The following is a 44,389-nucleotide window of genomic DNA, read 5'->3' as shown; positions in this document are numbered from 1 at the left end:
GGCTCAAGCGCATCTACGACCAGATGCCGGAACCGAAATTCGTTGTCGCGGTCGGCGCATGTGCCTGCAGTGGCGGAGCCTTCCGGGGATGCTATAATGTCCTGGAGGGGATCGACAAGGTCGTCCCGGTGTCCGCCTACATTCCCGGGTGCCCGGTGCGCCCCGAGGCGATCATCGACGGCGTGGCCAAGCTGCTCGGCAGCCTGCAGACTAAATCGGCGTAAAGGGAGGAGATGTCCATGACAGACGATTACGAATCCAGGGTGAGGGAGGCGTTCCCCGATTCCACGGTAACGGCGGGCGCGAAGGGGAGGCTGTGGGTCACCCTGACCCCCGAGCAGCTGATCCCCGCGGTCGGCACCCTGTGGGAGCGTTTTTCGCTCAGGCAGCTGGCCGTCATCGTCGGCGAGGACCTGCGGGACGCCTTCCAGGCGAATTACGTCTTTACCGGCGAGCGGGTGATCATCCTGCAGGTCCGCCTGGACCACGACAAGCCCGAGGTCCCCTCGCTGGCCGGGCGCATCCCGGGGGCGGCGGTGTACGAGCGGGAGATGAAGGACCTGCTCGGCATCGTTCCGGTCGGGCACCCGGACCTGCGGCGCCAGGCGGTCCCCGAGGACTGGCCCGAGGGCGTCTACCCCTTGCGCAAGGACGTGCAGATTCCCCGCCCGGAGGAAGAAGCTGCACAGGAGGGAGCATAGCATGGAAGAATCGGTCTTTCGTTTACCCGTAGGTCCGCAGCACCCGTTCCTCAAGGAGCCGGCGAAATTCGATTTCGACATCCAGGGCGAGGAGATCGTCGGCGCCCGGATGAATTTCGGATACAACCACCGGGGGATCGAGAAAGGGTGCGAGGCCCGGAACTATTACCAGGCCATGTACCTCCTGGAGCGGGTGTGCGGCATCTGTTCGCATTCGCACACCACCGCCTTCGTCCAGGCGGTCGAGGAGATCATGAAGCTCGAGGTCCCCAAACGGGGGCTCTACCTGCGCATGGTGGACTGCGAGCTGGAGAGGCTCCACAGCCACCTCCTCTGGCTCGGGGTCGCCGCCCACGAGGTCGGTTTCGACTCCCTCTTCATGCTGGTCTGGCGCGACCGCGAGCTGGTCATGGACATCCTGGAGAAGATCAGCGGGAACCGGGTCAACTACGCCATCAACACCATCGGCGGGGTGCGGCGCGACATCACCGACGCGCAGCGCAAGGAGATCCTGGGCATCCTGAAGACGCTCCGGCAGCGGCTCGATTACTACGCCAAGATCGGCACCAACGAGCCGAGCTTCGTCGCCCGGATCCAGGGGGTGGGCACCCTGTCGGCCGAGCGGGCGGCGGAGATGTGCGCCGTGGGGCCGTTCGCCCGGGCGAGCAACGTGGCGACCGACGTCCGGAAGAACGACCCGTACGCCTGCTACGCCGAAATGGACTTCAAGCTGGTCACCTCCGACCTCTGCGACATCATGGGGCGCGTCATCGTGCGCGTTTACGAGATGATCGAGTCGTGCAACATCATCGAGCAGCTGCTCGATACCATGCCCGAGGGGGAGATCGCCCTGGCCAAGGTGTCGCGCCGGGTTCCCGAGGGGGCCGCGTTGAGCCGCTACGAGGCGCCCCGCGGCGAGGACGTCCACTTCGTCCGCAGCAACGGCACCGACAAGCCGGAGAGGGTGCGGGTGCGCGCCCCCACGCTGGCGAACCTGGAGGCTGCCACGGAATCGGTGATCGGCGCCTATGTCGCCGACATCCCGATCGCCATCGCCTCGATCGATCCCTGCTTTTCCTGCACCGACCGCATGGCCATCGTGCTGCGCGACCGGAAGAAGGGGGTCCAGGTGACGACGTGGGAGGATCTGCGCCGCCGCGGCATCGAATGGTACGGCAAGAACAAGGGAATTCGTTTCTGATTCATGGGGGATCGGATGGACGTCGTCAAACCGCTGCTCTATATCCTGGTGTTCCCCGGTTTTCTCTTCCAGTTCGTCTTTTCGACCTACCTGGAGTGGATGGACCGGAAATTCTACGCGCGCATGCAGAACCGCCGGGGGCCGCTCTACACGGGCTACGCCGGGCTGCTTCAGCCGGTGGCCGATATCCTGAAGCTCTTCTTCAAGGAGGATATCGTGCCGGCCCGGGCCGACCGCTTCATGTTCAGCCTCATGCCGATCCTGGGGCTGGCGGCCGTGGTCACCGCCGGGCTCTACCTGCCGGTCTGGCTCTTCACCCCCTACAACTCCTTCGAGGGGGACCTGATCGTGGTGCTGTACCTGCTCTCCCTCCCCTCGCTGGTGCTCTTTCTGGCCGGGTGGTTTTCGGTCAGTCCCTACAGCCTGATCGGTGCGACGCGGGTGCTGACGCAGCTGTTCGCCTACGAGGTCCCCTTCTTCCTGGCCCTGCTGACCCCGGCCGTGGTCGCCGGGAGCTGGCAGATCCGGACGATCGCGGTCTACCCCTGGACCAGCGGCTCCTGGTGGGTGATCGGGATCCAGCTCCTGGCCTTCCTGGTGGCGCTCCTGACGCTGCAGGCGAAGCTGGAGCGGGTGCCCTTCGACATCCCCGAGGCGGAAACGGAAGTGGTGGGCGGGCCGCTCACCGAGTACAGCGGGAAAAAACTGGCGATGTTCCGCATCCAGAAGGACATCCTCATGCTGGTGGGGTCGGCCTTCATCGCCGCCCTCTTTCTGGGCGGGTTCCCCGGGGGGCTCTGGATCGGCGGGCTGTGGCTGCTGGTCAAGACTTCGATCGTCGTGTTTCTGCTCAGCGTGATCCGCGCCTCCTTCGCCCGGATCCGCATCGACCAGATCGTGACCTTCAGCTGGAAGTACCTCGCGCCCGCGAGCCTGGTCCAGCTCCTGGTCGTGCTCATCCTCAAAGGAAACGGAGTTTTATAGCATGTTGAAGGCAGGCATCTTCATTCCCGAACTTCTGGGGAACCTGGGGAACGCCCCGGCCACCCGCGAATATCCTTTTGTCAAGACGCCGGTCCCGCCGGGATTCCGGGGCACCCCGCGCCTGCGGCCGGGCCTCTGCGTCGGGTGCAAGGCGTGCGTGCGCGACTGCACGGCGGAGGCGATCGAGATCGTGCAGATCCCCCCCGACCCCAACGCGCCGCCTCCGGAACCGGGGACGAAGAACGCCGGTAAGAAGTTCAAGATGATCCTCTACCTCGACCGCTGCGTGCACTGCGCCCGCTGCGCCGATGTCTGCCCCAAGGACGCCATCTACCTCGACGAGGAGTACGAAATGGCGAACTTCACCCGGGACGCCCTGCGCCTGGAGATGGAATAGCCGGGGCGCCCGTCTTCATGAGAGGTGCCGCGCTTTCCGACATCCTGCGCGTCCGCCCGCTCCTCCTCCTGGGGATGGGGAACCCCCTGCGGGGGGACGACGCGATCGGCCACGCCCTGGCCGAGGCGCTCGAGCCGGAAAGCGGGGACGGATTCCGCGCCCGCGCGGTCGGGGTCTCCATCGAGAACGCGCTCCGGTGGGTGCGCGAGGAGTCGGGCGGGACGGTGCTCGTGGCCGACGCCGTCTTCGACGAGGCCCTCCCCGAAGGGGAGTGGGCCCTCTACCCGGCCGAACGGCTCGATTCGGTCTGCCACACGGCCCACTCCGTGCCGCTCTCTCTCCTCTTCTCCTTCTGGAAAAACGAGGTCCCGGGCCTCGGGGTCCACTTTCTCGGGATCGGCATCCGCTCGAGCGAGGAGCTGGCCCCCCTATCCCCCAGGCTTCAGAAAACCCTCGAGTCCCTGACGGCGCTCTGCCGTGCGGCGCTCGGTCCCCGGTAGCTACACCCCGATCTCGATGCCGGAGCCTTCCCCGACCTCCCCGACGATCCAGAAGGGGTGCCGGGCCGCGGCGAAGAGCGCCCGCGCCCGCTCGATCCGGTCGGGGGGGACGGCCGCGAGCAGGCCCCCGGAGGTTTCCGGGGTGAAGAGGAGTTCGCGCATCTCTTCCGGGACGCCGGGGGTGAAGTCCACCCCGCCGCCGTAGCATTTCCGGTTCCGGCCCGAGCCGCCCGGGAAGAGCCACTCCGCGGCGTACTCCCGCGCCCCGGGCAGGAAGGGGAGGTGTTCGAGCGAAAACCGGAGCCGCACGCCGCTCTTTTCGGCCATTTCCGATCCGTGCCCGAGCAGGGCGAAGCCGGTGATGTCGGTGGCCGCGCGAATCCCGGTCTCCATGAGCAGCCGGGCGGCCCCGCGGTTGAGCTTCTTCATGCTCTCCACCGCACCGGCGACATGCGCGGGGTCGGCCGCGTCGGCCTTGCCGGCGGTGGTGATGATGCCCACCCCCAGCGGCTTGGTCAGGACGAGGACATCGCCCGGCCGGGCGGCCGCCTTGGTCCAGAAGCGCTCCGGGTGGACCCGCCCGAGCACCGAGAGCCCGTATTTCGGTTCGCGGTCGTCGACGGTGTGGCCGCCGGCGATCACCCCGCCCGCCTCGCGCACTTTTTCCGCACCCCCGCGCAGGACCCCGGTGATCACCTCCGGCTCGAGGCCGCAGGGGAAGCCGCAGATGTTGAGCGCGAGGATGACCTCCCCCCCCATGGCATAGACGTCGCTCATGGAGTTGGCCGCGGCGATCGCCCCGTAGTCGTAGGGGTCGTCCACGATCGGGGTGAAAAAATCGAGCGTCTGGATCAGCGCTAGCTCGTCGCTGATTTTATAGACGGCCGCGTCGTCGCTGATGTCGAGCCCGACCAGCAGGTCGGGATGGTCTTTCGCCAGGAAGATGCCGGCGAGCGGGCGCAGCACCTGCGCCAGGGTCTCGGGACCCATTTTGGCCGCTCAACCGGCCGCCGTCGTCAGCTGCGTGAGCCGGATCGGCTCTTCAGGGTTCCCGGGGCTCATACGCTCACCACCTTCCCGGCGCCGAGCAGGGTCTCGGCGATCGAATACATGTTGGAAACCTCGCCCACGGCCACCTTGTCCTTCAGTTCGTAATGTCCCAGGCAGGTCCCGCAGATCAGGAGCCGGACCCCCCCCTCCTCGAGGTCGCGCAGATCCTCGAGCACGGGGGACCCTTCCACGGCGAGCTTGACGCCGCTGTTGTAAAACACGAGGACGTCGGGCCGCGGCTCCACCTCCCCCAGGGTGTGAAAAAACGCCCGGATCAGGATGTTGCCCAGGACGTCGTCCCCCCGCCCCATGAATTCGCTCGCGACGGAGACGACCAGCGGTCCCCCCGCAGGCAGGGTGCCCGGCGCGATCCGGGCCTGCTCCGCCGCTTCCCCCTCCCGGGTGATGCTGAGGTAGATCCCGTCCTCCCGCTCTTCGGCCTGGACGCGGCACCCTTGCTTTTCCGCCATCCGGGTGACGTTCTGCCGCGCCGTTTCGCCGTCGACGATGGCCGTCACCCGGTTCTCTTCCGCGATCGCCTTCTTCGTCAGCAGCACCGGCTGCGGACACGCGAGGCCACGCGCATCGATCACTCTGGACATACCTTCCCCCTGCTTTGAACCTCTTCCCGAACGCCTGCGCGGATCCGGGACCTATTCCTTCACGGGCAGCACGTGAATGGCCTTGACCACCAATGTCACGGTGTCGCCGACCTTGAGGCCCATCTCCTCGACCGACTCGGTGGTGATGACCGAGGCCATCCCCTGCGGGGCCGTGGCCTCGAATTTGACGAGCGACATGATGTTGTCGCTCTGGATGGAGGTGACCTTCGCCTGCAGCTTGTTGCGCGCTCCTGTTTTCATCGGGGGTTCTCCCTTTCGTTTAATAGACTCGTACGCTTTGATTTATGCCATTGTGGCCCCGCTCCCCGCAACGGTCAATCCCAGGGGAAGGAAGATTTTCCGGACCCTGCAGCACCTTGCTCACGGAGCCGTCCCGGGCCTTTGCGGGCTTCGCGGCTGGAAGGATCAGCGCCAGCAGGAACGCTCCGGGCAGCAGGAACGCAAGCGGTCTTCGACGGGGACAGACAGGCGGACGGAAATTTGTCGGCATGGGGTTCTCCCTCCAGGATCGGCGGCAGAGGCATGGCCGCCGGTTCCCGTCGGGAGGGGCTAGGAGGGAAGAGAAAACCCGGGTGCCCTGTCCGGACGGGCGGCCGGTCGGCCGGCTCTGCGGATGCGCATCGGTTGCACGCCGTGCAATCGATGCCGGGTTCAGGTTTTTCTCTGGTACGGTTTCATCACACTCCTCGCTCCCACTCTACCACAGGGGCGGCCAAAAATGGAACAGGGCTTCCCCCGGCCGGCATGGGGGCTAGTGATAATGCGCGTCCATCTCCCCCGCGCGCACCGGCACGGTGAGGGTGTTGGCCTTCGGCGGCACCGGGCAGTTGTAGAACTCCGAGACGGCGCAGGCCGGGTTGTAGGCCTGGTTGAAATCCAGGAGGTAGTTTCCGTTCTCGAGCGGCACCGCGTCGACGTAGCGGCCGAGGGAATAGGTTTCGCGGCCGCTGGTGGCGTCGCGGAAGTAGATGCCGAGGATTTCCCCGCCGCTTCCCGGCTCCAGGAGGCGGGTGGCCTCGAGGCGGCACTCCTCTCCCCCGGCGGAGAAACGGAACCAGCCGGCGCGCTCCGCCGTCCGGCGGTGGCCGCGGGTGGAAAGGATGACGGTTTTTTCGGCCGCCGGGTCGCGCTCGAGCGGCAGTTCGTAGCGCCAGGCGAGGTCGACCGGAAACCACCGGAGTCCCTTGTACGCGGCGAAGCGGGGGCTCTCCGGATCGAAGACGATCAGGGCGGGGAAGCGCTGGTGCGACAACCGCAGGTGGAAGCGCCCGGCCTGGATGTAGGCGGGGCCGGTGACCCCCTCGCGCATCTCCCTGTCCCCGAGCCGGAACCGGGCGCCGTCGTCGAGCGCCTCGACCCGGAAGAGGTCCCCCTCGACGGTGATCCTGAGATGGCGCGGCCGGATTGCCGCGTCCTTGAGGGTCAGGTCCGCGGCCGGGTCGCTTCCCACGGTCAGGGACCCTTTCCCGCCGAAATCCACCCGGTCGACGGCGGCCAGGTAGGAGCGGGGGCTCGCGCGCAGCCACTCGAGGGTTTCGGCGCGTTCCCGCTCGATCTCCCCGATGACCGATTGCGCCGCCGCGGGGTCGAGCGGGACCGGCTGCGCCGCCGGTTCCCGCCCGGAACGGGCGCAGCCCGCCAGGGCAAGAACGGCCAGGATAGGCAGGATCTTCTTCATGGATACGGGTCTCCGTTTTCGGGTCCGCCCGGCGGCAGACCCCTGTTTTCAAGGCTGCAGACCTGATTCTTCCCCGACCGCTTGGCCTCGTACAGCATCCGGTCCGCACGAGCCACCAGGCTCTCGGGGGTGTCCCCGGGCCGGGCTTCGGCGCACCCGACGGAGAGGGTGACCGCCAGCGGCAGGTCCCCGTCGAGCGAGGAGTGCGCCACCAGCATGCGCAAGCGCTCCCCCGCCTCGTGGAGCGCGCCGCGGTCGGCGCCGGCGACGACGGCCACGAACTCCTCCCCCCCCCAGCGGCCGACCAGGTCGAAGGAGCGCGCCCCGGCCTCGAGCGTCCGCCCCACCAGCCGCAGCACCCGGTCCCCGGTCTCGTGCCCGTAGGTGTCGTTGACCGCCTTGAAATCGTCGATGTCCATCATCAGCACCCCGAAGCCCCAGCCGTTGCGCCGCAGCTCCTCCAGGCGCGAGCGGAGGGCCGACTCGGCCCGGCGGCGGTTGGCGATCCCGGTCAGGTGGTCGAGCAGCGCCAGCCGCTCCATCCGCTCCAGGTGCTCGGCCGCCCGGCGCGCGGCGGTGTTGTCGTTGAACACCTCGACCGCCCCGGTGACGGCGCCGCCGGCGTCCCGGATGGGAAAAACGCGCACGCGCACCGGGACGCGGTGGCCCTCCCGGTGGTGGAGATACACGTCGGCCTCGCGCGGCTCGCCGTCCTCGAGGGTGGCGGCAAGCGGGCAGTGCCCGAGGCAGAGCCGGGTGCCCGCGTCGTCGATGTGGACCAGCAGGTTGTCCATGCAGCGGCGGCCGACCACTTCGGCGCGCCCGTACCCGGTCAGGGCCTCCGCCCCCCGGTTCCAGTAGGCGATGCGGCGCTCGCGGTCGGTGAAGTAGACGCCGTCGGCGATCGCCTCGAGCAGGTCGTGGTACAGGTTCGGGGGAACATCGGGTGTCTGGGCCATGCCGCATTATGCCATCGCCGGGGCGGGATGCAAGACTCCCCCGGCGGGCGCCCCTGTCGATTGAGCTTGTCGCCGGACCCGATTCATCATACAAATGGAGGAGAGCCGGACGGGCCTCGTGCCCGCCCGGCCTTGGATTTTCAACGGGAGGAATGAATGGAAAGAAGGACCTTCTTGAACGTGGGGCTTGCGGGACTGGGAACGCTGGCGGTGGCCGGCCCGGCCGCCGCGCACTTCATCCCCATGCCGTCTGATGAGAAATGGGCCGTGATCTTCGGGACCTGGTACGGGACGGCGCGCGACGCCGCCGTCTGGGTCTCGGAAGGGATGGGGGGGATCGCCCCCGTCTTCGACGCGCGGCAGGCGCCGGCCGACCTCGGCAGCTTCGACCACCTCGTGATCGGGACCGCGATCCAGGGGGGGAAGGGGCCGAAGGCGCTCGAGGACTACCTCAAGGCCCACGCGTCCCAGGTCAAGGCGAAGACCCGGGGGCTGTTCGCGGTGTGCGGCAACCTGGGGAAGCAGCCGGGGCCGCAGCAGGTCAAGGACTATGTCGAGGGCTACCTCGGCGGGATCACGGGGGCGGGGGCCGTCCCCGGTGCCATCTTCGGCGGGCGCATCACGCGGGCGCTGATGGAGCCGGACCAGTACAAGATGGTGACCGAGCTCTACGCGCGGATGGGGGGGCCGAAGGACGATTTCGACAACCTCTCCCGCGTGGCGTGCATGAAATTCGGGGCCGGAATCCGTCCCCCCCGGGCGTAGTTTTGCTTCAGGGGGCGCCGGGGCCGGGCCCGGCGCCCCCAGGACAGGATCACGGGAGTGGCTGCTGACATCGACGTCGGTCGACTGATCGACGACTCCAGGCTGAACCGGGTCTCCGTGAGCGTCATCCTGCTGTGCGGGCTCGTCATGCTCATGGACGGGTACGACTACACGATCATCACGGTCGCGGCCCCCGTGATCATGAAGGAGTGGGGCGTCGGGCCCGGGGCCTTCAGCTGGGCCTTCTCCGCCGCATTTTTCGGCTACCTGTTCGGGGCCGTCGGCTTCGGCGTCCTCTCCGACCGGATCGGGCGCAAGCGCACCCTCATGCTCGCCTCCTGCGTCTTCAGCACCGGGACGCTGCTGGTCTATTTCTCCCATTCGCTCGAGAGCCTCATCGCCATCCGGGTCTTCACCGGGATCGGCATCGGCGGGGCCGTCCCCTGCGCCATCACCCTGACGAGCGAGTACTCCCCCCTGAAAGGGAGGGGGAAGTACGTCTCGGTCATGTATTCGGGTTTCCTCGTCGGCATCGTCCTCGGGGGGTATCTCGCGGGCTTCATGCTCGAGCGCCTCGGCTGGCGCCCCCTCTTCCTGGTCGGTTTCTTCGCCCCGCTCGCGGCGATCGTGCTGGTCGGGCTCAAGCTCCCCGAATCGGCCCGCTGGCTGGCCGCGCGGCCGCAGGGGGAGCGGGAGCGGCGCACGCTCTCGCGGCTGGTCGCGAAGATCCGGCCCGGCGTCGTCCTCACCGGGGAGGCGCGCTTCGTCTCCGCGGGCTCGGGCGGCGCCAGGGGCGCCCTGCGGGAGCTGTTCGCCGGCCGGCTTCGGTGGGTCACCCCGGCCCTGTGGGCCTATTACCTGGTCAGCTCCATCGCGGTTTTCTTCATCGGCTCCTGGTCCCCCCAGCTCCTGGTCCTGAAGGGGTTCGGGGCATCGACGGCGGCCTACATCACCGGGAGCATCAACGTCCTGGTCGCCGCGGGCTGCCTCCTGAGCGGGTTCTACTTCGACCGGTTCGGCTTCCGCAGCGGGGCCTGGCTCCACGCCGTCGCCGCCGCGGCCGTCCTCGTCACCGGGGGGATGCAGTCGGCCGGCTTCGTCCTCCTGCTGATGGCGAGCGCGTTCTTCATCAACTCCGCCCACATGGCCGTCACCATCCTCGCCCCCATCGTCTACCCGCCCGGCTGCCGGAACAAGGGGGCCGGGGCCGCCGTCGCCGCCGGCCGGATCGGCGCCATCCTCGGCCCCCCGATCGGGGGGTACCTGCTCGATACCAGCCTGCCGATGGAGACCCTGCTCGGGGTGGCCGCCATCCCTCTTGCCGCCGCCGCCCTCCTCTGCTGGCTGGCCGGGAGGCAGTACGACTTCCACTTCGCCCCGCTCTACTCCCGCAAGCCGCCTTCCGACGGCGCCTGAGCGGGCGGGCGGCTCCGGGCGCGGCGCTTCAGTTCCTGCGCCCGAGCCAGGCGGCGTAGCGGCGCAACGCCAGGGCGAAGCCGGTCCAGACCAGGACCAGCCCGGCCAGGGAGGCGATCCCGGCGACGGTCTGCCCCGCGAGGCCGTAGTACTCCCCGGTGTGGACGAAACGCATCCAGATCCGCGCCCGCACCCCGCGGTCCATCCCGGCGAAGTGTTCCGTCTTGAGGATCTTCCCCGATTCCCGGTCGGCCGTCACCGTGGAGCGCAGCTGCGGCTGCCCCCCGTACCCCTCTTCGACCGCGAGGGAAAGGGTGGCGGCTTCCGGCGCGGGGAGATCGAGATTCAGCGTCTTCCACCCGGGGACCCGTTCGCGGACGGATCTGATGGCGGCGTCGGCGCCCTCGAGCCGAAGGGGCGCCTCGAGGGCGCCTGGCGGGGGGGCGGGAGCCCCCCGGCGCGCGGGCATCGACATCGTGCTCCCCGCGAACTGGAACACCAGCCGGCTGGCCCACGCGTAGGAGATGACCACCCCGCTGAGGATAATCAGGACCAGGGGGACCAGGCACCAGAAGCCGAAGACGTTGTGCCAGTTGCCGTCCCGCGCCTTTCCCCCGATCCCTGTGCGGAACCAGAGGAGGGGGCGAAGCGCCGCGCGCTTCCAGCGCCGGGGCCACCAGAGGTAGAGGCCGCCGAGGGCCAGGAAGAGGAAGAGGAGGTTGCCGGCCCCGGTCGCGGCGCGCCCCCAGCGGAGGTTGTCGCCCGAGAGGGCCAGCCAGCGGTGCCACCCGGTCATGACCCGGAAGAAGGAGCGCACCCCCGTCGCCCCGGGCCCCAGGACCTCCCCGGTGTACGGGTTGACGAAGATCGTCCCGCCCGGCGCCGCGGTCACGCTCGCGGGCATGTCGGGGTCGGAGGAGAGCGACAGGGCGACGGGCACCCGGCCGGGCTCTGCCCGGCGGAAGCGCTCGACCAGTTCCGAGGCGGGGAGCGGATCGGCGCCCGCCGGCCGCTCGACGCGGCACGCCCGCTTGTCCGCCCAGGCGGTCAGCTGCTTCTGGTAGGTCAGGGCCACCCCGGTGGCCGACATGATGAAGATGAGGATTCCGGCGGCGATGCCGCAGACGAGATGGATCCAGAACAGGGTTTTGCGCAAAGTCATGTCCTTCCCTCCGAAAAACGGAATACGCAACGGGCGGTAAATGTTCCAGGATATTTCCCCCGGCCCGGCGCTATCCGAAGGCGCCGGCCAGGTATTTCAGGGCGACCGCGAAGACGATCAGGCCGAGCAGGAGCTTCAGCCGGAAGGCGGGGATGCGCCGCTGCATGCGGGCGCCCAGGTAGGTGCCCGCCAGCCCCCCCAGCCCGAAAAGGGCGCCCAGCAGCCAGTCGGGGGTGATGACGAGGTCGGGGTGGAAGGGGGCGGCCAGGGCGTAGAAGAGGACGCCGGCCACGGAGGAAGCCAGGGTGCCCACCAGGGTGGCGCCGGCTATGGTGTGGACCGGGAGGCGGTAGAAGGAGACCAGGAAGGGGGCGATGATGGCCCCGCCGCCGATCCCGTAGATGCTCCCGACGATGCCTACCACGAAGGAGAGGAGAAAGAGGCTCCGGAAACCGCAGTGGTACTCCTCCTCCTGGAATCGGTAGGAGAGCGCGGGCCAGGAGACGGAGAGGAGTTCCACGTTGAAGTCTCCGTTGCCGCCTGCGGGCCGCCCGGCGGCCCCCTTCCGGCGGAGCCCCAGCAGCAGCCGGGCGCCGATGTAGAGCATCACGCAGCCGACGAAGACCCGGAAGCGGGCCGGGTCGGGGAGCCAGTGCAGCCGGACGAGGCCGCCGATGACGACGCCCGGGAGGGTGCCGAGGACGACGACGCCCGCCAGGGGCCAGAGGAGGCGCCTCTCCCGCAGGAAGCGGAAAATCCCCCCCGGGGTGGAGACGATGTTGTAGACCAGGTTGGTCGCGCTGACGGCGGGGCTCGCGAACCCCAGCACGCTGATCTGGAAGGGGAGGAGGAGGAAGGCGCCCGTGATCCCGGCCGTGGAGGTGACGGCCGAGACGCAGAAGGCCACCAGCGGCGGGAGCCAGAGCCAGGTATGCACGCCCGAGACGGGGAAGGTGAAGGGCTCGAGAAGGCTCACGGGTTTCGGTCCTCGGGATGCATCCGGCCCCCTTTCAGGCGCGCGAGGCGAACTCCCCCGTCTGGGTGCTGACGCGCACCCGCTCCCCCTCCTTGATGAAGAGAGGGACGCGGATCTCGAGTCCCGTCTCCAGGGTGGCGGGCTTGGTCGCCCCGCCCGACCCCGCGTCGGAGCGCCCCCCCGGCTCGGTCGCGGTCACCGTCAGTTCGACGAAGGGGGGGAGCTCCACCGCGATCGCGTTGCCGTTGTACTTGAGCACCTGGAGCGACAGCCCCTCGGTGAGGTAGTTCCGGTCGTCCCCCAGCTGCTCCGGGGTGAAGGCGAACTGCTCGTAGGTGGCCTCGTCCATGAAGTGGCACTGCTCCCCGTCGGCGTACATGTAGGAGGCCGGGGCCATGGTAACGTCCGCCTCGGCGAACTTTTCGCCGGTCCGGAAGGTCTTTTCCATGACCGCGTCCGTGATCAGGTTGCGCAACTTCGTGCGCACCATGGTCGAGGCGCCGCGCGCGCTCGGCGAGGCGAAGAAGACCTCGAGGACGGCGCACGGCTGGTTGTCCACCGTGATGAACATCTTGCGCTTGAGTTCGTTCGCTCCGATCAGGGCCATGATGATGTTTCCTCCCGCGCCGGTGAACCGGCGGGATCATGAAAGCCATAAAGATATGACAATTCCGCGCTCGCGTAAACTCCCGACTATATACCGCGGATCGAATTTTGGTCTGGATCGCTACGCCGCCGTTTTCTATCATGGTAGGCAGGGTGGATATATGAAATCGATCGTCGGGGTATCGGGAATCGGGTCGGGCGGCAGGCTCCTGCTGGTCGTCACCGCCCTGCTCCTGGCGCTTCCGACCTCCTTCGCCGTTCTCTGCATCGCCCCGGGCAGCCATATCGCAATGGAGAAACCGGGAGAGGAGTGCTGCGCATCCGGGGAACATGCCCAGGCCGGTGCGCTCTTTCCAGGGGGTGGATCCCCGTCCGCCGTCGGGCGGCCCGGCTGCACCGATCTCTATCTGCTGACCGGGGAACCGGGCAGGATCGAGAGGCCCGGGGCGCCCGCGGCCCTTGCGGCCTTCGCCGCCGAGGCCGCCCTGGTTCCCCCGCCCGCGGCCCCCGGCGGCGGCCGGAGGCTCCCCGCACCGCCGGACGCTCCCGGGCTTTCCTGCCCCCCGTCGGCCCTCCCCCTGCTCTGCTAGAAACCTCCCCCCGTCCGCCTCCCCCCCCGATCCCTCTCTTGATTCAGGAGTCTGAGATGTTCATCAAACGCGCGTGCCTCGGCACCCTCTTCTGCATCGCCGGACTGGCGGCTTCCCCCGCATGGCCCCGGGAGATCCCCCGGACTCTGACCCTGGAGGATGCCGTCCGCCTGGCCGTCGAACGAAACCCCGGACTCGCCGCGGCCCGGGAAGGGCTCCGGGTTCTCGAAGGGGACCGGATCGCGGCGGGGAAGAGGCCGAATCCCCTGCTCGGCTTCGAGGCCGAGGACTACCCCATCGCCTCCCATCCGGGTCCGCTGCTCGAGAACCTGTCGCTGACGCTGCGGCTCGATTTCGAGATCGAAAGGGGGGACCGGCGACGCTGGCGCACGGAGGCGGCGGACCATGCGGTCGCGGCCGGACGCCTTGATTACGAGGACAGCGTGCGGCTGCTGCGGCTCGAGGTCGCGCGGGTCTTCGCCGATGCGGTGCTGGCGCAGGCGGACCTGGCGGCGTCCCGGTCGCTCCTCGATCGGACCGAAGGGGTGATTTCGCTGAACCGGGTGCGGCTGGAGCAGGGGGAAATCTCGCTGATCGAGTTGCACCGCATCGAGGCGGAAAAGCTGCGTTACCGGGACGAGGCCTTTCGGGCGGAGCTCCTGCTGCGCAACGCCAAAAGCGCCCTGATGACGTTGCTCTCCGCCCCGGCATCGGCTCCGGAGCCCGAAATCGTGGGTGCGCTCGACGAGGTGCGCGCCGGGGCGGCGCCCGGTCGGCTGCCCGAGGCCTCCCTGCCGGAGCTGGTCCGGATCGCCCGGGAGCGCCGCCCGGATTTCCGGATGGGGCGCCGGGAGGAACAGCGGGCCGCGGCCGAGGCGCAGCTGGAGCGCTCGCTTCGATCCCCGAACATCACGGTGGGGGGAGGGTACCGGCGCAACGACGTGGACCACAGCTTCGTGCTGGGGGTGAGCCTGCCGCTCAGGCTCTTCGACCGGAACGAGGGGGGGATCCTCCGGGCGGAGGCAGGGCGGGCGCGGGCGGAGCACCTCGCGGCCGCCAGGAGCGGGCAGGTCGAGCTGGAGGTGCGGCAGGCTGCGAACGCGGCCGCGGTTCACCGCGCGAGGGTGGACTACATCCGCCGGGAGCACCTCGTCAAGGCGGAGGAATCGGGGCGTGTCACCCTGGCGGCCTACAACCTGGGCGGGGCCACCCTCATTGACTACCTCGACGCGCAGAGGACCTACTACGACACGCTCCGGCTCTATCACCAGGCGCTCCACGACGAGCGCGTCAGCCTGCACGAACTGGCGGCTGCCACGGGGACGGGGGGCGAATGATGGAGGGGAACGGCATGAAGCAGAACGGAACCGCCGGCTGGATCCGAAGCCTGGTCCCCCTGGCGATAGGCCTGGCGCTGGGGGCTTTCCTCTATTCCCGGTTTTCCGGGGGCGGGCCGCCGGGCGCGCCCGGGGAGCATCGGGCCCCGGAGGCCTCTCACGGGGCGGAAGAAGGGGAAAGGGTCCGCATTGCGGCGGATGTGCAGCGGGAGATGGGGATCGAGCTCGAAGCCGCCGCCGTCCGGACGGTCCGGGATGTCCTGGCCGTGACGGGGACGGTCCGGGAGGACCCCGGGCGGGTGGCCCACATCCGTCCCCTGGCCGGTGGTCTCATCCGGGAGGTGCATGTCCAGCTCGGCGACCGCGTCGCCGCCGGGGATCCGCTGCTGGCCTACGACAACATCGACCTGGGGCGGGCGCTGGGGGAGTACCTGTCGGTCCACTCCGAGCTGCGGAGGGCCCTGGCGGATATCGGGGTGAAGGAGACGATCCTCGAGCGGAGCCGGGAGATGCTGGCCGTGGGAGCGATCGCCCGCACCGCCTTCGACCTTAGGGAGGCCGAGCTTCGGGATGCCCGGGCCCGGGCGGAGGGAGCGCGGGCCCGGGCGGCCGCGCTCTCGGCCGAGATCCGCCGCTTCGGGTGGACCGACCGGCGGATCGCCGACCTGGAATCGGGCCGGGCCCTGTCCCCCTCGGCGTCGCACAGCGTTCTGGCCGCCCCCATCGCCGGAACCGTTACGGCACTTCACGCCTCGGTGGGGGAAACGGTGGACCCCTCGACCGAGCTGGTGACGATCGCCGACCTCTCGTCCCTCTGGGTCCTGGCCGACGTGTTCGAAAAGGACCTGGCGCAGGTCCGGCCCGGCAAGCCGGTGCGGGTCAGGGTGGCGGCCTATCCCGGCAGGACCTTCGGCGGGACCGTCGTCTCCGTCGACGACATCCTCGACCCCGGGACGCGCACCGTGAAGGTGCGCTGCCGCGTCCCCAACCGCGACGCGCTGCTGAAGGTGCAGATGTTCGCCGACGTCCGGATTCCGGTCGATCGCATGACCTCCGTCCTGGCGGTGAGGGACGACGCGCTGCAGCGGATCGACGGCTCCACCGTCGTTTTCGTCGGAGTCACCGAAACGGAATTCGAGCGCCGCCCGGTGCGGACCGGGATCGCGAGCGGGGGATTCACGGAAATCGTGGCGGGGCTCGCCGCCGGGGAGCGGGTGGTGAGCCGGGGGAGCTTCGTGGTCAAGAGCGCCTTTCTGAAGGACCTCATCGAGGCGCACGAGCACTAGGGGGGGCGATGCTGGAACGGGTGATCGGGTGGACGTTGAAGCAGAGGGGACTCGTGCTCCTGGGGGTCGCGCTGCTGGCGGTCTTCGGGGTGCATGCGGGCATGAACCTGCCGATGGACGCCTTTCCCGACGTCACCAACGTGCAGGTGGAGATCCTGGGCGACGCCCCGGGCCTTTCGGCGCTGGAGGTCGAGCGCTTCGTCACCTACCCGGTGGAGAGCGCCCTGCGGGGGCTCCCGGGTGTCGTGCAGATGCGGTCGGTGACCAAGTTCGGCCTCTCGGTGGTGACCCTGGTGTTCGCCGACGACGTCGACATCTACTTCGCGCGTCAACTGGTCTTCGAGCGCCTCGAGGAGGCCAGGGCCGGCATGCCCGGGAGCGTGTCGGTCGGCATGGGCCCGATCGCCACGGCGATGGGGGAGATTTACCAGTACACCCTCCAGGGTCCGGCGCCCTCGGACCCGGCCGGGCGGGTCCGGCGCCTGACCGAACTGCGCACCCTTCAGGAATGGGTCGTCGCGCCGCTGCTCAAGGGGGTGGCGGGCGTCAGCGAGATCAACTCCTTCGGGGGCTATTTCAAGCAGTACCAGGTGCTGGTCGATCCCGCGAAGCTGGTGGCCCACGACCTGTCTCTCGATGCGGTGCGCCGCGCCATCGAGCGGAACAACCGGAACGCGGGGGGCGGGACCCTCGACCGTTTCGACGAGCAGTATATCGTGCGCGGCGTCGGGTTGTTGCGGAGCGTGGAGGATATCGGAAACATCGTCCTGGCCGCGCACCGCGGTACCCCGGTCTCGATCAGGGACGTCGCCGAGGTGCGGGTGGGAGAGGCGGTCCGCCAGGGGGCCGCGCTGCTCGGCGGCGAGGGGGAGACCGTGGGGGGCATCGTCATGATGCTCCGGGGAGAAAACGGCCGGGAGGTGGTGGGGCGCGTCAAGGCGAAGGTGAGGGAGATCAACGAGAGCGGCATCCTTCCCGCCGGGGTCCGCCTGGCCCCCTATTACGACCGGTCCGACATGGTGTCCGCCAGCGTCGGCACCGTGACCCGTGCGCTCGCGGAAGGGTCGGCGCTGGTCCTGGTCGTTCTCTTCCTGCTCCTCGGCAGCCTGCGCAGCGCGGCCGTCGTCATCCTCGCGCTCCCCCTTTCGCTCCTGCTCACCTTCATCGTCATGCGGCAGGCGGGGATCGACGCCAACCTCATGTCGCTCGGGGGGCTGGCGATTTCGATCGGGATGATCATCGACGCGACCATCATCCAGGTCGAAAACGTCCAGCGCCGCCTCGGCGAAAACCCGGGACCCGGGGCGCGTCACCGGACCGTATTGAAGGCGGTGCTGGAAGTGCGCAAGCCCAGCATCTTCGGCGAACTCATCATCGCGACCACCTTCCTGCCGATCCTTTCCCTGCAGGGGCTGGAAGGGAAGATGTTCGGCCCCCTGGCGCTCACGGTCGTCGTCGCGCTGCTGGCCTCCCTCCTCCTGTCGATCTTCGTCATTCCCGCGATGTGCGCGCTGGTTTTGCGCCCCGGACCGGAGAAGGAGAGCGCCGTGATGCGGGGGGCGGGGGCGGTATACGAACCGCTGCTCGGCTGGGCCCTGCGCCGTAAGCGCTGGATCCTCTCCGGGGCCTGCGCGGCGCTGCTCGCGGCCGTGTTCCTCTCGTTGCGGCTCGGGACGGAATTCATCCCGGTGATGGACGAAGGGGCCTTCGATATGGATGTGCAGCTCATGCCCGGAATCACCCTGGACAAGGCCCTCGACATCACCGGGCTGGTCCATGAGCGGCTCCGGGCGTTTCCCGAGCTGACCACCCTCATATCGAGGACCGGACAGACGGGGATCGCGCTCGAGGCGCGCGGCGTGGACAAAACGGGTTTCACCGGGATGCTCAAGCCCCGGTCGGAGTGGGAGACGGCTTCCAGCCGCGCGGAGTTGACCGGGAGAATGCGGGCCGCCCTCTCCGGAATCCCGGGGATGGACTTCAGCTTCAGCCAGCCCATCCAGTGCCGGATCGACGAACTGGTCGCCGGCACCCGCGCGCAGTTGATCGTGAAGCTCTTCGGGGAGGACCTGGAGATCCTCGAGGCCAAGGCCGGGGAGATCGGCGCCGTGCTGGGAGGGATCCCGGGGACCGCCGACCTGGTCGTCGAAAGGATCGACGGACAGCCTTACCTTTCGATCGACATCGACCGGGGGGCGATCGCACGGCACGCCCTGGACGCCGGCGACGTGCTCGGCATCGTGGAAATGTCGGTCGCCGGGATGTCGGCGGGAACCCTGTACGAGGAAAACCGGGCGTTCGACGTGGTGGTCCGGTATCCGGGCCGGTACCGCGAGTCGGCGGCCGCCATCGGCAACGCCCTGGTGCCCGCCCCGGGGGGTTACAACCTGCCCCTCAGCCAGCTGGCCGCCATCTCGGTGGCGCCGGGGCCGGTGCAGATCAGCCGGGAAAACGGGTTGCGCCGGATCGGTGTCGAGGTCAACATCCATGGCCGCGACATCGGCTCCTACGTGGCCGAGGCCCGGGAGGCGATCCGGGAGAAGGTGGTTTTGCCGCCCGGGTTCCATACCAGCTGGGGCGGGCAGTTTGAAAACCAGCAGCGGGCCATGCGCCGGATGATGATCGTCGGCCCGCTGGGCGTGGGGCTGATCCTGTTCCTGCTGTTCGTGACCTTCGGGTCCGTCCGCCTGGCGCTCCTGGTGCTCTGCAACCTCCCCTTCGCCCTCATCGGGGGGGTCTTCGGCTTGCAGCTCGCGGGCCTCTACCTGTCGGTCCCCGCCTCGATCGGTTTCATCGTCCTGTTCGGCGTGGCGGTACTCAACGGGGTCGTCCTCGTGTCGCGCATCACGCAGCTGCGGCAGGCGGGGCTCTCGGTGGAGGAGGCCGTTTTCAGTGGAAGCCGCTCCCGGCTCCGGCCTGTGTTGATGACGGCCTCGATCGCCATTTTCAGCCTGATCCCGATGCTGGCCGCGGCCGGTCCCGGCTCCGAGGTCCAGCGGCCGCTGGCGGTCGTGGTGGTCGGCGGACTGGTGACCTCGACCGTCCTCACCCTCGTCCTGCTGCCGGCGCTCTACGGGTGGTTCGCGCGCGGGCCGCGGGAAGGGCCTCTACCTTCCGGGGGGAACCATTTCCCTTCGATTTCGGGAACGAAGCTTCTATGATAGCAGGGCGGGGCCGGGCGCGGCGCGATACCGTTCGGGGAGGGATCATGGAGGGGACGGTGCTGGTGCGGGGGAGCGGGGACGTGGCGTCGGCCGTGGCCCACCTCTTTTTCCGGGAAGGTTACAAAATTGTAATGCACGACGTCGAGCGTCCCGCGGCCACGCGGCGCGCCATGGCATTCTGCGACGCCTTCTTCGACGGGGAGGCGGTCCTCGAGGGGGTCGCCGCCCGGATGCGCCGGACGCTCGCGGAGATCGCGGCGGCCGCGGACACGCACGGGGAAGTGGTGGTCACGACGCTCGAGCTGGGGGAGCTGCTCCGGGGGCTCCGCCCCGGGGTCCTCGTCGACGCGCGCATGCGCAAGCACGTGCAGCCCGAGGTCCAGATCGGCCTCGCCCCCTTCACCGTCGGCCTGGGACCCGGGTTCACCGCCGGGGAGACGGTCGACGTCGCGGTCGAGACGGGGTGGGGCGACGACCTCGGCAGGGTGATCCGCCGCGGCGGGACGCGGACGCTCGCGGGGGAGCCGCAGACGATCGCGGGGCACGCGCGCGACCGCTACGTCTATGCCCCGGCGGCGGGGGCTTTCCGGACGGCGCTCGCCATCGGGGAGATGGTGACGGCGGGGCAGGAGGTCGCCCGCATCGGGGACGAGGTGCTGCGCGCCCCGATCGACGGGGCGCTGCGCGGGCTGACACGCGACGGGGCGAGGGTGGGGGTGAGGGCGAAGGTGATCGAGGTGGACCCGCGCGGGGCGGAGGCGCCGATCCGCGGCATAGGGGAGCGGCCCGGGCGGATCGCCCGGGGGGCGCTCGAGGCGGTGCGGGGCCGGAGCTGAGGCTCCGGCCCCCTTCCCCTATTTGATGAACAGCATCTCCTGGTAGGTCGGCAGCGACCAGATCTCGTCCGACACCAGGCACTCGAGCCGGTCGGCGATCTCCCGGACGGCGGCCATGGCGGGTACAATTTTGTCGCGCGCATGGACCGCGTGGTCCAGGGTGGAGCCCTCCACCGGCTCCGCGAGCGTCTTTTCCAGTTCCTGCATGGCTTCCTGCAACTCCTTCACCTGTTCATTCAGCTCGTCGAGGGTGGAGGTGCAGTGGGTCTTGCCCAGCTGCTCGAGCGCCAGCGCCGTCGTGGCCAGCTGGTGCTGGTACTGGACCGCCATCGGGAAGACCATGGTCCGGGCGATCATCCGCGTGAGCCGGCTTTCCACCGCGATGTCCTTCACGTACCGCTCCAGGTAGATTTCGTGGCGGCTCTCCATCTCGCGCGGCGAGAGGACGTGGTATTTCGCCATGAGCTCCACGTTCTTGCCGTCGGCCAGCGCCGCCAGGGCGTCCACGGAATTGGAGAGGTTCGGAAGGCCGCGCCGGGCGGCCTCCTTCTGCCAGGATTCGCAGTAGTTGTCGCCGTTGAAGATGATGGCCCCGTGGTCCCGCACGATCTGCTGGAGCACTTCCTGGACCGCGGCGCTGAGCCCGGCCGCGTCCCCGCCGGTCTTTTTCTCGAGGGCCGATGCGATGTACTCGAGCGAATCGGCCATGATCGTGTTCAAGGCGACCAGCGGCCCCGATACGCTCTGGCTCGAACCGACCGCCCGGAACTCGAACTTGTTGCCGGTGAAGGCGAAGGGGCTGGTGCGGTTGCGGTCCCCGGCGTCCTTGGGGAAGGCCGGGAGCGTGTCCACCCCCACGTTCAGGTAGCCCGGTTCCTTGGACCGGCTCGCCCCGCCGTTGGCGATCTGTTCGAAGATGTCGGTCAGCTGTTCCCCCAGGTAGACCGAGATGATGGCCGGGGGCGCCTCGTTGGCCCCCAGGCGATGGTCGTTGCCCGAGTGCGCCACGGTGGCCCGCAGCAGGTCCCCGTAGAGGTGGACCGCCCGGATGGCGGCGGCGCAGAAGACCAGGAACTGCATGTTGCTGTGGGGCGTGGTGCCGGGCTCCAGGAGGTTGGCGCTCGAGGTGCCGAGCGACCAGTTCAGGTGCTTGCCCGAGCCGTTGATGCCGGCGAAGGGCTTCTCGTGGAGCAGACACGCCATGCCGTACTTGAGCGCCACGCGCTGCAGCGTGCGCATCATGAGGTACTGGTGGTCGGTCGCCAGGTTGGCGTTCTCGTACACGGGCGCGATTTCGTACTGGGCCGGGGCGACCTCATTGTGCCGCGTTTTGACGGGGACTCCCAGCTTGTACAGCTCCTGCTCGGTCTCCAGCATGCAGGCCAGGACCCGCTCCGGGATGGCGCCGAAATACTGGTCCTCCAGCTCCTGCCCCTTCGGGGGCTTGGCCCCGAACAGGGTGCGGCCGGCGGTGACCAGGTCGGGCCGGGCGAAGTAGAAATTCCGGTCGATGAGGAAGTACTCCTGCTCGCACCCGGCGGTCGAAAACACCAGGCCGGGGTCGGCGTCGCCGAAGAGCTTCAGGATCCGCCGGGCCTCGAGGTTCAGCGCCTGCATGGAGCGGAGCAGCGGCGTTTTCTTGTCGAGCGCCTCTCCCGTCCAGGAGCAGAAGACCGTCGGGATGCACAGGGTGGTTCCGTTCGGGTTCTCCAGGATGTAGGCCGGGCTGGTGATGTCCCAGGCCGTGTAGCCGCGGGCCTCGAACGTCGCCCGCAGCCCGCCCGAGGGGAAGCTCGAGGCGTCCGGCTCCCCCTGGATCAGCTGTTTCGCCGAAAACTCGGCCAGCACGCCCCCCTTGCCGTCCGGCTCCAGGAAGCTGTCGTGCTTCTCGGCCGTCAGCCCCGTCAGCGGGTAAAACACGTGGGCGTAATGGGTGGCCCCTTTTTCGATGGCCCAGTCCCGCATGGCCACGGCCACGGCGTCCGCCACGGAGATGTCCAGTTTTTCCCCCTGGTCGATCGTCCGGCGCATCGCCTGGTACACCTGCTTGGGCAAACGCTCCTTCATGACGGCGTCGCTGAAGACGTTGACGCCGAAGAGGTCCTTCGAGGGCGTTTCCGAAAAACTCAGCGGTTTCTCAATAGGCTTGTAGCTGGTGACGGCGGCGATCGCATTCAGGCGCGAAATACTCATCGGTTTCCTTCCCTTTCTTGGTCCGGCCCGCCGCCGGAAGCGATGCTTCTCGGCGCGGGGAAGAACAGATCCCGTTCAGATCCTTCGAGGGGGATACATGCAACTTGAAGCCCAGAGTCGGTCTTCCTGGCGATATAATCATAAATGATCTAAAATCATCTAGATAGGGAAGATCTCCCCCGGCGCCCCTCTTGCCCGGATATTACAATAATGTAGTACAGGCGTCGACGATGGGACATATGTGTAGCAAAGGGGGTGCCGCCCGGACGCGGCGGCGGTCAATTCGTACTTGAAATCTCCGGCCCCAGTGCCTAGTTTTGGTGGGGACAACGCGGTAAAACCGGGAAAGAGATGAATCGTTCGATCCACCGCAGGCAGGGCTGGAAAACGCTTTTCGGACGGATGGACGTCCGCCAGCTGGAGCAGCACGAGGAAAAGGTCCTCTTCATCCTGACCCTCATGATCGGGGCCGCGGTGGGGCTCGTCATCGTCGCCTTCATCGTCCTGACCGAAAACCTGGGTTCGAGGATGTACCCCGCCGGCGGGGCCGCCTGGAGGCGGGTCCTGGTGCCGACGGCGGGGTCGCTCCTCACCGGGTTCCTTCTGGTGCGCTATTTCCGCGACGCCCGCGGCAGCGGCATCCCCCAGACCAAGGTCGCCCTCTTTTTGCACTCCGGGGTGATCCGGCTCCGGACCGTCATCGGCAAATTCCTCTGCTCCTCGATTTCGCTGGCGAGCGGCATCGCCCTGGGACGCGAGGGGCCTTCGGTCCAGATCGGCGCGGGGATCGCCTCGGCCATGGGGCGCCAGTTCGGGCTCGGCCCCGAAAAGACCCGGACCCTGGTGCCGATCGGCGCCTCGGCCGCCCTGGCCGCCGCCTTCAACACGCCGATCGCCGCCGTCCTCTTCACGCTCGAGGAGGTCATCGGGGACCTGCACGCCCGGGTCCTGGGTGCCATCGTGATCAGTTCGGCGACTTCCTGGATGGTGCTCCACCTCCTGCTCGGTGACGAGCCGCTCTTCCACGTGCCCGCCTACCAGCTGGTGCACCCGGTGGAGTTCATCCTCTACGCGGCCCTGGGCGCCCTGGGAGCGCTGGTGAGCACGCTCTTCATCAGGCTGCTGCTCCGGCTGCGCCATTATTTCTCGAGGATGCCGGCGTGGACGACCTGGCTGCAGCCGTCGGCCGGGGGCCTGGTGGTGGGAATCCTGGGGTTGTTCGTTCCCGCCGTGCTCGGCGTCGGTTACGGCCATGTCAGCGAGGCGCTCAACAGCCGGATGGCGCTCGGCACCATGGCGCTGCTGGTCGTTCTGAAGGTCGTCGCCACGGCTTCCTGTTACTCGTCGGGGAACGCCGGGGGCATCTTCGGCCCCAGCCTCTTCATCGGGGCCATGCTGGGGGGCGCCTTCGGGGCGGGGGCCCACATGCTCATGCCCGACTACACCGGGAGCGTCGGCGCCTACGCCCTGGTCGGGATGGGGGTGGCGTTCGCCGGCATCGTCCGCGCGCCGATGACGTCGGTCTTCATGATCTTCGAGATCACGCGCGACTATTCCATCATCGTCCCGCTGATGGTGGCCAACCTCACCAGCTATTTCCTTTCGAGCCGGATGCAGAAGAAGCCGATCTACGAGGCCCTGATGCACCAGGACGGGATCCACCTGCCCACGGCCCCACGGGCGCGGGACGAGGAGACCAGCGTCAGCCAGGGGATGCGGGCGCCCGAAAGGGTGCTGCAGGGGACCGACCGGGTCGCCGACGTCCTGCCCGCGCTTCCGCCCGGTGACTCCGCCTGGGCCGTCGTCAACAGGGGGGGGCTCATGGGGATGGTCACGCGGCGGCGCCTCCTCGAGGCGGCGGAATCGGGAGGGGGGGGGAAAACCCTGGCCGAACTCCTCCCCGGATTCGAGCCGCAGAAAGTCCCGACGGCAGCGAATTTCCCCCATCTCCACCCGGACCAGTCCCTGGAAGCGGCGCTGAGGCGGATGGCCGAGAGCGGGCTCGACGAGCTCCCGGTTGTCAGCCGCACCGACCCGAGGAAGATGATCGCCTCGCTCGGCCTCGAGGACGCCATGGCCGCCTACCGGGGGGAAAAAGCGGGGGAACCCGCCGCACCGGCCGCGGCGCGGCGGACCGCCTCCATGGGGCGCATGGCCGTCGTTATCGCCCTGATGATCGCGCTGGGGGGGTTTTTGAGCTGGTTCTACCGTTCCCGGCGCACGGACCGGGCCGAGGAGCATGCGGTCCGGGGGGAGAGCCTGATGGCGGCGGGGCGCCCGGCGGAGGCGGTGGAGCAGTTCCGCAGCGCCCTTTCCATATCCCACAGCTTCCGGGACCGGCTGGCGCTGGCCTCGGCCCTCGTGACCGCCCGGCGCTGGAACGAGGCGGAGATCTACTTCCGCGAGCTGGGGCGCGAGCAACCGGGGAGCGGCCCGGTAAACCTGGGCCTGGGGAGGATTGCGGCGCAGAAGGGGAATGTGGGCGAGGCCGTCGGTTTCTACCGCAGGGCGGTGTACGGGACCTGGCCCGAGGAATCCCCCCTGCGCGGCCTGGAGATCCGCAGGGAGCTGGTGGACTTCCTCGGCCGGTCGGGACAGGCGGCCCGGGTGCGGGCGGAGCTGCTGGCCCTGGCGGCGGAGTGTCCCGACGACCCCGGCGCCCGCAGGGAGACGGCCGGCCTCCTGCTCGATCACGCGCTCGCCGCCGAGGCGGCCGCGATGTACCGCGAAATCCTGGCGGGGAGCCCCCGGGACGGCGCCGCCCATGCCGGGCTGGGCCGGGCGGAATTCGAACTCGGTAATTACGCGGCGGCCCGCGATTCCTTCCGCTCCGCCCTGCTCCAGAATCCCGGCGACGCCGCGTCCGAAGCCCGGCTCCAGGTGGTGGAGAGGGTCCTGGCCCTCGACCCGGGGGCGCGCGGGCTGAGAGCGGCGGAAAAATACGCGAGAAGCCGGGCCCTCCTGGAGGCGGTCCTCGCCTCGCTCGACGGGTGCCTCGAGCGCGAAGGACGAACCCCCGCGGAAGCCCTCCGCGGCCGCCTCGAAACCGCCCGCCGGTCGCTCGACCGCCGGGGGAGGCCCCGGTCCTACGGGGACGCCGTGGAGGAGAACCTGGCGCTCGCGGCGGAGCTCTGGCGGGAGCGGATGCGGTGCCCCGGCCCCCCCGCGGACGAGGCGCTCGGCCTCGTCATGGAGCGTTTTTCGGAGTAGCCAGTTCCGCGAGCAGCCGGAGCACCTCCTCCACCCCGGCGATGTTGTATCTGGCCAGGGTGGCGCCCATCCCCACGCGGATCGACCACGCGGTCTCGGGCAGGACCGCGAACAGGTCCTCGTCGGTGGCGTCGTCCCCGATCGAGAGGACGAAGTCGTAGGACTTGCGGGCGAGGAAATGGAGGCCCGCGGTCCCCTTGTTCACCCCCGCGACCCGGGCTTCCACGGTCTTGTTCCCCTGCAGGACGTGGACGTCGATGTTGGCCGTCAGGGCCAGCAGCTGGTCCTTCAGCTCCTGGGCCGCCAGCTTGGCCGGCCCCCGCTCCGCGGCCCGGTAGTGCCACACCAGGGCGAAATCCTTCTCCTCCACGAACGCCCCCGGGACGCGCTCGGCGTACCGTTCGAACATCGGTTTCAGTTTCGACTTCCAGGCGCCGGTCCGCTTGGCCGTCTTCCTCCACGTGCGCCCCTTTTCCCGGATCCAGGCGCCGTGCTCCGCCACCAGTCCGGTGACGGTGTCGGCGAACCAGTGCTCGAGGAAAGCCTTGTCCCGGCCGCTGACGATGACGACGTCGGTGCCGGGCTGGCCGCAGAGATCGCCGATCAGGGCGAGCAGGGGGGGTGCGGGAACGGCCGCCCCGGGGTCGGCGGCGAAGGGGACGAGGGTCCCGTCGTAGTCGAGGAGGAGGAGCCTGCGGCGGCCCGCGCGCCACGCTTCGGCGACGGTGGCACGGACCGGTCCGGTCAGCCGCCTGGCGAGATACATCCGGCTCTTCCCCTTGACGCCCGAAAGCTCCTCCATGAAATCGGCCACCCAGCGGACCACGTCGTAACGTTCGATTCTGCCCTGCATCGCCGTATTGCGCCGGACCTGCTCCGGTTCGGGCATGCGGAGGGCCCCGTCGATGGCCTCGGCGATCTCGTGGCGGCTGTTCGGGTTGATGGTGACGGCCTCGAGCAGCTCCTGGGCCGCTCCCGCCATCTCGCTCAGGATCAACACCCCCGTCCGGTCGGTGCGGCAGGCGATGTACTCCTTGGCGACCAGGTTCATGCCGTCGCGCAGGGGGGTGACCAGCGCGATGTCGCTCGCGGCGTACAGGGCCGCGAGGGGGGCGAAGGGAAGGCTCCGGTACATGTAGACCACGGGGGTCCAGCCCGGCCTGCCGAATCTCCCGTTGATCCTGCCCACCAGGGCCTCGATCTGCCCCTTCATCATCTCGTAATGCTCGACGGCCACGCGCGAGGGGACGACGACCATGACCAGCACCACCCCGCCGCGCCGGTCGGGGTGGTGGTCCAGGAAGGTTTCGAACCCCTCCAGCCGGTTGACGATCCCCTTGGTGTAGTCCAGGCGGTCGATGGAGAGAATGATCCTGGCCCCGTCCATCCGCCGCCTGAGGTCGAGGCTTTCGGCCCGCACCTCCGGGGCGCCGGCCCCGTCGCGGTATTTCGCGTAGTCGATCCCCATGGGGAAGGCCTCGGCCCTCACGACCCGGTCCCCCACCAGCAGTTCGCCGATCTGGGAGTCGTGTCCCAGGATGCGCAGGACGCATTTCAGGAAGTCCTGCCGGTAGTCGTTGGTGTGGAATCCCACGAGATCGGCGCCGAGCAGCCCTTTCAGGATGTCGTGCCTCCACCGGCTGGGGAGGAGGCGGAAGAGCTCGTAGTTGGGGAAGGGGATGTGCAGGAAGAACCCGATGGTGGCCGCCGGGGCGATCTCCCGGACCATCCCGGGCAGGAGCATCAGGTGGTAGTCGTGGATCCAGAGGGTGTCCCCGGGGCGGAGCAGCCCGGCGAGCGTCCGGCAGAAGGTGCGGTTGACCTCGACGTAGCGCTCCCAGTGCTCCTCGTCGTAGTTCGTGTAGACCTGGAAGCAGTGAAAAAGGGGCCAGATGGTCTTGTTGCAGAACCCCTGGTAGAACTTGTCGATCTCGGCTTCGGAAAGGAAGACGGGGACCGCGCTGAATTCGTCGAGCGATCTTGCCCGTACCTCCCGCTGGCGCTCCTCCGACACGGTGCTCCCGGGCCAGCCGACCCAGAGGAAACGCCGGGGGCCCTGCGGCCGCTCCTGCAGCGATTCCCGGTAGGAGGCCAACCCGGTCGCGAGCCCCCCCACGCTCGGGGTGAACTCGAGCCCCCCCTCCCGTTCCCTCGCCGTGAACGGGAGCCGGTTGGAGACCACGATCAGCCGTCCCGCGGTCGGCATCCTGCCGCGTTTCATGCCCCCTCCCTCCTGAGGACCAGGGTGGACAGGGGGGGGAGGGTGAGGCCGAGCGAGCAGGGGCGGCCGTGCATCCCGTGGGGGGAGGCCTCTATCCTCCCGAGGTTGCCCATCCCGCTCCCGCCGTAGACGGAGGCGTCGCTGTTGAGGGCTTCGACCCACACGCCGCCCGAAGGGACGCCGATGCGGTAGTCATGGCGCGGCACCGGGGTGAAATTGCAGACCACGGCCACCGGGAGTTCGCGCCGCCGGCCGAAGCGGAGCAGGCTGACGCAGCTGTTCTGGCCGTCGTCGCAGTCGATCCACTCGAACCCGGCCGGTTCCGCGTCGAGTTCATACATGGCCGGTTCCGAACGGTAGAAGGCGTTCAGATCCCCCACCCACCGCTCGAGCCCCGAGTGGAGCGGGTACTGGAGCAGGTGCCAGTCGAGGCTCCGGTCGTGGTCCCATTCGGCCCACTGGCCGAATTCGCCCCCCATGAAGAGGAGTTTCTTGCCGGGATGCCCGAACATGTAGCCGTAGAGGAGGCGCAGGTTGGCGAATTTCTGCCACGGGTCCCCCGGCATCTTCCCGATCATCGATCCCTTCCCGTGCACGACCTCGTCGTGGGAAAAGGGGAGGACGAAATTCTCCGTGAAGGCGTAGAGCAGGCTGAAGGTGATCTTGTTGTGGTGCCAGCTGCGGTGCACGGGGTCGTGACGCATGTACTCGAGCATGTCGTGCATCCATCCCATGTTCCACTTGAACCCGAACCCCAGGCCTCCCAGCCAGGTGGGGCGCGAGACCATCGGCCAGGCGGTCGATTCCTCGGCGATGACCATGGCCCCGGGGGCTTCGGCGTGCACGCGCTCGTTGAGCTTTTTCAGGAAATCGACCGCTTCCAGGTTTTCCCGGCCGCCGTGACGGTTGGGGACCCATTCCCCCTCCCCGCGGCCGTAGTCGAGATAGATCATCGAGGCGACGGCGTCGACGCGCAGGGCGTCGATGTGGTAGCGGTCGAACCAGAAGACGGCGTTGCTGATCAGGAAGTTCTGCACCTCGGTGCGGCCGTAGTTGAACACCAGGGTGTCCCAGTCCGGGTGCAGCCCCTGGCGCCGGTCGGCGTGCTCGTACAGGTGGGTGCCGTCGAAGTAGCCCAGCCCGTGCTCGTCCCGGGGGAAGTGGGCGGGGACCCAGTCGAGGATGACGCCGATGCCGCTCCGGTGCAGAACGTCGACGAGGTGCATGAAATCGTCGGGGGTCCCGAAACGGCTGGTGGGGGCGAAGTAGCCCACGGTCTGGTAGCCCCAGGAGCCATCGAAGGGGTGCTCCGAAACCGGCATCATCTCCACGTGGGTGAAGCCCAGCCTGCACACGTGGTCGGCGAGCCGGGGCGCGAGCTCGCGGTAGGTGAGCCAGCGGTCCCCCTCCTCCGGCGCGCGCATCCAGGAGCCGAGATGGACTTCGTAGATCGAGAGCGCCTCCTCGTGGGGGCGGCGCCCCGGGCGGGCGCGCATCCACTCACCGTCCTGCCAGTCGTAGGCCGACAGGTCCCACACCTTGGAGGCGGTCCGGGGGCGGATTTCGGCCGCGAAGCCGTAAGGGTCGGCCTTTTCGACGGCGTAGCCGCCGTAGCGCGACTCGATGAAGTACTTGTAGAGGTCTCCGGACTTCACCCCGGGCGCGAACCCGTCCCAGATTCCGGAGGAACCCCGCGGCTGGAGGGGGGCCGCCTCCCGGTCCCACCCGTTGAAATCGCCGATGACGGAAACGCGCCGGGCGTTGGGCGCCCATACCCGGAAAAAGGTTCCCGGGGCCCCGTCGAGGCGGCCCGGGTGGGCCCCCAGCTTTTCCCAGGTGCGGTAGTGGGTCCCCTCGCCGATCAGGTGGAGGTCGAAATCGGTCAGGCGGTCGCTCGTCATCGCTCGCTTTCCTCCGACGTCGCGGCGGTCAAGCCTTCATCCGGACGACGAGGACCGAGCAGGCGGCCCCGCGCACGACCGCCTCGGCCACGCTCCCGAGCGCCAGGTGGGCGAGCCCGGTCCGTCCCCGCGTGGCGACCACGACCAGGTCCGCTTCGAGCTTTTCGGCCGTCTCCACGACGGCCCGGTCCGCGGCCCCGCGCACCAGGAGCCCCTCGGCGGCCCCGACCCGGCGGACGCACTCGTCGAGGTGGCCCCGGAGCGCCTCCTCGATTTCGGCGGAGAAATCGAGCGGCAGCAGGCCGGGCATGGTCGGGTCGGTCACCATGCCGTAGCGGAGGATGTCGAAGGCGTGGACGACGCGGAGTTCGCGCCCTCTCCTTCCGGCTTCGCTCGCGGCGGCATCCACGGCGGGGGTCGAGGGGTCGGAGAAGTCGGTGGCCGCCAGCACCCCCCCCTTCTCCGGGGGGCGCGCGACCAGGACCGGGCAGTGGGCGTGGCGGACGACGCGCTCCGAGATCCCGCCCAGGCGGTGCTTCTCGGAACCGTGGCCCACGACGATCATCCCCGCGCCGACCTGCTCCGCGGCGTCGATGATGGCCGCGTGCTCGGTTCCGTACTCGATCTTGAGTTCGCACTCCTTCCCCCGGGGGGGCGTGAAGGCGGCGACCCGCTCCGAGAGGGCGCGATACACCCCGGCCTCGAAATCGGTCGTCCGGAGGGCGTCCTCCATCTGCAGCTGGGGGAAGAGGGGGCGCACCGCCCCGACATCGGGGAGGACGTGGCAGACGTAGAGCTTCACGCCGTAATGCCGGGCGATCTCCACGGCCTGGCGGAGCACCTCGTCGGCGGATTCGTCCAGCCTTACGGCGGCAAAAACGGGGCCGGTGGTACGGAACATGGGGGTCTCCTTTCTCGGGTGAACGGTTAGGCTTCTACCCATACCATACCACGGATCAGGCGCGCGAGCCCCCGGGGGGGCGGCTTTTCCAGCCCTCGAGGAGCCCCAGGCGCAGAAACTCGCTGGTGGCGCGGCTGGTGACGTCGCTCATCATGCGGGGTTCGTAACGGTGGTCGTAGACGTAGGCCTTGACCCGGAGGCGCAGGTAGGCCTGCTGGTCGAACCCCTGCGACACCAGGGCCACGATCGGTTTCTCCGCCAGCAGGTAGGGGGAACAGGCGGCCGCTTCGTAGCCGATCCCGATGGCGGTTTCCGGGTCGGTGCCGGGGGGAAGGTAGAGGTCGGTGACGACCTGGCAGTCGGGCACCCCCGAGTTCGCGTTGTGGACCTGCTGGGTCAGGATGTCCAGGTTCGGGATCGTCACCCGGGTGTCGTCGGGCGTCGTCAGCTTCGTGCTCCTGAGCCCCACGTGGTCGATCTCCCCGTAGGCGTCGCCGATCCTCACGCGGTCGCCGAGCTGGTAGGGGCGGTCGACGAGGACGACGAGGCCGCCGATGACGTTCTTGATGAGGTCCTGGGCGCCGAGGCCTATGGCCAGGCCCATGGATGCGAGCGAGGCCAGGAACGCCTCGTGCGAGGGGGCCAGGATCCGGATGGAGATGAAGATGGCGGCGAACCAGATCCCGATCCGCGCGGCGGGCTCGAGGAGCTTCATCAGGAAGCGCGAACGGGGGATCTTCCCGCCCAGGAGCTGGAACAGCTTCGAGAGCCAGCGGATGACGGCCCACGCGGCGACCACCAGGACTATGATTTCCAGGATCTTTCCCGGGGTGACCTCTCCCGGGAGGGAAATCCGGTCGAGCTCGATGGCGACAAAGGGAGGGTGCGCAAACGCGGGCATGGTCATCCCCTATAGCAGGTTCTGCCGGTACAGGGCCTGGCGCACCAGGCGCCCGGCCTCCGGGCAGACGCGGAAACCGGGATTCGAGGGGTCCGGCTCGATGATTTCCCAGGAGATCAGTTTCTCGATGCAGCTGTCGCTCCGCCGCTCGGAATAGTCGAAGACCCGCGCGATCTCCCCCGGCGTCAGCCCCCCGTGCTGCAGGATCGCCTGCAGGATGAAGGAGTCCTCCAGGGTAAGGCGCGAGATGATCCCCTCGTAGGAGGGTTCGACCGGGTGCCGCATGTAGAGCACGCCCCCTTCCACCCTGTCCACCGACTCCTGCCACAGCTCGAAGGCCGAACGGAAGATCCCCTCCGACTGCCGGTAGAGCGAATCGAAATAGTTCTGTTCGGGCTCCCGGCGGAGTCCCAGCAGCTTCCCGATCCTGCCCCGGCGCGATTCCTCGGGTGGAGGCTGGGCGAAGTGGAGGCGGAGGCCGGAGAGGTTGTGCCTCTGCAGGATGGCGCTCTTGAGGTGCCGCGGCGAAACGGCCATGGCGTTGATCCGGTGGGAGAAGTACTCCTCCATCCCGACCACCTGCCGGAGGTACCCGAGCGCCGACTCGTTCAGGCTGAGGATCCAGAGGGTGTTCCGGCAGGTGGTGGAGATCAGGTCGAGCAGGGCCCGCAGCCCCTCGAACCCGCCGATGCGGCGGATGAAGGTGCGTTCGACCTCTTCCAGGATCACCAGCCGCCTTTCCGATTTCAGCCGCGATTCGAGCTCGGCGTCCTCGATCGCGAGCAGGGCGGAGAGGAAGGAGCGCATCGCGGGGGCGGTGGTGATCCTTTCGCCGAACTGTCCGCTCGAGAGGGGGAGATCGCCGAAGACGCCCGCGCGGGCGCAGTTCAGGAAGCTGGTCTTCCCGCTCCCGCGCGCCCCGGCCACGAGGATGGCGACCGCGCGCCCCTCCTCCCAGCGCTGCCGCGCCTCGGCGGCGGCGGCCATTTCGGTCTCGCGCCCCACCAGGAACCGGGTGTCCTCCAGGGGGGCCAGCCGGAAGAGGCGCCGGTAGATCGCGGGGAGTTCCCTCGGCCCCGCTTTCAGGTGCAGGACCTCCCCGAGGTAGGGACGGCGGGAGACCGGCTGCACGGCGATGGTGGAAGGGGGGGCCCAGCCGAGCTTGGCGAGGACATACTGATTGGCAAGGGCGAGGTGGTCGCCAAGCCAGTCCGAACCGCTCCCGACCCTCTCCATGACCGTCAGGGCGCCCGCGCGCAGCGCCTGGCGGCTCTTCTGCCGTGCCAGGTGCCGGAAAAGCCCCAGCCGGCTTTCCTCCATCCGGATGTGAAACTGGAAGAAGACGCCGGACAGCGCCTCCGCGAGTTTCCGCCCGATGACGGGGTGATGGTCGCGGGTCGATTTCCTCTGGTGTTCGAGCAGCTTCAGCGCGTTGGAGATGCCGTCGCGGACGACCTGACGCCCCTCCTCGCTCCCTCCTTCCTCGCGCCCCGCTTCCAGGCTGTAGGCGGCGACTTCGCGGGCGCGTTCTATCTGCTGGATGATGGCGCGATGCCCTTCCTCCGCCTCCCCGAAGCCGGCGAGGGCCAGTTCGCGCCCGGTGCCGGCGAGCGACCGGGTGAAGCGGGCTTCGGCCGGGACGGAGCGGGACCGCGGCCGGCGGCCGGGGAGGGGACGCCCGAGGTCCACCGATTCGATGGAAGCCGGCAGCGCGCCCCTGCCCGCGGCTTCCAGCCGCCGCTTCCAATCGGACGCCCGGTCGGCGGAGGAGACCAGGTGCGCCCCGGGCGGCGGGAACGGGGATTCGGTCTCCCCCTCCCGCCAGCCCGACAACCATCGGCCGACCTTGTCGAGTTCGCCGAGGAGAAGGGCATGCTCCTCGTCGACGGAGCGCACCGCGTCTTCGGAGACCCCCACCGAGCCCTCCAGCAGGCTGCGGGAGGAGGCTTCCAGTTCCAGCTGTGCCAGGATGGCCCGCTGGCGGCCGGCCCAGTAGCGGAAACACCGTTGCCAGCGGTTCATGGCGCGGCCGAGGCGCCGGTCGGCGAGGCGCCGCTCCCCGGCCAGCAGGGCGGCTTCCAGCTCCCCCCGCAGCCGGCGGCACCTGTCGCCCTGGGCCTCGAGGGCCCGCGCCGCGTCCCTCCGGATCGATCCCACCATCTCCAGCCACTCCGCCCGGGCCTTGTCCAGCGTCCGGGGATCGGAGGGGTTGCCGGCCATGGCCCGGAGCGTGTCGTTGCGCAGCAGTTGCCAGGGGATGAGGAGCGCCAGGCTCGCGCGGGCCAGCAGGAGCAGGAGATCGCCGTCCGGCTCCACCCGCCGGGCCGAGTGCGCCCACAGCGCCTGGCGGAGGACCGGGCGGGGCTGGAGCACCCGGGGTTTGCGCCCCAGGCGGAGCGCCAGCCGCCGGAGGGGCCGGCCGTCGCGGCACAACTCCGCCGCCAGCTCCCCGCGCGGGACCGTGAGGGTCTGCGGCAGGAGGCCGAGGAGATCCTCCAGGCCGGTCTGGAAGGTCTCGAGGGCGCGGAGCGCCCTCTCCTGCGGGTGGATCCTCTTCAGGGCCTGCAGGGGGTCGGACAAATACGGTGCGGCCCGGGTTGTCGCCAGCTCCCGGATCGATTCGAGCGACCCTTCCGGGGGGCGCACCCCCTCCGCGCGCGCGATCTTCTCCGAGTGCCGCCCGAGCAGGGAGTCCAGCTGTTCCCATGCCGCGGCGAGCTCGGCCTGGAGAACCCGGTTGCGGGCTTCCAGCTCTTCGGTGAACCCGCGCCAGAGGGAGGGAAAATCGCTTGTTTCCATGCGCCAGTCGCCGCCTCGCAAAAATCCGCGCCCGGCGCGGATCGTCTCGTGGTGCCCCTTCTTACGCCCGGAATGGATGGAACCCGTCTGATTATGATCCATTCTTCCGGGAGAATACCAGTGATTTAGTCCGGGGGCGCCCGGCGCGGGCGGGGGGCGATACGGGGTTCCGGATCCCCGATACATCATGTTATGCTGATGTAACAGCCATCATGGCCGCGGGGATGTTCTTCCGGCCGATCCGAACGAGGGGGCGACGCTACATGGGACAACCGATAGCCGGACGCTATACCCGGGAACGCTTCCTGGCGGTCTCGACCAGGATCATGGAAATCGTGCGGGCGGCGGGCACGGTGGAGGAAGCCCGGCGCGCGCTCTTCACCCACGTGTCCGACGAGCACTACGAGCGGTTCAGCGAGACCACCCTCTCCTTCGGGTCGCGCCTGTACATCGTCCGGGACTGCGCGCGGGCCTGGCGCGCCATGCTGACCCCCATCTCCGACCAGAAGGCGGGCTTCAGCAACATCCAGGCGCTCTGGGACCTGGCCCGGGGAGGCGCGCGCCCCGACCTCGGGCCGGGCTTCTACGGGGAGATGATCCACCTGGCGCTGGGGCTGGAGGGGAAGGCCGTGACCCTGCACTCGGAGGAGGTCGAATCCCCGGTGAAGCTCTCGGGGCGGGAGGCGGCCGTCGTGCGTTCCGCGGAGCTGGACCGGCTCTGGGGGCACGTGGATGAGCTGATGGAGCGCTACGGCGACGGGCTCGGGAAGGAGGAGCGCCGCCGCCGCGCGGGAAGGCGCCGCAGGATCCTCAAGGCCCTGGGAGCGACCGCCGCCCAGTTCGCCGACTGGCACTGGCAGGTGAAGCACATCGCCCGCAACGAGGAGGAACTCGGCCGGATGGTGAACCTGCTGCCGGTCGAACGGGAGGCGATCCGGAAGGCCGCGGCCGGCCGGCTGCCGTTCGGGGTAACGCCCTATTACGCCAGCCTGCTCGACGACGACGCGGAGGCGGGGCGCGACCGGGCGCTGCGGGCCCAGGTGATTCCCCCGCCGGAGTATGTCGACCGGATGCTCGAGCACCGCGGGGACCGCGAGTGCGCCTTCGATTTCATGCTGGAGCGGGACACCTCCCCGGTCGATCTCGTAACGCGCCGGTATCCCGCGATCGCCATCCTCAAGCCGTACAACACCTGTCCCCAGATCTGCGTCTACTGCCAGCGCAACTGGGAGATCGACGAAGCCATGGCGCCGGGGGCGATGGCCTCCGGCGCCGAGATCGCCGCCGCCGTCGATTTCATCGCCCGGCACCCCGCCCTGCGCGAAATCCTGGTCACCGGGGGGGACCCGCTGGGGATGGCCGACCGGCCGCTCCTCGACATCCTCGAGCGCCTGGCCGCCATCCCCCACATCGAGGTGATCCGTATCGGCACGCGCACCCCGGTGACGGTCCCGATGCGGATCACGCCGCAGCTCGCCTCGGCGCTCGGCCGGCTGCGCGACCCCGGCCGGCGCGAGGTGTGCGTGGTGACCCACGTCGAGCACCCCTACGAGATCACCCCCGAGCTGGTCGCCGCCGTCGACCGGCTCAAGCGCCGGGGGATCTCCGTGTTCAACCAGCAGGTCTACACCTTCTTCGTTTCCCGGCGCTTCGAGACCGCCAAGCTGCGGATGATGCTGCGCCGGTCCGGGATCGACCCCTACTACACCTTCATGGCCAAGGGGAAGGAGGAGACCAACGCCTACCGGGTCCCGCTGGCGCGCCTGCTGCAGGAACAGAAGGAGGAGGCGCGGCTCCTGCCGGGCTCGCGGCGGACCGACGAGATGGTCTACAACGTCCCCGGGCTGGGGAAGAACTACCTGCGCGCCATGCAGCACCGGGACCTGCTGGCCATCCTCCCCGACGGCTCCCGCGTCTACGACTTCCACCCCTGGGAAAAGGGGATATCGGACCGGGCGTCCTACGTGGGACACGACATCCCGCTCCTGGAATACCTGTCGCGGCTGGAGGAGGTCGGGGAGAACGCCGACGACTATGAAAGCATCTGGTACTACTATTGATCGGGGGCCGGCCCGCCCGATGACCGGGAGGAGGTATGACGCATAACCTGGCGCCCTTCGCCTTCCACACGGAACGCCGGCTGGTCGTGCTGACCGGCCGGAAGGCGCGGAACCTGGAGGAGCTGCTCGCGCACCTGGGAGAGGTGTCCGGCTCCTCCATCTTCCACCACACGCACCACCAGTACCTGGCGCACCATTTCGAGACCCCCGTCTTTCACAGCGATTTCTCCCGCTGGGCCTCGCTGGCGCTGCTCGAGGAGGCGCTGGCGGAGAAACTCGCGGCCATCGACCTGCTGGCGTTCAGCTCCATCCGCCAGCTCCGGGAGGCCATCATCGCCACGATCCAACCGTACGCGAAGGGGAACGGGCGGCGGCAGGAGTGCATGCCGGGGCAGGAGTTTCACTTCAGCGAGTCGAAGAGCTTCGTCATGCCGAGCGGCATCGTGGCGGAGGACATCCCCGATTTTTTCGCCAAGCTGCCGGGGGTGGCCAACACTTCGCTCTACTTCCACTTTTTCGAGGCCCGGCTCCGGCTCGGGCGGGAGACGAACGATTTCTCCGCCTGGCTCGCCTACCGGGGAGCGGAGGAGCTGGCGCGCGCCATCGACAGGCTCAACCCCTATCGCATGTCGCTCGATGAACTCCGGGACAGGATCGCGAGGCTCGGGAAATAAGGGGAGGGAGGATGGCGGTCACGCTTGCGGATTACGAGAAGGTCGTGGGCCCGGAGGTCATGGACGAGATCCGGATGCTCGCCGGGTACGTGTGCCACAAGTCGCTGCAGAACATCAATTCAACCCCCGTGGGGGGCGGGGTGGCGGAGATCCTCACCCGCATGATCCCGCTCCTGCGGGAACTGGGCGTGGACGCCACCTGGGACGTCATCAAGGGGAACGAGGCGTTCTACGCCGTGACCAAGGCCTTCCATAACGCGCTTCACGGGCATCCCGAAACGATCACGCCCAAGATGCTGGAGGTCTTTCGGGAAAACACGGCGATGAACCTCGAGGAGATGAAGCTCGAGGGGGACGTCCTTTTCGTCCACGACCCCCAGCCCGCGGGCCTCATCGAAAAGAAGGCGGCCATCGGGCGCCAGTGGATCTGGCGCTGCCATATCGACGTGTCCAACCCGGACCCCGCCGTCTGGGAATTCCTGAGGCCCTGGGTGGAAAGGTACGACGCCGCCGTGTTTTCGATGCCCGATTTCGCCCGGGACATGCCGGTTCCCCAGTACCGGATCGCCCCCTCGATCGACCCGCTGAGCGACAAGAACCGGGAGCTGGAGCCGGAGGTCGTCCGCGGGGTGCTGGAGCGGTTCGGGATCGACCCGGAGCGCCCCGTCCTGACCCAGATTTCGCGCTTCGACCGGCTCAAGGACCCCCTGGGCGTGATCGAGTCCTACCGGATGGTCCGGCGGCACTGCGACTGCCAGCTGGTGCTCGCCGGCGGCGGCGCCGACGACGATCCCGAAGGGGCGGAGGTGCTCCGGGAGGTCGAGGAGGCCGCGGCGAAGGATCCCGACATCCATGTCCTGCTCCTCCCCCCGTTCAGCGACCTGGAGATCAACGCCCTGGTGCGCGGCTCCACGATCGTTTTCCAGAAGTCGATCCGGGAGGGGTTCGGGTTGACGGTCAGCGAGGGGCTCTGGAAAGGGAAGCCCGTGATCGGGGGGGCCGTGGGCGGGATCCGGCTCCAGATCATCAACGGGGTGACCGGGTTTCTGATCCATTCCCCGGAAGGGGCCGCCAACCGGGCGGTGGAGCTGCTGTCCAACCCGGAACTGTGCCGGAAGCTGGGGGAGAACGGACAGCGCTACGTCAGGGAGAATTTTCTCATAACCCGGCACGTGAAGGACTACCTGCTGCTGATGCTGGCCCTGGACCATCCCGGGGAGCGCGTGGTACAACTGGCGGGGATTTAGACCGGGCGGCCCCCTTGGCCCGCCGCGGGACATACCGTCATAAGGAGAGAGAGATGAAGGAGAACGAGGGCGCCCGGTTCGGCCGGCGCGATTTTCTGAAAACCACCGCCATCGCCGGTGTCGCCACGGCGCTGCCGGGAACGGTCCTGCCGGGCCGGGCCGCGGCGACGGCGCCGAAGGCCAGGACGCGCGGGGGCAAGAGCCGGCTGCTTTTCATGACCGACGCCCCGGAGACGTACGCGAAGATCATCGACGCGCTCAAGTCCCTCAAGGGGGCGGACCTCGCAGTGACGGTGGCCAAGGTCAACTACCAGAAGCCGGAGGAACTCGGTGAGGCTTTCCGCCGGGAGGACCCGGACATCCTGTTCATGGTCCTGGCCCGGGTCACCACGATTTCGGGCAACCTGCCCGCCGCGATGGGGGAGGTCGACGTGCCGGTGGTGATCCTGCCCGTCAACTTCGACCTGATCATGCTGGAAGCCGACCTGGCCGCCGCCTTCCGGATGAGGGGGACCTACGCCCGGCTGGCCAACTCCGAGGCCCAGGCCCTGGAGCTGGTCCGGACGCTGACCTCCCCCCGCATCCTCGAGGGGAAGAAGGCCCTCATCTACGGCCGCCCGTTCGACAGCACCAGCGTGCCGGCGCCCAACCTCGACGCCGACTACGTCTACGCCCGCACGGGGGTGCGTATCGAATACCGCCCGATCGAGGAACTGCGGCGCCGGCTCGAGGAGGTGCGGCCCGAAAGCGCCCGGGAGGAAATGGAGCGCTGGAGGCGGGAAGCGGCCGCCGTGGTGGAACCCACCGAGCATGACCTGCTCGAGAGCGCCCGGATGTACGTCCTGCTCCGTTCGATCGTCGACCGGGAGGGGCTGTCGGCGATTTCGATCGACTGCCTGAGTTTCAGCTTCGACGCCAAATCCACCATCCCCCTCCCCTGCCTGGCGTTCACCCGGCTGCGGGACGAGGGGATCGCGGCCCCCTGCGAGGCGGACGTGTACGCCTCGCTCTCCTCGATGTTTCTCGAGACGGTCAGCCGCAAGCCCTCCTATTTCTGCAACGTTTCCTCGGTGGACAACGAGGCTTCGAGCACCGTGCTGCGCCACTGCGTCGCCCCGGTGCGCCTGATGGGAAAGGAAGCCCCGCCGCTGCGCTACAACCTGCGCGACTATCACGGCTTCGGGAAGGGTGTGACCCCGGAGGTGGAGTTCCCGGCCGGGATCGAGGTGACGATGGGTGTTTTCAGCAAGGATCTCAAAAGCTTCGTGTGGTGGCCCGGCCGCACCCGCTCGCGCAAGAGCGACACCGACCGCCCCTCCTTCCCCGGCACCGACAGCAAGATGCGGCGCTACTGCTCGAACCACCTGGAGGTCGGGATCAAGGACGTCGACCGTTTCGTGCAGAGCATCGGCGGGATCCACCACGTCATGGTCGCCGGGAGCTACCGGAAAGAGATCGACGAGGCGCTTACGGCGATGAATGTCAACGTCATCGGCCCGGCCGACCTCGCCGCCCCCGAAGCCTGATGATCTCCCGGCCGGACACGGTATTCCCGGGTCCGGCCGGAAACCCCTCCCCCCTTACCGGATCTCCTTCTTGCCGAAGATCCGGCGGAAGCAGAAAACCGCCAGGGCGAGGATCAGCCCCCAGAAGAGAATCAGCAGGCACCACCCTTCAGGCCGCATGGGCATCCTCCCCGCGGGCGCGGCGCCGCCGCCAGGCCAGTTTCACCGCCAGCGCCAGTGCCGCCAGCATCAGCGCGAGCACGATCCGGGTGCCGAGCACGTAGGGCCGGTTCTCGGCGCTCACGTTTTCCATCAGGATGACGGGCATCCATTCCTGCCACAGCCAGACCGACAGGATGACGAGCAGAAAGAGCGGCGTCACGTACTTGATGATGAACTTGTAGATGACGGGCACCCTCAGGTCGGCCCCGCGGTGCATTTCGTCCCAGGCGTTGTGGATGCCGAACACCCAGGCGAACAGGATCACCTCGATGGTGGCGAACACGACCAGGAAGAAGGTGCCGCCCCAGAAATCGAGCTCGTCCACGACCCCGTGGCGGAGGAGGAACACCGGGAAATGGCAGAGGACGAAGGCGAACGATCCGAAGATCCAGACCGCCTTCTTCCGGCCGATCTGGAATTCGTCCTCCAGGAAGGCGATGGCGGGCTGGACCAGGGAGACCGACGAGGTGACCCCGGCGAGGAAGAGGAGGAAAAACCAGAGGAAGCCGAAAAACCAGGGGGCCACCAACTGGTTGAGGATCAGGGGCATGGTCACGAAGCCGAGGTTGAACACGCCCGACTCGGCGATGGACCGGACATTGGCGGGCCCGAAGAAGACGAAGGCCGCCGGGATGATGATGCTGGCGCCGAGGATGACCTCGGCGGTCTCGTTCATGCTGGTGGCGGACAGGCCCGACAGCGTCACGTCGTCTCCCTTGGAGAGGTAGCTGGCGTAGGTGAGGATGGCGCCGATGCCGACGCTCAGGGTGAAAAAGATCTGTCCCGCCGCCTCGATCCAGATTTTGCCCGAGCGGAGGGTGCTGAAATCGGGGTTCCACAAAAAGCCGAAACCGCTCGAGATGCTCCAGGTGGGTTCGGCCGGGTCGGGCGTGCCGAGGGTCAGCACGCGGAGCATCAGGATCAGCGCGCAGGCGAACAGCACCGGGACCGCGATGCGGCAGACGCGTTCCACTCCCCCCTTGATCCCGTGCCAGGTGACGGTGAAATTGATGAAAAAGGTGACGACGAAAAAGAGGTAGGCGGGCCAGATGCTCGTGAAAAAAGCGTTGGCCTCGAGCCCCTGGTACCCGCGCAGGAAGCTCTGCATCCCCTGCTGGTCCGTGACGGCCGAAAGCCGGCCGGTCAGGGAAAAGAAGCTGTAGGCCAGGGTCCACGACTCGATGTAGGCGTAGTAGATGAAGATGACGAGGGGGCCGAAGATGCCGATGACGCCGAAATATTTGATGAACCGGTTCTTGCGCCACAGGCTGTGAAAGATCCCGGGCGCCGTCCCGTGCCCGAACCCGCCCCCGTAGCGTCCCAGGGTCCATTCCACCCACATCAGGGGGAGGCCCAGCAGGAGGAGGGCGACGAGGTAGGGGATCATGAAGGCGCCCCCGCCGTTGGCCGCCGCCTTGGCCGGGAAGCGCAGGAAGTTCCCCAGCCCGATGGCCGAGCCGGCGACGGCCATGATGATGCCGATCCGGCTGGCCCAGCTGTCGCGCTTTCCCGCCCCCATTGTTCTCCCCGTGGATGGTTTCCGGCCGCGGCGCCTGCGGCCGCGGCTGTCGATTATGGACCATCGGGGCGGCCCGTGACAACACGCTCGAGCCGTTTTCTCCTCTTTTTCGGGCGCTCCCCTTCAAATGACGCGGTTTCGGTGTAACATTCCCCTTTTCGGGCTGCCGCCGGGGGGCGGCGCCGGGAGGCGGAGGACGGGACGATGAAGAAGACCATTGCGGTGCTGGAAGGGGACGGGATCGGTCCGGAAATCGTGGCCGAATCGATCAAGGTGCTCAGGGCGGTGGAGAGGAAGTACGGGCACGAGTTCGAGCTGCGGTACGCCCCGTTCGGGGCGGAAGCCTATTTTACCGACGGGTCCCCCTTCCCGGAAAAGACGGTCCGGGCCTGCGACGAGGCGGACGCCATCATCAAGGGGCCCGTGGGGCTGGCGGTCGACAAGATGAGCAGGATCCCGCAGGAGATGCGGCCCGAGATCGCGGCCATCCTCCCCCTGCGCGAGCGCTACGACACCTTCGCCAACTACCGCCCGGTCCGGCTCCCCAAGGCGCTGGCCTCCTTTTCGCCCCTGAAGGAGAGCCTGATCGGGGAGGGGCTCGATATCCTGATGATCCGTGAACTGGTGGGGGGGATCTACTTCGGCGCCAAGACCGAAGGGAGCGCGACCGGGATGAAGTACGCGGCCGACGACTGCCGCTACACCCACGAACAGGTGCGGCGCGTGGCCGTCGTCGCCTTCGAGGAGGCGCGCAAGCGGCGCTCCCCCATGACCGATATCCACAAGGCCAACGTGCTCGCCACCTCCCGCTTCTGGGTGGAGGTGGTCGAGGACGTGGCCCGCTCCTACCCCGACGTGGAGTACCGCTCCATGCTGGTCGACAACGCGGCGTTCCAGCTGGTGCGCAACCCGACCCAGTTCAACGGCGTGGTCCTGCTCGAGAACATGCAGGGGGACATCCTGACCGACCAGGCGGGCGGGGTGCTGGGATCGCTGGGGCTGATGCCGTCGGCCTGCATCGGGTCCGAGAAGGGATACGTGGAGCCCGCCCACGGTTCCGCCCCCGACATCGCCGGACAGAACAAGGCCAACCCCTACTCCATGATCGGCAGCGTGGCCTTCCTGTACGAAAAGTGCTTCGGCCTGCACGCGGAATCGGAGGCGATCTGGAACGCCCTCTTCGATGTTTTCGAGGAGGGATACCGCACCGTGGAGCTGGCCCCACCGGGCTACGACGCGGCCAGGGTCCTGACCACCAGCCAGTTCGGCGACCGGGTGGCGGAGAAGGTCTAGCCCTCCGCCGGCCGGGGAAGCCGGACCGCCGTCCAGCCGAACAACGTCAGGTTCAGGAGAAAGCCGGGCATTCCGCGCGCGAACGCCAGCGTCGGGCTGAAATGGTCCGGACGATCGCCGGGATTGATTCCGTAAGCGGCCGCGTACCCCAGAACCTGGAACGCCACGGGTAGAAGGACCCAGAGCAGGAACATTCTCCGGCTCATGCGCCGCTCGCTGACCAGGTAGAGCATGGGGGGGATCAGGATCAGCGCCATGTGCAGGTGGGCGTGCCAGGCGACGAGGCCCGTGGCCGCCGAAAGCCCGATCAGGGCGGTCGCGGCCGCGCTGCGGTCGCCGGCCGGGCGTTTCCCGAGGACATACAGGGCCGCGGCGGTGGTCAGAACGCTTCCGGCGATGATGACTCCCCATCCGGCGCCCGGGACGCCGAAGCAGGAGGCCAGGGCTCCCGCCATGCGCCAGTTCGTCATGGCGGAGGGGTTGCTGGACACGCCGCCCCGGGCCGCCAGCTCCACGATGCGGGCCAGGTTGATCATCCCTTCCGCGCCTGCGAGTGCCACCGAGACGGCCAGGACCGCACCGGCGGATACACCGAACCCCCCCAGGACCCTCCAGGCCTTCCGGATCGCGAGCAGGGGCAGGATCAGAACGAGGAGCTGTGGTTTCAGCAGCCATCCGCCCACCCAGAACCCTGCCCGCCAGGGTCTGTCCGAGACGATGGCCCGCAGGAATTCCCCCGCACAGACGGCCAGCCAGACGTTCACCTGCCCTTCGCGAAAATTCACGAACGCCGGCAGCGACAGCAGCATCCATAGCAGCAGGCGGGGGGAGGAGGGATTCCCGGTCATCTTCTCCGCAAAAAAGCGGAGATAGAGAAGGAAGGCGGCCAGGTTGACAAGGGTCCAGACCAGGAAGCTGGCGGATGGTCCGATCAGGGACAGACAGCGGAAGGGGAGGAGAAACGCGGGGGGGTACAGGATCCCCAGGACCCCGGATCCCGGGACGGTTCCCCCGGGGTGGGCGCGGCCCTGGTAGAGTTCCAGCAGGTCGGGGGAATAGGCGGCCGCCATGCCGTGTTCGTCGATGATCCTGCCCGCGCTCCAGTATGCGCAGTAATCCATGCCGAAATTGCCGCACACCTGGGGGGAGCCAAGAATCAGGACGATTTTCGCGGCGTAATAAAGGGCCAGGGCCACCAGTACAAGGGATTCCAGCCTTCGTTGCGGGGTCCTCGTCATGACGCCGCGTCCGCTCCATCGGTCGCCCGATCGAGGCGGCGGATCCACCGGTCGATGACGGCCGCGTCGACCTGCGGGTCGAACTTGCGCGCGAAGAGGCAGTCGGAGGACGCGAGAATATCGAAATCCTCCCGGCGCCACACGCGCGGCGACATCCGGTTTTCCATCCGGCCCCAGTCGATCAGGCGCAGGCACCGGCGGCTCCTCGAAGGGCCCTCGTCGACGACGTCGGAGTGGAGGGTGCCGCGCAGATCCGAATTCATGACCAGCGTTT

36 protein-coding genes are annotated in these 44,389 nt (G+C 68.5%); 19 read left to right on the top strand and 17 right to left on the bottom strand.

Annotated features, from left to right (window positions below; translation table 11 throughout):
• The 6 genes from GXY47_01270 to GXY47_01245 all read left to right on the top strand — a co-directional run.
• The coding region (locus tag GXY47_01270) for an NADH-quinone oxidoreductase subunit B (protein NLV29757.1) at positions 1–224 on the top strand (224 nt) is incomplete at its 5' end.
• 15 nt (positions 225–239) lie between these two features.
• On the top strand, positions 240–701 hold the full coding sequence (locus tag GXY47_01265; GenBank protein NLV29756.1) for a hypothetical protein: 462 nt from the start codon (positions 240–242) through the stop codon (positions 699–701).
• Position 702: 1 nt separating this feature from the next.
• Positions 703–1,902, top strand: a complete 1,200-nt coding sequence (locus GXY47_01260) for an NADH dehydrogenase subunit (protein NLV29755.1) — start codon at positions 703–705, stop codon at positions 1,900–1,902.
• Positions 1,903–1,917: 15 nt separating this feature from the next.
• Positions 1,918–2,886: an NADH-quinone oxidoreductase subunit H gene (locus GXY47_01255; protein ID NLV29754.1), complete on the top strand. Its 969-nt coding sequence runs from the start codon at positions 1,918–1,920 to the stop codon at positions 2,884–2,886.
• A 1-nt stretch (position 2,887) separates the two neighbouring features.
• Positions 2,888–3,283 carry a 4Fe-4S dicluster domain-containing protein gene (locus GXY47_01250; GenBank protein ID NLV29753.1) on the top strand — a complete coding sequence of 132 codons (396 nt, stop codon included), beginning with the start codon at positions 2,888–2,890 and terminating at the stop codon, positions 3,281–3,283.
• A gap of 17 nt (positions 3,284–3,300) precedes the next feature.
• Positions 3,301–3,783 carry a hydrogenase maturation protease gene (locus GXY47_01245; protein NLV29752.1) on the top strand — a complete coding sequence of 161 codons (483 nt, stop codon included), beginning with the start codon at positions 3,301–3,303 and terminating at the stop codon, positions 3,781–3,783.
• Here GXY47_01245 and selD read toward each other — a convergent pair whose 3' ends face one another.
• The 5 genes from selD to GXY47_01220 form a co-directional block, all read right to left on the bottom strand.
• Positions 3,784–4,845, bottom strand: coding sequence for a selenide, water dikinase SelD (gene selD / locus GXY47_01240; protein NLV29751.1), 1,062 nt, complete (start codon positions 4,843–4,845; stop codon positions 3,784–3,786). It abuts the gene before it with no gap.
• The gene (gene yedF, locus GXY47_01235) at positions 4,842–5,435 is read right to left on the bottom strand and encodes a sulfurtransferase-like selenium metabolism protein YedF (protein ID NLV29750.1); all 594 of its coding nucleotides are present in this window, start codon (positions 5,433–5,435) and stop codon (positions 4,842–4,844) included. The genes selD and yedF overlap by 4 nt, the downstream gene beginning before the upstream one ends.
• A 51-nt stretch (positions 5,436–5,486) precedes the next feature.
• On the bottom strand, positions 5,487–5,696 hold the full coding sequence (locus tag GXY47_01230) for a TOBE domain-containing protein (protein ID NLV29749.1): 210 nt from the start codon (positions 5,694–5,696) through the stop codon (positions 5,487–5,489).
• 511 nt (positions 5,697–6,207) lie between these two features.
• Positions 6,208–7,134, bottom strand: a complete 927-nt coding sequence (locus tag GXY47_01225; GenBank protein ID NLV29748.1) for a DUF1684 domain-containing protein — start codon at positions 7,132–7,134, stop codon at positions 6,208–6,210.
• Positions 7,131–8,093, bottom strand: a complete 963-nt coding sequence (locus GXY47_01220; GenBank protein NLV29747.1) for a diguanylate cyclase — start codon at positions 8,091–8,093, stop codon at positions 7,131–7,133. The genes GXY47_01225 and GXY47_01220 overlap by 4 nt, the downstream gene beginning before the upstream one ends.
• Positions 8,094–8,249: 156 nt before the next feature.
• On the opposite strand from GXY47_01220, the gene GXY47_01215 reads away from it, so the two are divergent.
• Both GXY47_01215 and GXY47_01210 read left to right on the top strand, forming a co-directional pair.
• The gene (locus tag GXY47_01215; GenBank protein NLV29746.1) at positions 8,250–8,858 is read left to right on the top strand and encodes a hypothetical protein; all 609 of its coding nucleotides are present in this window, start codon (positions 8,250–8,252) and stop codon (positions 8,856–8,858) included.
• A gap of 57 nt (positions 8,859–8,915) precedes the next feature.
• Positions 8,916–10,274, top strand: a complete 1,359-nt coding sequence (locus GXY47_01210) for an MFS transporter (protein ID NLV29745.1) — start codon at positions 8,916–8,918, stop codon at positions 10,272–10,274.
• 28 nt (positions 10,275–10,302) lie between these two features.
• On the opposite strand, the gene GXY47_01205 is transcribed toward GXY47_01210, so the two are convergent.
• The 3 genes from GXY47_01205 to efp form a co-directional block, all read right to left on the bottom strand.
• Positions 10,303–11,436: a PepSY domain-containing protein gene (locus GXY47_01205; GenBank protein NLV29744.1), complete on the bottom strand. Its 1,134-nt coding sequence runs from the start codon at positions 11,434–11,436 to the stop codon at positions 10,303–10,305.
• Between the two features lie 70 nt (positions 11,437–11,506).
• Positions 11,507–12,412, bottom strand: coding sequence for a sulfite exporter TauE/SafE family protein (locus GXY47_01200; GenBank protein NLV29743.1), 906 nt, complete (start codon positions 12,410–12,412; stop codon positions 11,507–11,509).
• A gap of 34 nt (positions 12,413–12,446) precedes the next feature.
• A complete protein-coding gene (gene efp, locus GXY47_01195) occupies positions 12,447–13,022 on the bottom strand; it encodes an elongation factor P (protein NLV29742.1) in 576 nt (191 codons plus the stop codon).
• 157 nt (positions 13,023–13,179) lie between these two features.
• Between efp and GXY47_01190 the strand changes: the two genes are divergently transcribed.
• The 5 genes from GXY47_01190 to GXY47_01170 are packed head-to-tail and all read left to right on the top strand — an operon-like array spanning position 13,180 to position 20,231.
• Positions 13,180–13,608 (top strand): hypothetical protein, encoded by a 429-nt coding sequence (locus GXY47_01190; GenBank protein NLV29741.1) that lies wholly within the window; start codon positions 13,180–13,182, stop codon positions 13,606–13,608.
• 56 nt (positions 13,609–13,664) lie between these two features.
• Positions 13,665–14,945, top strand: coding sequence for a TolC family protein (locus tag GXY47_01185; protein NLV29740.1), 1,281 nt, complete (start codon positions 13,665–13,667; stop codon positions 14,943–14,945).
• A 14-nt stretch (positions 14,946–14,959) separates the two neighbouring features.
• Positions 14,960–16,231, top strand: a complete 1,272-nt coding sequence (locus GXY47_01180; GenBank protein ID NLV29739.1) for an efflux RND transporter periplasmic adaptor subunit — start codon at positions 14,960–14,962, stop codon at positions 16,229–16,231.
• 8 nt (positions 16,232–16,239) lie between these two features.
• Complete coding sequence (locus GXY47_01175) at positions 16,240–19,392, top strand: efflux RND transporter permease subunit (protein NLV29738.1); 3,153 nt, start codon at positions 16,240–16,242, stop codon at positions 19,390–19,392.
• Between the two features lie 47 nt (positions 19,393–19,439).
• Positions 19,440–20,231, top strand: coding sequence for a xanthine dehydrogenase (locus tag GXY47_01170; protein NLV29737.1), 792 nt, complete (start codon positions 19,440–19,442; stop codon positions 20,229–20,231).
• A gap of 18 nt (positions 20,232–20,249) precedes the next feature.
• On the opposite strand, the gene GXY47_01165 is transcribed toward GXY47_01170, so the two are convergent.
• Complete coding sequence (locus tag GXY47_01165; GenBank protein ID NLV29736.1) at positions 20,250–22,424, bottom strand: glutamine synthetase type III; 2,175 nt, start codon at positions 22,422–22,424, stop codon at positions 20,250–20,252.
• 351 nt (positions 22,425–22,775) lie between these two features.
• On the opposite strand from GXY47_01165, the gene GXY47_01160 reads away from it, so the two are divergent.
• Positions 22,776–25,634: a tetratricopeptide repeat protein gene (locus GXY47_01160; protein NLV29735.1), complete on the top strand. Its 2,859-nt coding sequence runs from the start codon at positions 22,776–22,778 to the stop codon at positions 25,632–25,634.
• Here the strand turns inward: GXY47_01160 and GXY47_01155 are convergent.
• Genes GXY47_01155 through GXY47_01135 form a run of 5 tightly spaced genes read right to left on the bottom strand, consistent with a single transcriptional unit; the run spans position 25,612 to position 34,357 of the window.
• Positions 25,612–27,840: a bifunctional alpha,alpha-trehalose-phosphate synthase (UDP-forming)/trehalose-phosphatase gene (locus GXY47_01155; GenBank protein NLV29734.1), complete on the bottom strand. Its 2,229-nt coding sequence runs from the start codon at positions 27,838–27,840 to the stop codon at positions 25,612–25,614. The genes GXY47_01160 and GXY47_01155 overlap by 23 nt on opposite strands.
• Positions 27,841–27,851: 11 nt before the next feature.
• Positions 27,852–29,756 carry a 1,4-alpha-glucan branching protein GlgB gene (gene glgB, locus GXY47_01150; GenBank protein NLV29733.1) on the bottom strand — a complete coding sequence of 635 codons (1,905 nt, stop codon included), beginning with the start codon at positions 29,754–29,756 and terminating at the stop codon, positions 27,852–27,854.
• 28 nt (positions 29,757–29,784) lie between these two features.
• On the bottom strand, positions 29,785–30,657 hold the full coding sequence (locus GXY47_01145) for a universal stress protein (GenBank protein ID NLV29732.1): 873 nt from the start codon (positions 30,655–30,657) through the stop codon (positions 29,785–29,787).
• Between the two features lie 55 nt (positions 30,658–30,712).
• The gene (locus GXY47_01140) at positions 30,713–31,558 is read right to left on the bottom strand and encodes a mechanosensitive ion channel (protein ID NLV29731.1); all 846 of its coding nucleotides are present in this window, start codon (positions 31,556–31,558) and stop codon (positions 30,713–30,715) included.
• Positions 31,559–31,567: 9 nt separating this feature from the next.
• Positions 31,568–34,357, bottom strand: a complete 2,790-nt coding sequence (locus GXY47_01135; protein ID NLV29730.1) for a hypothetical protein — start codon at positions 34,355–34,357, stop codon at positions 31,568–31,570.
• A gap of 263 nt (positions 34,358–34,620) precedes the next feature.
• On the opposite strand from GXY47_01135, the gene GXY47_01130 reads away from it, so the two are divergent.
• The 4 genes from GXY47_01130 to GXY47_01115 are packed head-to-tail and all read left to right on the top strand — an operon-like array spanning position 34,621 to position 39,864.
• Positions 34,621–36,417 carry a KamA family radical SAM protein gene (locus GXY47_01130; protein NLV29729.1) on the top strand — a complete coding sequence of 599 codons (1,797 nt, stop codon included), beginning with the start codon at positions 34,621–34,623 and terminating at the stop codon, positions 36,415–36,417.
• Positions 36,418–36,452: 35 nt separating this feature from the next.
• Positions 36,453–37,091 carry a hypothetical protein gene (locus GXY47_01125; GenBank protein ID NLV29728.1) on the top strand — a complete coding sequence of 213 codons (639 nt, stop codon included), beginning with the start codon at positions 36,453–36,455 and terminating at the stop codon, positions 37,089–37,091.
• An 11-nt stretch (positions 37,092–37,102) separates the two neighbouring features.
• Positions 37,103–38,338 (top strand): glycosyltransferase, encoded by a 1,236-nt coding sequence (locus tag GXY47_01120; protein NLV29727.1) that lies wholly within the window; start codon positions 37,103–37,105, stop codon positions 38,336–38,338.
• A 53-nt stretch (positions 38,339–38,391) separates the two neighbouring features.
• On the top strand, positions 38,392–39,864 hold the full coding sequence (locus GXY47_01115; GenBank protein ID NLV29726.1) for a twin-arginine translocation signal domain-containing protein: 1,473 nt from the start codon (positions 38,392–38,394) through the stop codon (positions 39,862–39,864).
• A gap of 148 nt (positions 39,865–40,012) precedes the next feature.
• Here GXY47_01115 and GXY47_01110 read toward each other — a convergent pair whose 3' ends face one another.
• Positions 40,013–41,584: a sodium-dependent transporter gene (locus GXY47_01110; protein NLV29725.1), complete on the bottom strand. Its 1,572-nt coding sequence runs from the start codon at positions 41,582–41,584 to the stop codon at positions 40,013–40,015.
• A gap of 204 nt (positions 41,585–41,788) precedes the next feature.
• Here GXY47_01110 and leuB point away from each other — a divergent pair, with 204 nt between their 5' ends.
• A complete protein-coding gene (gene leuB / locus GXY47_01105) occupies positions 41,789–42,877 on the top strand; it encodes a 3-isopropylmalate dehydrogenase (GenBank protein NLV29724.1) in 1,089 nt (362 codons plus the stop codon).
• On the opposite strand, the gene GXY47_01100 is transcribed toward leuB, so the two are convergent.
• Both GXY47_01100 and GXY47_01095 read right to left on the bottom strand, forming a co-directional pair.
• Positions 42,874–44,115 carry a DUF2029 domain-containing protein gene (locus GXY47_01100; protein ID NLV29723.1) on the bottom strand — a complete coding sequence of 414 codons (1,242 nt, stop codon included), beginning with the start codon at positions 44,113–44,115 and terminating at the stop codon, positions 42,874–42,876. The two genes, leuB and GXY47_01100, sit on opposite strands and share 4 nt — an antisense overlap.
• The coding region (locus GXY47_01095; protein NLV29722.1) for a hypothetical protein at positions 44,112–44,389 on the bottom strand (278 nt) is incomplete at its 5' end. The genes GXY47_01095 and GXY47_01100, both read right to left, overlap by 4 nt.

This window comes from Acidobacteriota bacterium, from assembly GCA_012729555.1.
Classification (GTDB): domain Bacteria; phylum Acidobacteriota; class UBA6911; order UBA6911; family UBA6911; genus UBA6911.
The sequence above is the reverse complement of the archived record's forward strand: the minus strand, read 5'-3'. Positions and strand labels throughout refer to the sequence as shown.

Excerpts from the sequence above, each read along its gene's own strand:
- GXY47_01125 (NLV29728.1), top strand. The coding sequence starts at position 36,453 with ATGACGCATAACCTGGCGCCCTTCGCCTTCCACACGGAACGCCGGCTG.
- GXY47_01120 (NLV29727.1), top strand. The coding sequence starts at position 37,103 with ATGGCGGTCACGCTTGCGGATTACGAGAAGGTCGTGGGCCCGGAGGTC.
- leuB (NLV29724.1), top strand. The coding sequence starts at position 41,789 with ATGAAGAAGACCATTGCGGTGCTGGAAGGGGACGGGATCGGTCCGGAA.
- GXY47_01265 (NLV29756.1), top strand. The coding sequence starts at position 240 with ATGACAGACGATTACGAATCCAGGGTGAGGGAGGCGTTCCCCGATTCC.
- GXY47_01190 (NLV29741.1), top strand. The coding sequence starts at position 13,180 with ATGAAATCGATCGTCGGGGTATCGGGAATCGGGTCGGGCGGCAGGCTC.
- GXY47_01175 (NLV29738.1), top strand. The coding sequence starts at position 16,240 with ATGCTGGAACGGGTGATCGGGTGGACGTTGAAGCAGAGGGGACTCGTG.
- GXY47_01130 (NLV29729.1), top strand. The coding sequence starts at position 34,621 with ATGGGACAACCGATAGCCGGACGCTATACCCGGGAACGCTTCCTGGCG.
- GXY47_01180 (NLV29739.1), top strand. The coding sequence starts at position 14,960 with ATGAAGCAGAACGGAACCGCCGGCTGGATCCGAAGCCTGGTCCCCCTG.
- GXY47_01230 (NLV29749.1), bottom strand. The coding sequence starts at position 5,696 with ATGAAAACAGGAGCGCGCAACAAGCTGCAGGCGAAGGTCACCTCCATC.
- GXY47_01100 (NLV29723.1), bottom strand. The coding sequence starts at position 44,115 with ATGACGAGGACCCCGCAACGAAGGCTGGAATCCCTTGTACTGGTGGCC.
- GXY47_01185 (NLV29740.1), top strand. The coding sequence starts at position 13,665 with ATGTTCATCAAACGCGCGTGCCTCGGCACCCTCTTCTGCATCGCCGGA.
- GXY47_01110 (NLV29725.1), bottom strand. The coding sequence starts at position 41,584 with ATGGGGGCGGGAAAGCGCGACAGCTGGGCCAGCCGGATCGGCATCATC.
- GXY47_01135 (NLV29730.1), bottom strand. The coding sequence starts at position 34,357 with ATGGAAACAAGCGATTTTCCCTCCCTCTGGCGCGGGTTCACCGAAGAG.
- yedF (NLV29750.1), bottom strand. The coding sequence starts at position 5,435 with ATGTCCAGAGTGATCGATGCGCGTGGCCTCGCGTGTCCGCAGCCGGTG.
- GXY47_01205 (NLV29744.1), bottom strand. The coding sequence starts at position 11,436 with ATGACTTTGCGCAAAACCCTGTTCTGGATCCATCTCGTCTGCGGCATC.
- GXY47_01250 (NLV29753.1), top strand. The coding sequence starts at position 2,888 with ATGTTGAAGGCAGGCATCTTCATTCCCGAACTTCTGGGGAACCTGGGG.
- GXY47_01170 (NLV29737.1), top strand. The coding sequence starts at position 19,440 with ATGGAGGGGACGGTGCTGGTGCGGGGGAGCGGGGACGTGGCGTCGGCC.
- GXY47_01260 (NLV29755.1), top strand. The coding sequence starts at position 703 with ATGGAAGAATCGGTCTTTCGTTTACCCGTAGGTCCGCAGCACCCGTTC.
- GXY47_01160 (NLV29735.1), top strand. The coding sequence starts at position 22,776 with ATGAATCGTTCGATCCACCGCAGGCAGGGCTGGAAAACGCTTTTCGGA.
- GXY47_01215 (NLV29746.1), top strand. The coding sequence starts at position 8,250 with ATGGAAAGAAGGACCTTCTTGAACGTGGGGCTTGCGGGACTGGGAACG.
- GXY47_01145 (NLV29732.1), bottom strand. The coding sequence starts at position 30,657 with ATGTTCCGTACCACCGGCCCCGTTTTTGCCGCCGTAAGGCTGGACGAA.
- GXY47_01155 (NLV29734.1), bottom strand. The coding sequence starts at position 27,840 with ATGCCGACCGCGGGACGGCTGATCGTGGTCTCCAACCGGCTCCCGTTC.
- GXY47_01140 (NLV29731.1), bottom strand. The coding sequence starts at position 31,558 with ATGCCCGCGTTTGCGCACCCTCCCTTTGTCGCCATCGAGCTCGACCGG.
- GXY47_01165 (NLV29736.1), bottom strand. The coding sequence starts at position 22,424 with ATGAGTATTTCGCGCCTGAATGCGATCGCCGCCGTCACCAGCTACAAG.
- GXY47_01245 (NLV29752.1), top strand. The coding sequence starts at position 3,301 with ATGAGAGGTGCCGCGCTTTCCGACATCCTGCGCGTCCGCCCGCTCCTC.
- GXY47_01255 (NLV29754.1), top strand. The coding sequence starts at position 1,918 with ATGGACGTCGTCAAACCGCTGCTCTATATCCTGGTGTTCCCCGGTTTT.
- GXY47_01220 (NLV29747.1), bottom strand. The coding sequence starts at position 8,093 with ATGGCCCAGACACCCGATGTTCCCCCGAACCTGTACCACGACCTGCTC.
- glgB (NLV29733.1), bottom strand. The coding sequence starts at position 29,756 with ATGACGAGCGACCGCCTGACCGATTTCGACCTCCACCTGATCGGCGAG.
- GXY47_01225 (NLV29748.1), bottom strand. The coding sequence starts at position 7,134 with ATGAAGAAGATCCTGCCTATCCTGGCCGTTCTTGCCCTGGCGGGCTGC.
- GXY47_01115 (NLV29726.1), top strand. The coding sequence starts at position 38,392 with ATGAAGGAGAACGAGGGCGCCCGGTTCGGCCGGCGCGATTTTCTGAAA.